General features: G+C 34.7%; 49 protein-coding genes (2 of these 49 cut by a window edge). 21 read left to right on the top strand and 28 right to left on the bottom strand.

Going from position 1 to position 57,671, the window contains the following annotated elements; all coding sequences use genetic code 11:
* The 5 genes from ACJJVP_RS00730 to ACJJVP_RS00710 all read right to left on the bottom strand — a co-directional run.
* Positions 1-237, bottom strand: partial view of a T9SS type B sorting domain-containing protein gene (locus ACJJVP_RS00730; RefSeq protein WP_405409988.1) — the 5' end (the start) only. It extends 2,142 nt beyond the left edge of the window; the window shows 237 of its 2,379 coding nt (coding positions 1-237); the start codon lies at positions 235-237; its stop codon lies off the left edge, out of view.
* Positions 238-434: 197 nt separating this feature from the next.
* Positions 435-1,268: an ABC transporter permease gene (locus tag ACJJVP_RS00725; RefSeq protein WP_405409987.1), complete on the bottom strand. Its 834-nt coding sequence runs from the start codon at positions 1,266-1,268 to the stop codon at positions 435-437.
* A gap of 12 nt (positions 1,269-1,280) precedes the next feature.
* Positions 1,281-2,183: an ABC transporter ATP-binding protein gene (locus ACJJVP_RS00720; RefSeq protein ID WP_405409985.1), complete on the bottom strand. Its 903-nt coding sequence runs from the start codon at positions 2,181-2,183 to the stop codon at positions 1,281-1,283.
* 67 nt (positions 2,184-2,250) lie between these two features.
* On the bottom strand, positions 2,251-4,299 hold the full coding sequence (locus ACJJVP_RS00715) for a DUF11 domain-containing protein (protein ID WP_405409983.1): 2,049 nt from the start codon (positions 4,297-4,299) through the stop codon (positions 2,251-2,253).
* A 130-nt stretch (positions 4,300-4,429) separates the two neighbouring features.
* Positions 4,430-17,206: a T9SS type B sorting domain-containing protein gene (locus ACJJVP_RS00710; RefSeq protein ID WP_405409981.1), complete on the bottom strand. Its 12,777-nt coding sequence runs from the start codon at positions 17,204-17,206 to the stop codon at positions 4,430-4,432.
* A 161-nt stretch (positions 17,207-17,367) separates the two neighbouring features.
* Between ACJJVP_RS00710 and ACJJVP_RS00705 the strand changes: the two genes are divergently transcribed.
* Positions 17,368-18,456: a hypothetical protein gene (locus tag ACJJVP_RS00705; RefSeq protein ID WP_405409979.1), complete on the top strand. Its 1,089-nt coding sequence runs from the start codon at positions 17,368-17,370 to the stop codon at positions 18,454-18,456.
* A 97-nt stretch (positions 18,457-18,553) separates the two neighbouring features.
* Here ACJJVP_RS00705 and ACJJVP_RS00700 read toward each other — a convergent pair whose 3' ends face one another.
* From ACJJVP_RS00700 to ACJJVP_RS00675, 6 genes are read right to left on the bottom strand one after another with little or no spacing between them, the layout of a single operon-like run.
* Entirely contained in the window at positions 18,554-19,612 is a 1,059-nt protein-coding gene (locus ACJJVP_RS00700) for a nucleoid-associated protein (protein ID WP_405409978.1), read from the bottom strand.
* Between the two features lie 53 nt (positions 19,613-19,665).
* Positions 19,666-20,163 (bottom strand): IS1096 element passenger TnpR family protein, encoded by a 498-nt coding sequence (locus tag ACJJVP_RS00695; RefSeq protein ID WP_133672472.1) that lies wholly within the window; start codon positions 20,161-20,163, stop codon positions 19,666-19,668.
* Positions 20,164-20,189: 26 nt separating this feature from the next.
* Positions 20,190-21,224, bottom strand: coding sequence for a COX15/CtaA family protein (locus ACJJVP_RS00690; RefSeq protein ID WP_405409976.1), 1,035 nt, complete (start codon positions 21,222-21,224; stop codon positions 20,190-20,192).
* Between the two features lie 14 nt (positions 21,225-21,238).
* Complete coding sequence (locus tag ACJJVP_RS00685; RefSeq protein WP_405409975.1) at positions 21,239-22,663, bottom strand: CCA tRNA nucleotidyltransferase; 1,425 nt, start codon at positions 22,661-22,663, stop codon at positions 21,239-21,241.
* Between the two features lie 4 nt (positions 22,664-22,667).
* Positions 22,668-23,237, bottom strand: coding sequence for an L-threonylcarbamoyladenylate synthase (locus ACJJVP_RS00680; RefSeq protein WP_405409974.1), 570 nt, complete (start codon positions 23,235-23,237; stop codon positions 22,668-22,670).
* Positions 23,238-23,243: 6 nt separating this feature from the next.
* Positions 23,244-24,143: an ATP-grasp fold amidoligase family protein gene (locus ACJJVP_RS00675; RefSeq protein ID WP_405409972.1), complete on the bottom strand. Its 900-nt coding sequence runs from the start codon at positions 24,141-24,143 to the stop codon at positions 23,244-23,246.
* Positions 24,144-24,215: 72 nt separating this feature from the next.
* Between ACJJVP_RS00675 and ACJJVP_RS00670 the strand changes: the two genes are divergently transcribed.
* Entirely contained in the window at positions 24,216-25,034 is an 819-nt protein-coding gene (locus ACJJVP_RS00670; RefSeq protein WP_405409970.1) for a glycosyltransferase family 2 protein, read from the top strand.
* On the opposite strand, the gene ACJJVP_RS00665 is transcribed toward ACJJVP_RS00670, so the two are convergent.
* Both ACJJVP_RS00665 and glf read right to left on the bottom strand, forming a co-directional pair.
* Positions 25,016-25,810 (bottom strand): glycosyltransferase family 2 protein, encoded by a 795-nt coding sequence (locus ACJJVP_RS00665; RefSeq protein ID WP_405409969.1) that lies wholly within the window; start codon positions 25,808-25,810, stop codon positions 25,016-25,018. The two genes, ACJJVP_RS00670 and ACJJVP_RS00665, sit on opposite strands and share 19 nt — an antisense overlap.
* A 159-nt stretch (positions 25,811-25,969) precedes the next feature.
* The gene (gene glf / locus ACJJVP_RS00660) at positions 25,970-27,082 is read right to left on the bottom strand and encodes a UDP-galactopyranose mutase (protein ID WP_405409967.1); all 1,113 of its coding nucleotides are present in this window, start codon (positions 27,080-27,082) and stop codon (positions 25,970-25,972) included.
* A gap of 143 nt (positions 27,083-27,225) precedes the next feature.
* Between glf and ACJJVP_RS00655 the strand changes: the two genes are divergently transcribed.
* Positions 27,226-28,260, top strand: coding sequence for a beta-1,6-galactofuranosyltransferase (locus ACJJVP_RS00655; RefSeq protein WP_405409965.1), 1,035 nt, complete (start codon positions 27,226-27,228; stop codon positions 28,258-28,260).
* A 3-nt stretch (positions 28,261-28,263) separates the two neighbouring features.
* On the opposite strand, the gene ACJJVP_RS00650 is transcribed toward ACJJVP_RS00655, so the two are convergent.
* The gene (locus ACJJVP_RS00650; protein WP_405416109.1) at positions 28,264-29,079 is read right to left on the bottom strand and encodes a 2,3,4,5-tetrahydropyridine-2,6-dicarboxylate N-succinyltransferase; all 816 of its coding nucleotides are present in this window, start codon (positions 29,077-29,079) and stop codon (positions 28,264-28,266) included.
* Between the two features lie 99 nt (positions 29,080-29,178).
* Between ACJJVP_RS00650 and ruvX the strand changes: the two genes are divergently transcribed.
* The 5 genes from ruvX (at position 29,179) to ACJJVP_RS00625 (ending at position 32,371) form a co-directional block, all read left to right on the top strand.
* A complete protein-coding gene (gene ruvX, locus ACJJVP_RS00645; protein ID WP_405409963.1) occupies positions 29,179-29,589 on the top strand; it encodes a Holliday junction resolvase RuvX in 411 nt (136 codons plus the stop codon).
* Complete coding sequence (gene def / locus ACJJVP_RS00640) at positions 29,590-30,180, top strand: peptide deformylase (RefSeq protein WP_405409962.1); 591 nt, start codon at positions 29,590-29,592, stop codon at positions 30,178-30,180. It abuts the gene before it with no gap.
* 60 nt (positions 30,181-30,240) lie between these two features.
* Positions 30,241-30,669, top strand: coding sequence for a DUF5606 domain-containing protein (locus tag ACJJVP_RS00635; RefSeq protein ID WP_405409961.1), 429 nt, complete (start codon positions 30,241-30,243; stop codon positions 30,667-30,669).
* Between the two features lie 221 nt (positions 30,670-30,890).
* Positions 30,891-31,982 carry an ATP-binding protein gene (locus ACJJVP_RS00630; RefSeq protein ID WP_405409960.1) on the top strand — a complete coding sequence of 364 codons (1,092 nt, stop codon included), beginning with the start codon at positions 30,891-30,893 and terminating at the stop codon, positions 31,980-31,982.
* Between the two features lie 17 nt (positions 31,983-31,999).
* Entirely contained in the window at positions 32,000-32,371 is a 372-nt protein-coding gene (locus ACJJVP_RS00625) for a response regulator (RefSeq protein WP_405409958.1), read from the top strand.
* Between the two features lie 68 nt (positions 32,372-32,439).
* Here the strand turns inward: ACJJVP_RS00625 and ACJJVP_RS00620 are convergent, their stop codons facing one another.
* The 6 genes from ACJJVP_RS00620 to ACJJVP_RS00595 all read right to left on the bottom strand — a co-directional run bounded on the left by ACJJVP_RS00620 (position 32,440) and on the right by ACJJVP_RS00595 (position 38,449).
* Positions 32,440-34,053 (bottom strand): family 20 glycosylhydrolase, encoded by a 1,614-nt coding sequence (locus ACJJVP_RS00620; RefSeq protein ID WP_405409956.1) that lies wholly within the window; start codon positions 34,051-34,053, stop codon positions 32,440-32,442.
* A gap of 9 nt (positions 34,054-34,062) precedes the next feature.
* On the bottom strand, positions 34,063-34,752 hold the full coding sequence (locus ACJJVP_RS00615; RefSeq protein WP_405409954.1) for a GDSL-type esterase/lipase family protein: 690 nt from the start codon (positions 34,750-34,752) through the stop codon (positions 34,063-34,065).
* Positions 34,753-34,758: 6 nt separating this feature from the next.
* Positions 34,759-35,634, bottom strand: coding sequence for an alpha/beta hydrolase (locus ACJJVP_RS00610; protein WP_405409952.1), 876 nt, complete (start codon positions 35,632-35,634; stop codon positions 34,759-34,761).
* Positions 35,635-35,645: 11 nt separating this feature from the next.
* Positions 35,646-36,377 carry an MIP/aquaporin family protein gene (locus ACJJVP_RS00605; protein ID WP_405409950.1) on the bottom strand — a complete coding sequence of 244 codons (732 nt, stop codon included), beginning with the start codon at positions 36,375-36,377 and terminating at the stop codon, positions 35,646-35,648.
* Positions 36,378-36,661: 284 nt separating this feature from the next.
* Complete coding sequence (locus ACJJVP_RS00600) at positions 36,662-37,564, bottom strand: SMP-30/gluconolactonase/LRE family protein (protein WP_405409948.1); 903 nt, start codon at positions 37,562-37,564, stop codon at positions 36,662-36,664.
* 9 nt (positions 37,565-37,573) lie between these two features.
* Positions 37,574-38,449, bottom strand: coding sequence for a sugar phosphate isomerase/epimerase family protein (locus ACJJVP_RS00595; protein ID WP_405409946.1), 876 nt, complete (start codon positions 38,447-38,449; stop codon positions 37,574-37,576).
* Positions 38,450-38,596: 147 nt separating this feature from the next.
* Here ACJJVP_RS00595 and mazG point away from each other — a divergent pair, with 147 nt between their 5' ends.
* Complete coding sequence (gene mazG, locus ACJJVP_RS00590) at positions 38,597-39,373, top strand: nucleoside triphosphate pyrophosphohydrolase (protein WP_405409945.1); 777 nt, start codon at positions 38,597-38,599, stop codon at positions 39,371-39,373.
* Between the two features lie 3 nt (positions 39,374-39,376).
* On the opposite strand, the gene ACJJVP_RS00585 is transcribed toward mazG, so the two are convergent.
* Positions 39,377-39,772, bottom strand: coding sequence for a response regulator (locus ACJJVP_RS00585; RefSeq protein ID WP_405409944.1), 396 nt, complete (start codon positions 39,770-39,772; stop codon positions 39,377-39,379).
* A 383-nt stretch (positions 39,773-40,155) separates the two neighbouring features.
* On the opposite strand from ACJJVP_RS00585, the gene ACJJVP_RS00580 reads away from it, so the two are divergent.
* The 4 genes from ACJJVP_RS00580 to ACJJVP_RS00565 are packed head-to-tail and all read left to right on the top strand — an operon-like array spanning position 40,156 to position 44,035.
* The gene (locus ACJJVP_RS00580) at positions 40,156-41,523 is read left to right on the top strand and encodes an MATE family efflux transporter (RefSeq protein ID WP_405409942.1); all 1,368 of its coding nucleotides are present in this window, start codon (positions 40,156-40,158) and stop codon (positions 41,521-41,523) included.
* Positions 41,524-41,577: 54 nt separating this feature from the next.
* On the top strand, positions 41,578-41,805 hold the full coding sequence (locus tag ACJJVP_RS00575) for a hypothetical protein (protein WP_036152971.1): 228 nt from the start codon (positions 41,578-41,580) through the stop codon (positions 41,803-41,805).
* 5 nt (positions 41,806-41,810) lie between these two features.
* Positions 41,811-42,380 carry a phosphatase PAP2 family protein gene (locus tag ACJJVP_RS00570; protein WP_405409941.1) on the top strand — a complete coding sequence of 190 codons (570 nt, stop codon included), beginning with the start codon at positions 41,811-41,813 and terminating at the stop codon, positions 42,378-42,380.
* Positions 42,377-44,035, top strand: coding sequence for an ArnT family glycosyltransferase (locus ACJJVP_RS00565; RefSeq protein WP_405409939.1), 1,659 nt, complete (start codon positions 42,377-42,379; stop codon positions 44,033-44,035). Before ACJJVP_RS00570 ends, ACJJVP_RS00565 begins: the two co-directional genes overlap by 4 nt.
* A 5-nt stretch (positions 44,036-44,040) precedes the next feature.
* On the opposite strand, the gene ACJJVP_RS00560 is transcribed toward ACJJVP_RS00565, so the two are convergent.
* The 4 genes from ACJJVP_RS00560 to ACJJVP_RS00545 all read right to left on the bottom strand — a co-directional run bounded on the left by ACJJVP_RS00560 (position 44,041) and on the right by ACJJVP_RS00545 (position 47,946).
* On the bottom strand, positions 44,041-44,931 hold the full coding sequence (locus ACJJVP_RS00560; RefSeq protein WP_405409938.1) for a lysylphosphatidylglycerol synthase transmembrane domain-containing protein: 891 nt from the start codon (positions 44,929-44,931) through the stop codon (positions 44,041-44,043).
* Positions 44,915-45,874, bottom strand: coding sequence for a glycosyltransferase family 2 protein (locus ACJJVP_RS00555; RefSeq protein ID WP_405409936.1), 960 nt, complete (start codon positions 45,872-45,874; stop codon positions 44,915-44,917). The genes ACJJVP_RS00560 and ACJJVP_RS00555 overlap by 17 nt, the downstream gene beginning before the upstream one ends.
* Positions 45,875-45,957: 83 nt before the next feature.
* Complete coding sequence (meaB, locus tag ACJJVP_RS00550) at positions 45,958-46,947, bottom strand: methylmalonyl Co-A mutase-associated GTPase MeaB (RefSeq protein WP_405409935.1); 990 nt, start codon at positions 46,945-46,947, stop codon at positions 45,958-45,960.
* A gap of 84 nt (positions 46,948-47,031) precedes the next feature.
* A complete protein-coding gene (locus ACJJVP_RS00545; protein ID WP_405409933.1) occupies positions 47,032-47,946 on the bottom strand; it encodes an aldose epimerase family protein in 915 nt (304 codons plus the stop codon).
* A gap of 104 nt (positions 47,947-48,050) precedes the next feature.
* On the opposite strand from ACJJVP_RS00545, the gene ACJJVP_RS00540 reads away from it, so the two are divergent.
* Genes ACJJVP_RS00540 through ACJJVP_RS00530 form a run of 3 tightly spaced genes read left to right on the top strand, consistent with a single transcriptional unit; the run spans position 48,051 to position 50,554 of the window.
* Complete coding sequence (locus tag ACJJVP_RS00540; RefSeq protein ID WP_036152982.1) at positions 48,051-48,596, top strand: RNA polymerase sigma factor; 546 nt, start codon at positions 48,051-48,053, stop codon at positions 48,594-48,596.
* Complete coding sequence (locus ACJJVP_RS00535; RefSeq protein ID WP_405409931.1) at positions 48,580-49,164, top strand: hypothetical protein; 585 nt, start codon at positions 48,580-48,582, stop codon at positions 49,162-49,164. The genes ACJJVP_RS00540 and ACJJVP_RS00535 overlap by 17 nt, the downstream gene beginning before the upstream one ends.
* Entirely contained in the window at positions 49,136-50,554 is a 1,419-nt protein-coding gene (locus tag ACJJVP_RS00530) for a hypothetical protein (protein WP_405409929.1), read from the top strand. The genes ACJJVP_RS00535 and ACJJVP_RS00530 overlap by 29 nt, the downstream gene beginning before the upstream one ends.
* Here the strand turns inward: ACJJVP_RS00530 and ACJJVP_RS00525 are convergent, their stop codons facing one another.
* A complete protein-coding gene (locus ACJJVP_RS00525) occupies positions 50,555-51,289 on the bottom strand; it encodes a sugar-binding protein (RefSeq protein WP_405409928.1) in 735 nt (244 codons plus the stop codon).
* 215 nt (positions 51,290-51,504) lie between these two features.
* Entirely contained in the window at positions 51,505-52,212 is a 708-nt protein-coding gene (gene msrA / locus ACJJVP_RS00520) for a peptide-methionine (S)-S-oxide reductase MsrA (protein WP_405409927.1), read from the bottom strand.
* Positions 52,213-52,313: 101 nt separating this feature from the next.
* On the opposite strand from msrA, the gene ACJJVP_RS00515 reads away from it, so the two are divergent.
* The 3 genes from ACJJVP_RS00515 to ACJJVP_RS00505 all read left to right on the top strand — a co-directional run bounded on the left by ACJJVP_RS00515 (position 52,314) and on the right by ACJJVP_RS00505 (position 54,341).
* The gene (locus ACJJVP_RS00515) at positions 52,314-53,009 is read left to right on the top strand and encodes a peptidoglycan DD-metalloendopeptidase family protein (RefSeq protein ID WP_405409926.1); all 696 of its coding nucleotides are present in this window, start codon (positions 52,314-52,316) and stop codon (positions 53,007-53,009) included.
* A 436-nt stretch (positions 53,010-53,445) separates the two neighbouring features.
* A complete protein-coding gene (locus ACJJVP_RS00510) occupies positions 53,446-53,682 on the top strand; it encodes a hypothetical protein (protein WP_405409925.1) in 237 nt (78 codons plus the stop codon).
* 455 nt (positions 53,683-54,137) lie between these two features.
* The gene (locus ACJJVP_RS00505; protein ID WP_405409924.1) at positions 54,138-54,341 is read left to right on the top strand and encodes a hypothetical protein; all 204 of its coding nucleotides are present in this window, start codon (positions 54,138-54,140) and stop codon (positions 54,339-54,341) included.
* Here the strand turns inward: ACJJVP_RS00505 and ACJJVP_RS00500 are convergent.
* A complete protein-coding gene (locus ACJJVP_RS00500) occupies positions 54,338-55,075 on the bottom strand; it encodes an arylesterase (RefSeq protein WP_405409923.1) in 738 nt (245 codons plus the stop codon). The genes ACJJVP_RS00505 and ACJJVP_RS00500 overlap by 4 nt on opposite strands.
* Before the next feature lie 62 nt (positions 55,076-55,137).
* Between ACJJVP_RS00500 and ACJJVP_RS00495 the strand changes: the two genes are divergently transcribed.
* Together ACJJVP_RS00495 and ACJJVP_RS00490 are read left to right on the top strand one after the other, a co-directional pair.
* Positions 55,138-55,827, top strand: coding sequence for an ABC transporter ATP-binding protein (locus tag ACJJVP_RS00495; protein WP_405409922.1), 690 nt, complete (start codon positions 55,138-55,140; stop codon positions 55,825-55,827).
* 47 nt (positions 55,828-55,874) lie between these two features.
* Positions 55,875-57,671, top strand: partial view of an ABC transporter permease gene (locus ACJJVP_RS00490; RefSeq protein ID WP_405416106.1) — the 5' portion only. It continues 702 nt past the right edge of the window; only the first 1,797 of its 2,499 coding nucleotides appear in the window; its start codon is at positions 55,875-55,877; its stop codon lies beyond the right edge, outside the window.

The raw sequence follows: 57,671 nt of genomic DNA, 5'->3' as shown, positions 1-57,671 counted from the left end.
TTGAATTGTAAAGGCAAGTGTTCCATCAACAGCAATATTAACACTTAACCAAAGACTGTTAAGCTCTTGATTTACGCAAGAGTTGGTTGTGGGGTCCAACTCTTGTGTTCCGAAACCAGATACATTACTAGAAATATTATTGTTTCCACAAACGATTATGGCATCAACGCAATCACTTGCCTGACCACAAACATAGAAATAACTGAAAATGAAAATTAAGGTACTATAGAATTTCATAGTGTCTAAGTATGTTCTAGAAATGAATATAGTACAAAGAAGATATACTAAAATATGAAGAGTGATAAATACTTATTAATTATGATGTTTTTCTACTGGAAATCCAGTAGAAAAACTAGACCCCAAATTAAATAGTTTTAAAAAGCATATTACCCAAAAAACAATAAGTTCAGTTAGATGTAATCGTTGTACGTTGATTATAAATCACGTTTTTTAAGAATAGCGTAGGATCCATATATGAAAATGGCTGTCCATGCTAGTACGATTACAATTTCATACCAATGTATATAATAGTCTAATTCAAGTTTTTCGCCCATCTGGTTAACAACCGATTGTACTGCACCTAATCTAGAAAAAGGTTCTTTGATAAGGTTGAACATAGATTGTAGTGGAAAAAGACCCATAATAGTATCTGTTGTTTCTCCATCAAAAAATTTCCATCTTATAATTCCTCTAAAGATACCTTCAATAACTTGCCAAAGAATTAAAAAGCCAAGTGCAAAGGCAGAGCGTTTTACCAAAACACCTAAAAAAAGACAGAAAGAAAAAAAACCTGTAAGCTTCACAAAAAATGCGAAAAGGAACTCTAAATCGGTAAAAATGATAGAAATCTCAGTAAAATCGGAGTAAAATAGTCCTAAAATGAGTGAAACTATAAATACAAATATCGTTGAGACTAATGAAAAAGTAATAACGGTCAAAAATTTTGAAAGTATAAATTCCTTTTTAGAAAGTCCGTCAATTAAATTCTGTTTTATTGTTTTGTTACTGTATTCATTAGACATCATTGAAACGATAACTATGGCTAAGAATAGTTTAAAAAATGCAGTAATAAAGGTATTGAAGTGCCAGATATAAGGGAAATTGAAAATACCTTGATCGGCTAGATGAAACTTTATGGGACCTATATCAAATTTAATGGCCGCTACTAATGCGATAGAGGTTAAAAGCGCAAAATAAGAAACAATCAAGAACTTGCTAGCTCTATTATTCCAAAGTTTTATGAATTCTATTTGAAGTAATCGTATCATGATCGTAAGTAGTTAGGCGTTAACATTTTTGGTTAGAGCTAAAAATTGTTCTTCTAAGCTTTCTTTTCTTTTTATTAAATGCGAAACAACGATGCCATGGTCAAAAAGCAACTTGTTCAATGTTTGTGCATCTAATTCAGCGTTTAAAAAAGCTGTGACCAAACCATTCTCTTCTTTTATTTCACCAAAATGTTCATTGCTGTTTAAGTAAGAGAAAAGGTTATCTGTATCTGAACACTTTAGTTCAAAAAAGCCAAAGCTGGCTTGTAAACTATCTACCCTGCCAGAGTAAAGCTTTTCACCTTTTCTTAAAATGACGACATGAGAGCATACTTTTTCTACTTCATCTAACAAATGCGATGCCAACAAAATGGTAGTTCCTTTAGCGGCAATAGTCTTTATGATTTCCCTAATCTGATGAATTCCTTGAGGGTCTAGACCATTGGTAGGTTCATCTAAGATTAAAATTTCTGGATCATTCAGTAGGGCAGAGGCGATAGCTAACCGCTGTTTCATCCCTAGAGAGAAAGTCCTGAATTTGCTATTTTTTCTATCTAGGAGTCCGACTAAATCTAGCTTTTCCTCAATTTTTTCTTTTGAAACATCTTTGATTTTGCAAACTAATTTCAAGTTTTGTAAAGCCGTCATGTATGGATAGAAGTTCGGTCGCTCTATTATAGCACCTACCTTTTTTAAAGCGTCATGTGTTGATGTGTCTCCACCAAACCAAGCAAATTCACCACTAGTTTTGTTGACTACGTTTAAAACGATACCAAGCGTGGTTGATTTGCCACTGCCATTCGGTCCAAGAATGCCATATACATTACCTTTTTCGATTGTAAATGAAAGGTCTTTTACTGCCGTAAGGTATCCGAATTTTTTGGTAAGATGATTTACTGCTAGAATAGTACTCACGCTAAGTATTTTTTGATTGGTTATACCTACTTGACGAAGAACTTAATGATTTGTTACAATTAAAAAATTAAAATCGCTTTATTCGATAAGTAATTCCTCTATTTGTTATAACATTTTTGGGGGTGTTAAAGTCTACGACAATTGTTTCAGATGGATCATCTGCTGTAATATTACTATCGGTCTGGTCTTGTGAGTTGCTAATGTTGTTAGTATAAGTAGCTGTGCTCGTATTAGCGTCTGGTAGAAAAACCCTTGTAACCAAAATCAAGGTCTCTAAATCTCCACTATTCATACTGCCGACTGACCAATCTGGATATGTAAAACTACCTTTAGAAATAGATGAAGATAACAATGTAATTCCATCTGGTAGCACATCCGTAAGTGTCAAATTTGTAATTGGATCATCACCAAGACTTTCTATTGTAATCGTAAAAGTCACGGTATCGCCATCCTTAACATTATTTTGATCTGCTACTTTTTTTATTACAATGTCGTCAAGACAGTAATAAGCGGCAATAGGTTGAGAGTCGTAAGTACAACCACCCTTAGTTACACGAACAAAATAATCGCCTGCTTCAGTGGGGTTGTAACTTGAAAATATAGCTCCACTAACTTCTGTTCCGTTTTGGTACCATTGGTAAGAATCAAAATTTGCATCAACTACGCTAATAAGTGCACCAGGTAAACAGCCCCCTCCATTAACTTCTAAATCAACTTCTGGTACCGTATCAAAACCAGAAAAGTACCCCGCGATACCACGAGCTCCATTAAATCCAATAAATCCGACAGCAATTGGTCCTGTTGATTCAACAGATACATTGCCGGTTAGATTAGAAATATAAAATGTTTTCCATTCGGTGGAACCTGCAACTGTAGTTGGTGTAGTTAATGTTACATTGCCACTGTCATCGGTAACAGTAATATTTTCATTTGGGGTAGAGGTAGAGGCAATAATGGTGACACCACCGGTCATGGTAATACCACCAGCGTCTTCTATATGACTGATATTGTCTACTTTGTCTGGTAATAGACAATTAACGGGAGCAATAAAATTCAGCCCGATAGTATGTATAGCAGATGCACCGGCTAAACACTGGTATGCGTATGCATCTTTTGACGTTGTAACATACATGTTCGCCCCGGCCGCAGCACTTGAATAATAACTTGAAGGAACTTCAAAATAATCTCCATTGTTTATAGTAGCAACAGGTGTAGTATTACCATTAACAAATATGTTCGTATTGTTTTGCGTTCCAATGATAATAGGAAATTCTGTTTCTGTGGTACCATTACCTCTAATGAAAACATATTCTTTACCAATTTTTTCTTGAGGTACAGGTTGATCAATGGCAGCATCTCTATTGGCAACACCGGTTTTAATACTTACGTTGAGCCCACCATTACTTATAACAATAGGATTGTTAGAAATTACATCTGCACCGATCCAACCGTCAATATTAGCGGTAGTCTCGGCTGTATATGCCTCAAAAACAAACGATTCATTAGCTTCAAGGTTAATTGTATAGCTATCTGCAGTAATACCGTCAACATCATTAGCTAGTCTAAATTCGCAATTAGGATTATAACCAGAAAGGGTAACCGTAGTACCATCTTCGGTAGCCATTATGCCTAATACATTGGTTAAACTACTGTGGGTACCTCTGTTGGGAATGCCACCCCATTTAAAATGTGTACCCATTGCTTGCCTACCTTTACTGGTAAGAGATGTAGCTTGCGCACCTGAACGACCTCTATAGTTTACATAGAATTTTTCACCGCCTGGAGCTTCGAAACGTAAGCCTGCAGTAGTTAAAACTATACCAGTGTTATTATCCGTAACCATGGTAATTTCGTTATTACTATTTCCTAAAATAATTTCTTGCGGTGCTGTATTTGAAATAGTTAATGTTGAAAATAGTGTGTTAGAAGTACCTTGATAGACATTTACAGTAAAAGAAGTAGTTTCTGGTGTTGATAGGTATATGTACTGTTGCACTACAGCTTGATTACTACCACCTTGTTTTAATGGGGGTAAATAATGAAGGTCGCTCAACTGAGAAAAACCAGCAGCGGACATCATTATGAATAATATAACTAAACCTACTTTTTGTTTCATTATAAACGTTAAAGATTCAAAGAAACTTAAACACTTTAAGTGATACAATAATTTGTTGTAAAGGTTTGATTTTAAGTGGTGATTTTTAAATAAATAGAGGTAATTTATTTAATTACCTCTATTGTTTAATCTATCTGTAAAGTGTAAAGTTACCTACGAACTCTCTAGTATCTGCTGCACCGTTTAATTTAATAATATACCAATAATCTCCAGTTGGCAGCTCATTTTCCTGGTAGAATCCGTCCCATCCATCTTCATTATCTTTGAAGGTGTAGACTGAACGACCGTATCGATCATAGATACTAATGAAAATTTCAGGGTAAACTTCTATATTATCCGGCATCCAAAAATCGTTTTGACCATCTCCATTTGGAGTAAAGAAATTAGGAATTTCTATGTCAATGAATTCAATAAACAAACTAGCTGTTGATTCACATCCGTTTTCATCAATTACGGTAATTGTATATGTACCCGTTTCAGTAATGTAGAACACATTTTCTGAACCTCTATTTTCATCTTCAAAGTAGAACGTATAATTTTCTTTGCCACCGGTAACTGTAGCGGTGATTTGGTTGATATTACTTTCTACCACAGTGATTTCTAATGGTTCGAATGCTTCAATTTCAATATCGTATGTGGCAATACAACCATTTGCATGCGAAATGCTTATAAAGTGACTTCCCGCAGTTAATTCGCGGAAAATAGGAGTCAACTGCATTTCAGATGGGTCAACGGTATCCAAACCAAATAAAACATTGTCTTCAATACTTGTGTCATTAAGAACAATGTTGACATAATTGCTAGGGAAATTTCCATTACAACCGTAAACAGGTTCAACAATAGCACCAAGATCTACACCAGCATCTATGGTAACAATAATTGTTTCTTCACAACCTTGGGCGTCTTGTATAAAAATAATATAATCGCCTGCAGCTAAGTTAGTAAAACTCGTTCTATCTTGAACGAAATCTGATTCATCTTCTAAACGGGTGCTGTAAGGTGCTGTACCACCGATTATAGTTAAATCTATGGTTCCATCTTCTTCACCTACGCAAATTTCTGCCGTACTCTCTGTCGTTATTTCTAGAACATCGGGTTCCGCAATAGTCGCTTCTATTAGTTCGAAACAACCGTTAGAATCTTGTGCTATTATAACATAGTCACCGGGTGCCAAATCATCGAATGTATTGTCATCGCTAAAGCGATCTAAATTCGGTGAAATTGCATATTGGTAAATACCAGATCCACCAAGCATATTAACCGTAATGCTACCATCTTCTTGACCATTACAAGTAACATCGTTAATTATCGTATTTGCAGTGTCGATAAGCAATTCGTCTGGTTCGGTAATAGTTATCAGGGCAGATGTTACCTCGCAATCATCACTCTGTACCCTTACATAATAAGGTCCGGCCAATAAATCTGTAAACAGACCGGTTGGTTGATTTGCTCGTACCTCGTTAGTAAGACCGGCGTCTGAAAATAATGCATATTGATAGTTGCCTAAACCGCCTTGAGCTTCGGCATTTATTACACCACTGTTATCACCATAACAACTAATTGTCGGATCATCATTATCTAGAGTAACTGTTAATACGGTTATAGGATTAATAGTTACACTGTTACTTAATACTGAAATACAACCAAAACTATCTTGTACATAATATTGATATGTATTTGGCACAACACCAGTGAATAAATGGGTGTTCGGTCCGTTAACTTCGTTCATGGCGTTGAAGGTAGAAGTACCATCGGTATTCCACATGTATGGACCCGTACCACCTGAAGCTGTTAATAATAACTCCGCATCGGACAAACAACTAATTCTTTGTGCGGTTACTAATTGACCTTTAACTTCAACCGGATTAACAATTTCTTCAATTGCCGTTTCAAAGCTACAGTTCATATCATCTAAGATAGTTACACTATAAAAACCAGAACTTAAGTTGTTGAATGTATCTACAGTTTGTGAACTAGATGTTTGTATTTGATTTGAACCAGAAGCATCGCTATATGTATTTAATATGTATCTGTAATTTGTAGTTACATTTCTAGTGGCAATAGTTGCTGTAATTGAAGCATCATTATCGTTTTCACATAATAAAGTAGTACTAGAAATAGTAGCTGTGATTGGGTCTGGAACTACTAATTCGAACGCATTGGCAAAAGGAATACTACAACCTAAAGCATCTGTAACATCAACTGAATATTGACCGGCACTTAATCCTTGGAAAAGGAAACTGTTTACCTGTGTTTCAGTGTATGCAATACTAGAAGCTATATGTGTTAAGGTAATATCGTATGGACCTTCGCCACCTAATGGAGAAATATTTGCGCTTCCCATATCATTGGTACAACCCACATCATTGGTTTCAATCGTAGCCAATGTAATTGGGTCGCTTGGTGATGTAATAGTAAAGGTTCGTTCTTGAACACATTCTGGTGTACCCACTTGCGAGGCTCTTACAATATAAGTGCCAACTGCAACTGGTATAGAAGCTGTTGTACCTGTTCCTGCAAAAGTAGCGGCATCATCTGCACGTGTAGTAGCTGTTCCGTCGGCATTTACAACTTCCCAGTTAAAATCACCAGTATATGTAGCATCGGTAAATGTTACCTCAATAGCCCCATCTGTTCCAAAACATACAACATCAGAAAGCTTATTTACCTCAATACTAAAAGTATTAGGGTCTTCAACAATATGGGTTCTTGTTATTTCACAACCGGTAGTTACATTCCTAATACCAATAGTATATGTGCCAATAGCCAAGTTGGTAAATACATTATTACCTGTTTGGTATGTTGCAGATGGTAAAATTCTAAACTCGTAGTTAGCAAGATTTGCCGTGGTACTGGTATATGCGCTAGTCGCATTCACGGTAATGTTCTCACCACTATTTATACAATCTAGATATCTGTCAACCGTAATTGAAGCAGTACCAAATGTATCATAAGGGGCTATGGTAACAATATGTTCTGCAGAACAACCTTCGTCATCATATACACGAACTATAATATCACCACCAGCTGCATCGGTATGCGTATACGTTATACTACTACTGTTTTGAAGCACGGTAGAAGTTGCATCATCAATGAATTCAAAACGATTATAAGTTCCGCTACCACCAACAAATGTTGAATCATCTATGGTAATTGTGGCATTGTTACCATCATTACCGGTAGCACAACCAAATTGGTCAGGAACGGGAGCTGTAAATGCTACAGCTATATTTTCATCTACAACCACAGTTTTTACTGTAGGACAGTTATTTGGTCCTGTTGCTGTTACATCATACGAACCACCTGGTAGTCCGGTGAAAGATTGTGTCGCCACATCCCAAGATGCACTAGCAGGCATTGGGTCTAATACATAGGTCAACGGATTGTTGCCGTTATTTACTTGAACCAACTCTATGCTACCGTCATCAGCACCTGAGCAACTAACCTCAATAGGAGTAGCCGTAAAATCTGGTTGAATGGCATCTGGCACAACAACAGTAAAAGTTCTAAAACATTCTGGTATTGTTGTATCGGCATCATAAACATTTACGGTGTACGTACCTGCAACATCTATCAGTACATTATGCAAGGTACTACTTGGTGTTGTTAGTGCTTGACGAGCTACTTTTTCTGTACCATCACTATTTAATATTTTAAACTCATAATTCCCAGAACCAGAAATACCTTCAATAGCTATTTCAGCCTCAAAACCGGCACCACAACCTAATTGTTTATCTAAGGTAGCCGATGCTTGTAGGGTAGGGTGTACCACTATATTGGTATCTTCTGTACAACCAGTTTCATCTTTAATATAAATAGTATAATTACCGGCAGCAACTGTATTGTAGATACCACCATTGTTTTGGTAAGTACTTCCTCCGTCTATAGAATATAGTATTGTGCCTGTACCTGTAGCATTTACAGTAACCGATGCATTTGTATCGCAATTTGCAACTACTACGTCAACAATAATTGGTGCCGCTGTAAAGCTCATGGTTACATCATTTAATGGGTATGAGCAACCATACTGATCTTCAACTGTAACCGTATAAGTACCTGCGGGAGAATCAGCTGCAATCTCTATTGGGTTATCACCTGTTGCAGTAATTGAGGTAAAAGGACTAGGGCCAGAAATGGTATAGAAGTAATCACCTCCACCACCTTGTACATTGTCAATTAAAATTAACCCGGGGTTCTCACAAGAAATATCTTGAATAGATTGTGTGTCGCCTGTAATCTCATCCAACATTTCTAGAATCTCATTTTCACTAGCACTTATACATTGTGGAGCTCCGCCATTAAATTGTTGTACTTCAATATAATATTCATCTTCTGGTAAGCTTGTCACATTTATAGTACTTGAATAGCTAACAATGCCACCACTATCTCTAATTACATTACCATCTACATCATATAAGAACCATTCCATATCAGGTTCTATAGATCCATCTGTATCTGTAATGGTATATTCTATTGATCCATTGCTTGATCCTTCACATGCAGGAGTAATAACTGATGTAATGTCCATTGGGTTCGTTATGATATCATTAACGTTAACACTACTCTGTCTAACACAACCAACATCATCTCGTACATAGAACGCGTAAGTTCTGCCTGGTACTAGATTATTGAAGGTATGTGTAGTGCCTGTAGCATAAGGCGTTGTCCATCCATTTACTGGTGTTACTATATTGAAATTGGCAGGGTCTTCAGAATAAGTATATTCATAAGGTGCAGTACCATTTTGACCACGAACACTTACTTGTAGTTCATCGCAGTTTACAATAATCGGTAGTATAGTTATGTCTAGATCATCTAAGGGAAAAGGAATGATTAATCGTGGTAAATCTGTCTTACAAATAGTGTTGCCACTGCCATCTACCGTTCTTATAGATGGGTCAACTTCTTGACCAGAGGTGTAACCTCTAAATTGATCAGATGTTTGCCAAGTTGTACCACCATCATCACTAAATTCTAATGTGCCTAAAGTAGTTGGGTAATTGAGAATGTCAAACCCGAAATCATTAAGGTCTCCTGTACATGCAATTGGTGTTCTTCCTTCTGCATCTGCGGTTAATTCATCTGGTGCCGTAATCGTTACGGTTTCTGTTTCTGAACAACCGCCATCGTCTGTTATAATGATGTCATATTCACCTGGCGCTAGATTAAAATAGGTTTTATTGGTACTATTTACATCATTTTGAACTTGGTCTGGTGTTCCATTTGTCTTATCTACCAATCGGAAATCGAAAGGCGATAGTCCGTCATTTATGGTAACTTCAATACTACCCGTACCATCATGACAATCTGGGTCTGTTGCCACTGCGGCAATATCAAGTACCGGATTAGCTGCAATGGTCTCTGTTACCATAGTTTGGCAAGCATCGGTACCATTAGCTTTGTCTCTTACGTAGATGTCATAATCTCCAATATTAGCTAGTGCAATTGTTGTTGAATTACTAATTGAGAAATCAGCATCAGTTACTGTATTTCCAGAAGGAATAAATGCATACATGAAATTATTGTCGCCGCCTGAAGCTGTTGCCGTTAATGTGCCATCAGCGCATAAGCTTGCATTTACGACCACAACACTTAATGAAATAGTAGGTGCTATTGTGATAGATTGAATAGAAGTTGCACAACCATATTGATCATTTACTTCAACATCATAAGTACCTTCAGATAAATTACTGAATGTATATGTTACGTCTGTAATTGTTGAAGGTGTTTGCCATGCTCCGCCGTTAATTCTAAATGAATAATTACCGTTACCATCAGTCACCGTAGCCGTTACGGTACCATTGTTTTGACCGTCATAACATTGCGTTGCGGTTAAGTCAAAAGCAATCGTATCTGGCTGAACCACAGTTACAGTTGTTGTTGAGATTACTTCACAATTATTTTGATCTCTTACTCTAACATGGTAATTACCAGCTGGTACATTTAAGAATTGTGCTGTTGAACCAAAAGCTCTAACCATAGTATTATCGGTTAATTCTAATTGATATTCATAACCCGGCGTACCTTCATCTGCAGATGCTTGCAAAGTAGCACCTGTGTTAAAACAAGTAAATTCTGCTTTTTGCTGAAGATCAGCGGTTAATGCGTTTGGCGAAGTCAACGTTGCTGAAGTAGCTGAGGTTGCCGTACATGTATTATCGTCTATTTTTTCGACCATAATATTATATGTGCCATCGGCAAGAGTTGTTGGTGTAGTAATCGGAGATGTTGTTTCCGTAACCCAAGTTGCTCCATTATCAATTGAATATTGATAACCTGCGATAGGATTAAAATTAGAAACTTCAAAACGGATACTACCATTGTCACTCCCATTACAAGTTGGGTCAGTACTACTTAAAATAGCTACTTCAAAAGTTTTTCCTGTTTCTACAATAACTGTAATATCTTTTGTTTGCTCACATAACTCAGGAGTCTGTGAAGCTTGAATATCATCTAATGCTAAGAAATTACCGTTGTCACTATCTAGGTTGGTACGTAGAACAACACCAACTACAGTGTTTGCACCTGGGTTAAAAGTAACCGTTCTTAAGTGCCAGTCGTCTGCATTATTGTTCTGTGGAACTGCTGCCGTTGCCTGACTACTGATTACATTGCCAGAACCGTCAACTAATTCTACCAATACTTCTGGGTCGTTACCTGAAGCATTATCTATTAATATATTATATGCATAGAATGATATGGTGATATCTTGATTGGCAAGTGCTTCTAAGCCTGTTCTTGACCATAAGATATTGTTGTTTCCTGCTGAGGTACTTACCCCAATTGCCATGAATCTGCCATCGGTTATACCAGAATGGTCATTCGGACTTCTCCATGATGTATTAGGGTTGGTAATTGTATTTGTTACTGCATATTCAGCGTTTACAAGAATTCCTGCAGGACCTAAATTACAATCGGTATCTGTACCATCTTGAGGTTCGTAGCAATATCCTGTGCCTATTTCTGCAATTTGTGTGGTTACACCAGCTCCAAAATCTTCAAGAAAAAGTGTACTTTGATCAGCAGCTATTAAACTTGTATAGCCAACAGTAATAGTCTGTGTACCAGATGCGACATTATTGAAAATATTACTATCTGCAGGTGTGTTATCTGTACCGTTTAATTTGTAGGTATAGGTGAAATCTGTTGTGTTCGAAGGAGTAATTGTTACTACGCCGTCTCCATCGCACTCATAAGTAATATCATTTGTAAAAGTAGGGTCTATAGCTGCTGTAGGTACCGTGATTTCTAAAGGTGTCTCACAACCCAAAGCATCTTTTATAGCTAATTGATATGTGCCAGGTGTTAAACGTTGTTCGTCAACTAAAGTGAACGTACTACCACCGTCAAAACTATATTCATACGGAGCTTGACCGCCACTACCATTTAAAATCTTCACTAAAGCAGTTGGAGTTGCCGCACCAGATGTATCACATGACGCATCTTCTATAATAGAAGGTGATGCCGTCAACAGAAATGGTTGTGTAACTTCATATTCCAATGTTTCTGTACAAGTGTTGCCAGTAGTACCACTAGAATCCATAACCGTAATAGTATAAATTCCCGCAGAAATATTGTTGAAAAAGTTTTCCGTTTGATAATTAACACCACCATCTAGACTATATTGGTAAGGTGCATTACCGCCTGATGCGGTAATCGTCAAAACAGATGTTGAAGCATCTGCACAGGTAATATCTGTGTTGGAAGCTGATATGGTAATAGTACCTAAATCTTCCATAGTAACTAGATTAGAGAAGGCATAACACCCATTATCATCTCTAACTACAAATATATAATCTCCATCTTCATTAGGTACATATGTTGAAGGGTTACCTTCATATCCGAATAAAAATGTTGAATTAGATGTGAATTCTGAATCGGGAATAGTAGTTTCATCAGTATATGGCGCTACGCCGTCTTTACTGTAGATAGCATATTCTTGCCCCGTAGTTCCACCAGATGGCGTTAAGTTTATAATACCGGCAGAACATGTAATGTTTTCTTGATTTGTAGCTGTTAATCTTAGTTCAGGTATTTCGTCTACCGTAATAGTACTTTCATCACTACAACCATCTACGGTAGTAGTTACTATAAAATAATCATCTGCTGCAAGCCCTGTAAATGTATAGGTGTTATCAGACGAAACCAAGTTGTTGGCTACTAAAGATCCTTTACCACCGCTACCATTGTCGAAGTAAAGCTCATAGCTATATTCTGGTGAAACGTTCAGTGCCTGTATTGAAATTGTTCCTGCATCTGTACAATCAAATGGAGTTGAACTGACTTTTGCCTCAAAAATTCTTTCTGCAATACCTATTTCTTCGGTTTCGAAAACACAACTGTTCTCAATTGGTGCACCTGTTGAAGGATTCAATTGTGTAACTTGTACTATATAGGTTCCGCTAGTTGCGATAGCAAAATTTGGACCTTGACCAGCACTAAACGGCACTGCGATAGAATTGTTTTCAACATCATATAACTGATAACCGTAACCGCTACCTAAGTCGATTACTCTAATAAAGCCTTCGGTATCACAAATGATATCAGATGAATCTGGCTCAGGAATGTCTAAAGTATTTTGGTACGAATTGAAATAGAATCTACTGAAACATCCACCTTCATAACCGATAACTACTCTGTATTTACCGCTTTCGGTTACCGTGAAATTATCTGAATCTGTTTCTTCGTTCCATGTCCAACCACTAGCTGTATTTGCACAATCATCACTTACATCACCACAAGTAGCAACGTTACAGCTTGTCTCATCAAGTTTTTCCCATTTAATGCTTAATGCATCGGTTATACCTAATTGAATAAATGCACTATCGGTTTCACCACAAAGAAATATATGTGGCATATCACTATTATCATTAGAACAAGTAACGGTTTCTCCCTGAATATCATTATCAGGATTACTATCGGTATTTACTTGATTCAAGTAGCTAATAATTGGGTTTGTCTGTGTTTCACCATATCGCTCTACAGTTATCAATTCTGTATGGTTTGCACAACCAGATGTTGATGTTTTCTCTACTATATAGTTACCTATGTTAGTTACGGTATACGTGTTTGACGTACCGTCATTTAAAATGGTATCTCCAGAATCAATAACACCATTATTATTATTGTCTATAGCCCAAGTGTAGGTATCAAAACCTAAACCAGCCGAAAGTGTTCCGCTAGCACCACAAAGCTCTACTGAACGTGCAACATTACAGTTGGCCAATGCATCAGAAACATTGTTAGTCGCTACCTCTAAAGTAGTGATACAGGCACCTGCCGGGTTACTGCCATCTTCGTCAGAAAAGGTATTGGTATTTAAAGTGCCAGAATATGTTGCGTAGGCATTGTTTTCAAGTTGAGAAGCACAAGCCGCTACGAACTCAGAACAATCACCAGAAAGAGATACCGTTATTTTTATTTTATATTCAGGGTCATCAATTTGAATTAATGCGTCGGGTATCGTAAAAGTTATGGTTCTAGTACTTTCTACATAACTACTAGTAACCCCCGGTGCATCATCAATATTTATATCGTCAAGAGTTACATTATCGGGCAGAACATTTTTAATCGTAAAATTAGTGGCATCATCATCACCTGTATTTTGAAAACGTAATACATAATTAAAAGTATCACCTAATTCGACATCTTGTCCATTAATATCTGTGCCACTTTGTAGTTCTGAGGTATTGCCCAACACTATAATTGGAGCAAATACTTCGCTATAAGATGCCGCATTTACGGTACCATCGGTAGGGTCAACTGCAGGAACACCTGTTCCGTATTCACCACCATCGCCACCATCTGTAGCATCATCTTTATAATATTCGTTGGCATCGCTACACCCATCGTCATCGCTATCTAAGTCTAAATGATCTGGATATCCGTCTAAATCGGTATCTAGATTTGCACAAAATCCGGAAAAAGATGCCGTATTGTAGGATAAAAATGCAACATCAGCAGCAGAACCAAGTTCTAATCTAATGTAAGCCACTTCACTTAAATTAGCGGTTGGTATACCGAACTCTGACAATTCTATTGTTGCCAAACGATAATCTCTGGTGGTATTATTAAAGAAAACACTTCCATTCGCATTGTAAATATCTAAACTGTATGAACCAACAACATCGGCAAGTGCTCCACCACTAGAGGCTTGTACGCTCACAGCATTACCTATAGGAGCACCTGTAGCATCATAAATACTTACAACATGAGCTACACCATTAGGATCAGCAACTTGGGTTAGTAATATATCTGGTATGCCATCGCCCACGTTTGTCGCTACGATAGGGTCTATTTCATAAGTCCATGTATCGCCTATGTTTACAATACCAGAACCAAGGTCTAATCCGTTTTGCCCATGGGTCAATAATGGATTTAATGGGTCTGTAGTAGGGTCATCTATAACAGTCAATCCTAAAGCATTGTCATCATTTCCATCATTTAAATTAGCTTCAAAGGTTGCCTCACCATAAATGTTATTCGAAGGGGTCAAGGCCATCCAGCTAGATTCAGTGGCGGAAATATCTGCAATCCCATCATTATCGGAGTCTATGCCGTCTGATAAACCATTTCCGTTAGAATCGTAAAGGTCATCGTCTGCAATTCCAGTAGTAAAAGTTGTGCCTCCAGAGGTGAATGCCAATAATTCATGTGATAAGTTTGGCAATAATGGATTTTTTGAAGTTGTAGAACTTCTCCAAAAACCATAGAAATTCGAAAAAATTTCTGTTACGGCAGTACCACCTTGTACAGTGCTTGATGGTGAAGTAAAATTAACATCACTAGATATGATACACATTTGTTCAACAGAATCATAAATTCCATCGTTATCATCATCTAAATCAACACTATCTACAACACCGTCATTATCAAAATCGTTATGTACTATAATTCGTGCCGAAGGCTCATCTCTTGTAATATTGGCATCCGTTTGGTCTTGAGTATTGGATACCGTATTGACGAGATTGAGTAAAGGCAAAATATCAATTTCGTCTCCAGTTACTTCTAAAGTTAAAAAGGCTACTTCACCAGGAGCTAATGTACCAATATTCCAAACACTACCATTAAATGTTCCGGTTATTGTTGTTGCTTGTACTAATGTTAGTCCTGCAGGAATGTTATCCGTAACCTTTAAATTGGTTATGTCGTTAAAGTATAAATTCTCCGCTCTAATGGTAAAAGTCGCAGTTTCACCTTCCGTGATTTCTTCTTTGTCTACTGTTTTTATAAGTTGAACATCTGGTTCACAATAGAAAATTTTAATAGTTTGCGAATCGTATGTACAAGGACCTTTCGTTCCCCTTACATAATAATCTCCAGCCAATGTAGCAGCATATTCAAATGAATTTGCACCAGGAATGATTTCACCATCAAAATACCATTGGTAGGCATCGAAGTTATCATCGGATGCCTCAAAAATACTTGAACCTGAAAAACATTCTCCTTCAACACCTCCATTAATTTGTAAAACAACTTCTGGTACAGTGTCAAACCCTGAAAAATAACCTGCAACACCTTGAGCTCCATTATAACCGAAAAAACCGATAGCCATTGGTCCGGTTGAGGTTACACTAATGTCACCATCAAGATTTGGTATGTAAAACGTTTTCCAGTCACCTGAACCAGCAACTGGGTCAGAAGCTGGTTTTGATATTTCAACTCCGTCTTCAAAGACCTTAACATTGGCGTCTGGTGTGTTTACTGAAGCAATAATGGTTAATCCACCGGTTACCGTAGTACCAGCAATATTTCTAATATCTGGTATGTTGTCCATTACATCTGGCAACAAACAGTTAACGGGCGCTACAAAATTTAAACCTTGAGTATATAAATTACTTGAACCCGCCATTGACTGGTAGGCGTATACATCTTTTGATGTTTGAACGAACATATTCGCTCCTACTGTATTTGAAGAATAGTAACTACTAGGTATTTTAAAATATTCACCATTATCTAGTGTGGCAAGTGGTGTTGTGCTGCCGTTTACGTATATATGGGTGTTATCTGCCGTAGCGATAATCAATGGAAATTCTGTTAATCCGTTCGTGTTACCGTTACCTCTTATAAAAACATATTCTTTACCTAATCTGTTAATAGGTACGGGTTGATCCATACCGGCATCTCTGTGACTTTGACCATCTTCACTACCAAAGTTTATAGAACCGTTACTTATTACAATATCTTTTGTCGACACAATTGAAGCACCTATCCAACCATCTTCATGAGCCTGTGTTGGTGATGTACCAATGTAAGTTTCATATACAAATGATTCGTTGGCATTTAGGGTTATCGTATGCGAGTTTGCAGTAATACCAGCTCTGTTTGTACCTACTCTAAATTCGCAATCGGGATCGTAACCAGATAAAACTACCGTAGTATTATCTTCGGTGGCCATAATACCTAAGGTATTAGATTTAGATGAGTGGCTACCTTTGTTCGGTACACCGCCCCATTTAAAATTGGTACCCATAGCTTGTCTACCCTTCGCTGTTAACGATGCAGCTTGTGATCCCGATTTACCTCTATAATTTACGTAGAACTTTTCTCCACCTGCAGAAATAAATCTTAATCCACTATCGGTAAGTACCGTACCAGTACTGTTATTATCTACTAGGGTTATATTATTATCCCCATTACCAAGTGTCCAAACACCAGGATTAAGATTATCAATAGTTATTGTTCTTTCTATGGTAGTTGATGTACCTCTATAAACATAAACATTAAATGCTGTAGTTTCAGGAGTAGAAAGATAAATAGCTTGGTTCTGTATCCCTTGATTGTTTTGACCTTGCTTCATTGGCGGTAAATAATGAAGGTCGCTTAATTGTGCAAAACTCACGAATGAGCTAAAAGCGATTAGAAAAAACACTAGAATTTTAAAAGTAGTTTTAATCTGAGTAATCATCGGTTTGGTTTCAAATAGAATCAAAACAAATAAAACAAGGTTTCTCTTAATGTCTAAAAAAATGTTGTATACATGCGATATATGTTGTTGAACGCGTTAATTCTATATGCTTAGTGAATTTTATTTCGCTGAAATGTTTAATTTGTAAGTAAATTTGAAGTATGTCAGAAGAACGATTAATGTCTAAAAAAAAACCTGCTTATCCTGTAAGTGAGGCTTTAGATGGCTATTTGAAAAACTATAGTCGTAAAACAGAAATACCTATATTTTATGATGATCTTCTTCGTTTTGCCGGTTCGGTTGCAGTTTATGATGATAATGATGTAGATACGCTATGGATAAGGGTATTTTACTCTGAATTTGAAAGAATGGAAATAGATGAGAGCTTGAAAAAAGTCTATTCTATTCTACTCTCTGACGGTACTGATAATATTCATAAATATTTAAATGTAGATTCGGTAGACTTTTGCACGTTCGGTAATTCAAAACCATTTCGTATAAAGGTTAGAAATATTTTAAATGACAACTTCACTTATTTCTATATTAAAAAGACCGATGCATCGCGTATTTATGGGTTAGAGTTAGAGCATATGCTTTCTCCATATAATTTAACTTTTTTAGTATATAAGGATACTTTAATTGAAGAGCATATTGCGGGTATACCGGGCGATATGTTTATAAAAGATATGCTGCCGAAATGCACGGAGCCTGAAAAGGCACAGTTGGCTAAAGAATTTGTAAAATTTAACGAACGTTGTATGATTCGTTTATTAGGCGATATGCGTTCATATAATTATGTTATTGTGCCTACACATGATTTTGACCATGTGGTTTATAAAATTCGAGCAATAGATTTTGATCAACAATGTTTTGAAGGTAAGCTAAAAGTCTATAGACCTCAATTTTTTAAGGAAAATTACAAAATGGTAGAGTTGGTACGTAATAAATTAACCCGAGATTCTGTTGATCAATATAAACTAGAAGAACGTTCTATGGTCGCTAAACGAATTTTAAGTTCTGGAAATCGCATTAAAAAATTACGTGCAATATGTAAAATGGATGATATTTCTACACCTGAGAATATAGCTATGCTGAGAGAAGAAATAGAAGTTCTTACTATGGATATGAAATTTCAAACATGTACCAAAATGGGTGAAGTACTAGATTTAGCATTAGATTTTGTACGTCGTAATTATGAAGACGTTAGTATGAAACAGATTCTAGAACAAGATATTAAAATAAATAATTGAGGTATATCATTAAAAATGATAAAACTAAAAGACCATTATTTTCTAATGAAAATAATGGTCTTTTAGTTTTATTGGTAACCTTTTGACTTTAAAATTATTAGCTCTTTTGTTCTTTGTTAAAGTATACTAAGTAGTAGTACATTTGTCTTTCTTCATCCCATCCTTTCTCTACAAATTTCTCTGCAGATTCTGGGTTAATGAAATCCATTTTAATTTGAATGTTAGTATCCAAATTAATAACATTCTTTATTTTTTTACGTGCATCTGAAACTGCTTTGTTTGCAATATCAAAAGTGGATACATCTTCAATACTAAATTTAGGACCTTTCTCTGTTTTATAATGTTTAAACTCAGGTATCAACTCTGGGTTTTCCATTACTTCGTTTAAAAATGTAGACTCTTCAAAAGCATCATTTTTTGCAAAATGGTTTACGGCACGGTTCATGAATAAAACCTCTTGTTGTTTGTCTTCTGCCGGTAAAACCACCTCTTTAGCAAAATCTTGACAAAACTTTAAATAGTTTTTTGTCTTAAAGTTATCATCTGAAAGTGGTTCAACACCTAAAAAGTTTTCTATCCAGTACTTTGTGTCGTACTTATTACTATCTACCGATAGTATCTTGTAACCTTCTTCTTTTTCTACATTGAAAATTAAACAACCTTTGTCTAATTTATTGATATTGATACCTTGTTGAATTACAATATCTAAATTGCTGTTCTTTTCTTCAAACTGAATAAAATCGTGTTTTAACTCACTCTTGAAGATTCCTATGGCATCTACCTTTTTGTTATCTAAAAGTAAACCAGATAAGTACGCAACGTATAATTCACCACTTTTTATATGTGGGTGATTACTTTGCTCGAACAATAGAGAGGCTACTTTTTTAGAGTTTAAATGAGCCTTAGAAGGATCATCAAAAACTTCACTTACAATTTTGTGTAATTCGTTGAATTCAACATCAACTTCATTAGCTAACTTATAGTAGTTTTCTTCTTTTTCTCTAAAAGGTTTAAAGAAGTATTCTTTTAATAACCCTGTGGTTTCATCGTTAAGCCTAAATGGTTCTTCTGAAAGAAAAACACCTTCATTTTTATTTTTGTTACCAACTCTATGTATAGAAATACTTTCAATTTGGGTAGCATATAGATTAATCATAAAATGTTCTAAATTAAATGGTTAGTAAGCGAAAAATATTATTTACCTGAAATTTAATTCCAATTTTCATCGAAATCTAAATCGTCGTAATTGTCAAACGTATCATCAAAATCAAAGGCACTATTCTCTGCCTCAAAGTTTTTCTCTGGAGGGGTTTCCGGTAGCTCACCAAATGTAAAAAGTACATTAGGGTAAGCACGGCCATCTTCATTTTCTTGAATATCTGCAAGCTCAACAAAAAACGTCCACATGTTCATGAAATCATAAACGTAGATCAATTTAGGGTTGTTTTCTGTCATGATATCCTCTAGAAAGGTCTCGTTCATTAAACGTACATCAGAACCAGATTCGCTCATATCAAAAAGTGCGATCTCCTCGTCTTGTTTCCATTCTTCATCACATGTATAAAAAGACGCCATTTCATTACCTAAAAAACCAAATGCCTGAGTAATTGCATTATGGAATTCTTCTAATGAATTGTGAGACTCAATCTCTAAATCTCTGAAAATATCTTCTTCAGCGTCTAGAATTACACGAATTTTATAAATCATACCTTAATTTTTGCGGGTCGGCAAAGTTACGAAGTTTTGGAGTCTTTTCTAGGCATTAATGCATCTAAAAGTATGTAGAACTGAACACCGAATAGAATGGAAGCCAAGACAAGGTGTAATGGCTGACTAGCAAAAGGAAAATCTAAATAGTTCATAGCTACACCGGTAAATACTACCACTAGTAGTAAAAACATGACCCAGTAGACTTTAAAGTGACCAAGGTCTAGCTTGGTTATTCTATATGCCAAGAAAGAATTCACTAAAATGATAAGTATAGAAAAAGATCGGTGAATGTAAAATAATAACTCAGGATCTTGTAACCAACTCCCTTTTGCGGCATAACCGTAAATGTCTATTTGTTCATCTACAAATTGGCGTACTTGTGTTCCCATAGCAATTTGTACTAAGGTCATGCCTAGCGCTATGATACTAATATTCAATACCAATTTATCATACTTAATACGCTTGTTTTCTTTATTTGCCAAGTATATAATGTATAATAGTATTGCTACAATTACCAAAGCCATTAACATATGAACCGTAATCTTTGCCGGCTCTAAAACTGAATATACTACGGTTGCTCCAAGCCAAGCTTGAAAAACCATACCTACAACCACTAGCCAAGACAAAACTGGTATACGCTTTTTCTTTTTCCAGAATTTAATAGACATGATTGCAAGTAGTAGGGTTGCAAGACCTGCTAAGGCACCAAAAAGCCTATTTATATATTCTATCCAAGTGTGCCATGGGTTAAATTCAGCGTAGTCATGTTTTGTGTAAGGCTCCCAATTAGCTTCATTAAAAGAATCTTTTGTAGTAAATGATTCTTTTGAAACCTGTAGCGTTTCCCGATAAATAATTACTTGACCTTTTTCAAATAATCGGTCTGGTTGCCATTGTATTTCGGTTACCTCAGTAGGTGGTATATAGTAACCAAAACATTTGGGCCAATCTGGGCAACCCATTCCACTACCGGTCATTCTAACTACGGCACCTGCGACAATCACTAAATAAACTAATACCAAAGATGTTTTGGCAATTTTTCTAAATGTAATATCCATAAATAATATCCATTCTATTTTGTACTCTGTAGTCCCAATTCTGCACCCTTAAGATACATAAATTCTTGAGCCGCTTTATATTCATTTGGTATTTCGCCTTCTAAAATGGCTTCTTTGATCGCTTCCTTAATAATACCTATTTCCTTGGAAGGTTTTAGCGCAAAAGTTTCCATTATTTCTTCCCCACTAATAGGCGGTTGAAAGTTTCTAATGTGATCACGAGCTTCTACTTCTTCAATTTTTCGGCGAACAACTTTAAAATTTTGGTGGTATTTACGCTGCTTCTTCGGATTTTTGGTAGTGATATCCGCTTCACATAAAGTCATTAAGTCTTCTACGTTATCACCGGCATCAAAAACCAATCTACGAACAGCAGAATCCGTAACATAATCTTCAGATAGTATAATTGGTCTTGAACTCATCAATACCATTTTTTGAACGAATTTCATCTTCTCGTTCAATGGCATACGTAAACGTTTGAACAATTTAAAGACCATTTTTGATCCTACAAATTCATGCCCATGAAATGTCCACCCAATTTTTTTATGGAACCTTTTAGTAGGTGCTTTACCTATATCATGTAACAAAGCAGCCCAGCGTAACCAGAGGTCATCTGTAGCTTCAGATATATTATCGACTACTTCTAATGTATGCCAAAAGTTATCTTTATGTTTTTGTCCTTCAATTTCTTCTATGCCCTGTAATGCGGTAAGTTCTGGTAGAATTAGTTCTAGTAATTCTGTTTTATGTAGTAATGAAAAACCTAAAGAAGGCTTTTTACACAACATAATTTTATGAAGTTCGTCTAATATTCGCTCATTAGATACAATTTTTAGACGGTCTTTATTTTCGGTAATCGCCTGTAAAGAGGGTAGTGCTATTTGAAAATCTAATTGGGTAGCAAAACGAATAGCCCTCATCATACGCAATGGGTCATCTGAATAAGTAATACCTGGCTCCAGGGGAGTTTTGATAATTCTATTCTCTAAGTCGGCAATACCACCAAAGGGGTCAAGAAGTTCACCGTAGTTGGATTTGTTCAAAGAAAGCGCCAAGGCATTAATGGTGTAATCCCTTCTTTTTTGATCATCTTCTAAAGTGCCATCTTCAACAATAGGTTTGCGGCTATTTCTATTGTAACTTTCTTTACGTGCACCAACAAATTCAAGTTCAATACCATCACTTTTGATCATGGCGGTACCAAAATTTTTGAAAACAGAAACTTGTGGTTTACCTTCTAATTTAGAAGCAACTTTTTCGGCAAGTTTAATACCGCTGCCAATTGCAACCACATCTATATCTTTTGGTATGTTTCGTTTTAAGAAATAGTCTCTGACGAAACCACCAATAACGTAACAATCTACAGAAAGTTCTTCTGCAGCTTCTGAAATAATTTTGAAAATTGGATTGTTTAAAGCGTCTGTATAGCTCTCTTGCATGTTCTTAATCTCGAATAATCTTCACCGTACCGTCATTAGCTAATCTAATAATTGATGAGGCGGAGCTATTCTGTTTCTCACGATGCAAATTTACCACATAGTCTACACCTTTTAAAATGGCTGAATCTATATTTTGGAAAGATTTTGGAGTACTCTGACCAGAAATGTTGGCAGAAGTAGATACAATTGGCTTTTTAAACTTGCCAATCATGTATTTACAAAACTTATCTGATGCCACTCTAATGGCCAAAGTATTATCTGCTGCTATCAAGTTTTTAGCAACTCCACGCGGATTATCAAAAATAATGGTGGTTGGTTTTGTAGATAGGTCAATAATATCATAAGCAAGGTCAGATACTTTCTCTACATGTTTTTCAAGCATGGCATCATTGGCAACCAAACATATTAAGGCCTTACTATCGTTACGTTGTTTTAATTGATATACTTTTTCAACTGCTTTTTCATTGGTAGCATCACAACCAATACCCCAAACCGTATCTGTAGGGTAGAGTATGAGACCACCATTTTCTAAAACTTCTATGCATTTGTTGATTTCTTCTTGTTCTGGTTTCATTTAAAGCTAGATTGAAGTTATGTATTTTTCGCCTTGAGGTATTTTAGGTAATATAAAATAGTCTCCAATTATTTTATTGTATTCTGCAGGTACAAACCTTCTTCGTGCATCTGAAGGGTAAAACGTCATCTCGCCAAATATGGTTTTGCCATTTATAGAATATAAATCAACCCTAACAAAAGGTAATTTATCAGCAAGTTTGATAGCAACTTCTTTCATTTCATCAAAGTTGGATGGTTTTTCTACCTCTTCTTGGTAAAATGTACTGATTTCGGTACAGAAGTCTAATTTTTTCCAATTCATATCATAAAAGCAACGATAGTTATTTGTACCTCGATCAAGATCGATCTGAACAAATTTAGGTACACCATTAAAGCAAAAGAATTTATAGTCATTTATAATATCCTTTCCCATTTCTTCTAAATATTTTTCAACAAGTAATAACGGTTTTACATCTTTATAAGCCCACTCCATACCACCACGATAGTATTGATTTTTTCGCATCCACTTGCGAAGTAAGTATTTAGATTTTAAAAGATTGAGTTTAGTTTTGTCATTTACGATTAAGTTAAAGTGAAAACCATGAACACCTTTTATAACATATTTATTAGGTAGAGCGTCAAAGTCTATTTTAGAAACTTTATCATATGTACCTATGGTTTCATTTAATATGTGTTTGCCAACCTTACTTTCTACGTATGCCTTAACATTATACTTGTCTACTAATTGGTTTAATATCTTTGGTCTATAAAATACTTTGTACCAAGATATTTTTTCATTAAAATCTTTAAGGTCGTTGTAATCTAGTTTGTTTCCAGAGTAGTATTCATAGTAAATTTTGACATAAAGTTCTTGTGGTAAAAATTTCATTTTTTTTAAAACTCCGTAAATTATTTTTTTGACCATCAAGCAATTTATTTTTATCTGGCTCAAAGATAGATAAGAGTTTTATATTTTTACAGCAATTAGAAACCTAGCATGGAGATTCCGAAAATAAGTATCATAGTTAGTACATATAATGCCGAAGAGTGGTTGAAAAAAGTGCTTTGGGGTTTTGAACAACAAATTTTTAAGGATTTTGAGGTCGTAATTGCCGATGACGGTTCTAAAGATCCTACTAAGAATTTATTAGCAGAAATGTCAGCGAAGGTACATTACCCCATTGTACATGTGTGGCAAGAAGATGAAGGTTTTCAGAAATCTAGAATACTTAATAAAGCGGTAACCGCCTGTTCGGCAGATTATATTATCATGACTGACGGGGATTGTATTCCTCGTGAAGATTTTGTTCAGGTACATTATATAAACAAGGAACAAGGGTATTTTATATCTGGCGGATATTATATGTTACCCATGAATATTTCTAAATTAATAACCCTAGACGATATTGAAAAACAACGATGCTTCAATATTCAATGGTTGAAAGAAAAAGGAATTCCGCAGACTTTTAAAAACAATAAGCTTACTGCTAAAGGCTTTATTTCTAAAATCTTAAATAGGGTTACGCCTACAAATGCTAGTTGGAACGGGCATAACTCTTCTGGGTGGAAAAAAGATATTGAAAATGTAAATGGCTTCGATGAGCGCATGCAATATGGGGGTCAAGATAGAGAGCTCGGTGAACGTTTGTTCAACTTTGGCTTAAAGTCCAAGCAACTACGATATAGTGCTGTTTGTGTGCATCTAGACCATAAAAGAGGGTATAAAACACCAGAGTCTATTGCTAAAAATGTAGGAATAAGAAATACTACTAAAAAAGATAAAAGTGTGTGGACGTTCTATGGCATTACCAAGTAATATGCTAGTTCGTTTTTTTGTTCCAACCTTTTAAGTTCATTGTAACGTTCTAAAACGCCCAATGAATTAAGGTAACAAATTATAAAACCTTTTTTACCATCTAAAATACCAAGACGTAATATGTAATGGTTGAAAAATTTCCAACTGGTTTTTAAGATCATCATCACATAACTGAACTTCTTTTCTTTGTAAAATGATTCAATTGCCTTTAAGCGACCATACTTCAACATTTTACCTTTATAATCTTCGTAGTTTTTGTAACAGTAATGTGTTAGTTTTTCTTTTAGAATGCCTGATGCTCCATCAACGTCTAACGTTTCGTGAACTATTTTACAATCAGAAAAAACAGCTTTACTTTTTCTAAAAAGTCTATAGTTTTTATCTGTCTGCCAACCGCTGAACTTTAATTTTTCATTTTTGAACATAAATTGGCGATAGAACCAAAATGCTGCAATTTCTGTATCGCTAGTTATTGTTTCTGAAATTTCATTTTGTAAGGCATCAGATACAATTTCATCAGCGTCCAAAAATAAAACCCAGTCATTTTTGGCCTGTTTTAAAGCAAATGATTTCTGAGAGGTAAAATTCTCAAATGGATTTTGAATGACTTTAACTTTAGGGTGATCCTTTAAATATTCATAAGTTCCATCAGTACTAAAAGAATCGACCACAATAATTTCATCGGCAAAAGAAACAGACTCAATACATTTTTCAATGTAGCCGATTTCGTTAAACGTAATTACTAATGCGGTAAGTTGTTCTTTTTTGGTAATCATACAATCCAATTTGATAGGTTTGCTCTAATCGGAGCGAACAAAGTTATAACAAAAAAAGAGTTAAAAAATTGTGTTAAGAAGTAAAATTCTTACATAATTGAAATCTAACGTTATAGCTCTGTTCAGTCTATAAGAGTATGTTTTTAATAATGGTTGCGTTTAATTATCAAAAAGTTTTTTAGTTTTTGCTAACGCTGCTCCAATAACCTGGTGCATGTCGTAATATTTATACTCTGCTAACCTACCTCCAAAAATAACTAAGTCTTTAGAGGCCCTGTTTTTATATTGTAAGTACAAGTTGTTATTCTGAGTGTCATTAATAGGATAGTAAGGTTCTTGTTTAGATGAAGCTTCTAATGGATATTCTTTTGTTATAACTGTTTTCTTTTGTTGTCCGAATTCAAAATGTTTATGTTCTAAAATTCTTGTATAAGGTACTTCTGTCTCGGTATAATTAACAACTGCATTACCCTGGTAATTATTCATATCTAAAATTTCATGATCAAAACGAAGCCCTCGATACTCTAATTTTCCAAATTCATAGTTGTAGTATTCATCAATTTTTCCAGTAAAAACTGTGTTTTCAGCCATGCTGTCTAGAGCAACTTTATCTTTAAAATAGTTGACACCGAGTTGCACATCAATACCTTCTAATAAACCTCCCGTAAGTTCATTGTAACCACCTATTGGTATTCCTTGGTAATTATCATTAAAATAATTGTTGTCAAAAGTAAAGCGTAAGGGCAATCTTTTGATAATGAATGAAGGGAGTTCAGTAGCTTTTCGACCCCATTGTTTTTCGGTATAACCTTTGATCAGTTTTAAATAAATGTCTTCACCAACTAGTGATAAAGCTTGTTCTTCAAGATTTTGTGGTTGCTTATTTTTATATTTTTTACTTTGTTCTTCAATTATCGTTTTGGCTTCAGCGGGTGTCTTTACCCCCCATAACTGATAGAAAGTATGCATATTGAACGGTAAGTTATATAAGTCGCCTTTATAATTTGCAATAGGTGAATTCGTAAATCTATTGAACGGTACTAAGTCATTGACATAATCCCAGATTTTCTTGTCGTTCGTGTGAAAAATATGTGCACCATAAGCATGTACATTTATTTTTTCAATTTTTTTACAATACGTATTTCCTCCTATATGTTCCCTTTTGTCAACTACTAAGCAAGTTTTTCCTCTTTTTTTAGCTTCGTGTGCAAAAACAGCACCGTACAAACCTGCGCCAACAATTAGAAAATCATACTTTTTAGTTGTTACCATTTTTCAATTTTTAAAACTCAAAGATACTGTTTGATATCTAAATTGGTTAACATGAAAATCTTTACAATAGTTTGAGTTTTATCTTTATAATTATGATTTAGAATTGTTATAATTGCATACAATTTACAATAGCTAAACACTACATGAGTTCTAAAAATCTCTATTTTATTTCTAGAAACTATAAATTTTCAAAGAATGCTGCTTCTAAACCAAAAATGGATTGTGAGACGGTTTTGGAAAAGAATGGATTTAAAAATTTGGGTTTTCAACAAAGTAATTATCGAAGCTCTGTTATAGGAGCTGTTATTAGTTTTTTTGGTATAACCAAGGGTTTATTCTTACTGCCAAGTAAGTCGATTTTTTGTATGCAATACCCTTTAAGTAAGTTCTTTGGGTATATTACAAATATTGTTTCTATTAAGAAATGTACATTAATCATTATCATTCATGATGTGAAATTTTTAATGGGGAAGTCATCTGATTTAAAAGGTGAAATGGCTAAATTCAACAAAGCCCATTTTGTCATAGTTCATAACGAATCTATGAAGAAATGGTTTCAAAAGAATGGCTGTACAGCACAATTGGTAAGTTTAGAATTGTTCGATTATATACATGCAAGTAATAAGCATGCAACACTCAACACACCTTATGATGTGGTTTTTGCTGGAGGATTGGGGAAAGAGAAAAGTGAATTTTTATATAGTATGGATAATCTTAATCCGTCAAATTATAAACTTAAGTTATATGGTAACGGCTTTAATGCGGCCGATGCTAAAAAAGATAATTCCATTTTAGATTATCAGGGTGTTTTCTCACCAGACGAGGTAATTGATGAAATACAAGGTTCTTTTGGATTAATTTGGAATGGTAACGCACTGAATGAATGCTCAGGAGATTTTGGTAAATATCTACTATATAATAATCCGCACAAGACATCTCTATATATCTTATGCGGATTACCGGTTATTGTATGGAAAAAGGCTGCTATTGCTACATTTATTCAAAAGGAAAAAATAGGTATTACCTTAAATTCATTAGATGAATTAGACGGTGTTTTAGCAAACCTTAGTTCTAAAGAATATACTACAATGATTTCTAATGTCGAAAAGGTAAAAACCAAAGTCGCCTCTGGTTATTACCTTTCTCAAGCTATAAACAAAGTAGTGAAGTTGGTTTAGATATTAAACGGCAACATCATACTCTCTTAGTGCATCATTCAATGATGTCTTTTTGTTTGTGCTTTCTTTTCTTTTACCAATTATCAGTGCACATGGTACTTGAAATTCGCCAGCTGGGAATTTTTTAGTATAACTACCAGGTATTACTACTGAACGTGCAGGAACCACACCTTTTGTTTCTACTGGGGTTTCTCCTGTAACGTCAATTATCTTTGTGCTCATTGTTAAAACTACATTAGCGCCTAATACAGCTTCTTTTTCAACTCTAACACCTTCAACTACTATACAACGAGAACCTATAAAAGCACCGTCTTCTATTATAACCGGTGAAGCTTGTAATGGTTCAAGAACACCGCCGATACCAACACCACCGCTTAAGTGTACGTTTTTACCAATTTGAGCACAACTACCCACGGTTGCCCAAGTATCTACCATAGTACCTTCGTCAACATATGCACCTATATTTACATAACTTGGCATCAATATAGTGCCTGCAGAAATAAATGCACCATGTCTAGCAACGGCATTAGGAACCACACGAATTCCTTTTTCTTTATAACCTCTTTTTAAAGGCATTTTATCGTGGTACTCAAAAATACCAGCTTCTAATGTTTCCATTTTTTGAATAGGAAAATACATGACAACAGCTTTCTTTACCCATTCATTAATTTGCCATCCGTCTGCCGTTGGCTCAGCACATCTTAATTTTCCTAAATCTAAAAGGTTTACAACCTCTCTTATGCTATCTTGAGTAATAGACTCTTTTAAAAGTTCTCTATTTTCCCAAGCTTTCTCTATTTGAGCTCTTAATTCTGTCATTTTCATAAAATTTCTTCAAATATAAGTTGAAGTAAAGTAATTAGCCATGCTCAACCGCACATATAACAAATTATCCTTTATTTTTGCCAAAAATTTAGTTTGGGAAAGATTCTTGCAATTGACTACGGAGAAAAACGTATAGGGCTAGCAGTTACCGATGATATGAAAATGATAGCATTTGGTTTGACCACAGTAGCTACTGCTGAAATTTTTGAATATTTAACTAATTATATTCCTAAAGAAAAAGTGGAAATTATTGTAGTTGGTTTACCTAAACAAATGGATAATACCGCTTCTGAGTCAGAGGTTTATATTGCTCCTTTTCTAGTGAAGTTGGCAGAAAAATTTCCGACTATAACCCTAAAAAGGCACGATGAACGTTTTACTTCTAAAATGGCTTTTCAGACTATGTTAGATAGCGGATTGAAAAAGAAACAACGAAAAAACAAAGCATTGGTTGATGAGATCAGTGCAACAATTATATTACAAGATTTTTTAAAGACTTTATAAATGATTTTACCCATTATTGCATACGGAGACCCCGTATTACGAAAAGTTGCGGATGATATAGATAAAGATTATCCAAAACTGAATGATTTGATTGCTAACATGTGGGAAACCATGTATAATGCTAGTGGTGTAGGTCTTGCTGCTCCACAAATAGGTCTGCCAATACGTATATTTTTAGTCGATACAACGCCATTTTCTGGTGATGAAGATTTAACTGCGGAAGAACAAAAACAGTTAGATGGTTTTAAACAAGTATTTATTAATGCTACTATAGAAGAAGAAACTGGTGAAGAATGGGCATTTAATGAAGGCTGTTTAAGCATACCGGATGTTCGCGAAGATGTAAATAGAAAAGATACTATTAAGATCAGTTATTTAGATGAGAATTTTAAAGAGCATATTAAAACATTTGATGGCTTGTTGGCACGAGTAATTCAACATGAATATGATCATATAGAAGGGGTATTATTTACAGATAAACTATCAAGCTTGAAAAAGAGAATGTTAAAGGGTAGATTAGCTAATATATCTAAAGGAAAGATAAGCATAGATTATCGTATGAAATTTCCTGCTTTGAAAAAAGGACGTTAAAATGCCTTTATAATTAGTAGAAAAGTATAATATTTGTCGTCTAAAATTTTAAAAGAGTTTATGGGTTTAGAGAAAATTTTATCCGTTGCGGGAAAACCAGGTTTATATAAGTTGATTACCCAAACCAGAACAGGTTTTGTGGCGGAGTCTTTATTAGATGGAAAAAGAATTACTGTAAGCTTACGCAGTAGTGTAAGTGTATTGTCTGAAATAGCAATTTACACACTAGAGGAAGAAGTCCCTTTAAGAGATGTATTTAAGAAAATACAGGAAAAGGAAGATGGTGGTAAAACATCCATCGGTCACAAAGAAGAAAAAATTAAATTAGAAGAATACTTTTTTGATGTATTACCCGATTATGATGAAGATCGCGTTTATGTTAGTGATATTAAGAAAGTTATTCAGTGGTATAATATTCTTGTAGATAATAAGATAACAGATTTTTCTAGTGAAGAGGTTCAAAATGAAGAAACTTCTGAAGAAGAATAGTCTTTCTCTTTTATTAAATATTTAAAAAGCCCTTTTGGGGCTTTTTTTTTGTTTAAAACTTAATCGTAGTACTGATTGCATTATTTAGTTAAGTCACTCATCTATAGATTTTTGTATTTCAACCATACCATTCCTTTATACATCATATATCAGCTGAAATAAGATATAAATAATTGCAATTTCGAAATGTAGATGATTAGTTGAAACAAAATTTTATTGATATGAGTTTAAGTGATTTAGATATTAATTGTGAATTGAAAAGTACTTTTTTTGAAAATGCGTATTCACCGTTCGTGATTTTAAATCGAGAAATGAATTTTATTGATGTAAATCAAGCTGCTGTTGATACCATAGGTATTGCACAAGAAAATTTTATAGGCAAAAATATACTAGATATATTCCCATATTTAGAGGGTACAGACCGCTTTGATGCATATAAAAATGTTATAGAAACGGGTGAGCCAATTGGTTTTGATGAACTTTTATTTAAAGGTGAATTTGTAGAGTATACCTTTATGTCAAAGGCATTTAAAATTGGCGATTATTTAGGTATAACAACTCTAGACATTACTAATGTAATCGATACTATCCAAAAATTAAAAAGTACACAAACTTCTTTGCGGAATGTTAATATGAATTTGCAAAGAAAAAATAAGGAGTTAGAAGATTTTTCTTATGTAGCAGCACATGATTTAAGAGCGCCATTAACTAATTTAAAAAGTCTTTTGCAAATGGTGTTAAATGCAGAACCCACTTCACAAGAAATTGTACCTATAGTCGATAAGATGCAAACCGTTACTAAGGTTATGTGTGATAAAATTAGGGCTTTAAATGAGGTTATTGCTATAAAATCGAATTTCAGTGAACATAAAGAGGATATAGTTTTTTCTGAGGTTATGGCTAGAATCAAACAAGCGAATTCAGAAGAGATTATAGAAGGGAGAACTATAATAAAAGAAGACTATTCTAGTAGCCCAAATATTAATTATAACCCTTTTCAATTAGAAAGCATTCTTCAAAATCTAATGTCTAATGCGCTAAAGTATAAGCATCCTAGTAGAAAGCTAAGTATAAAGATTACAACCAAAGAAGTTGATGGAAAAATAACCTTGATTTTCAAGGATAACGGTTTAGGTTTTAATCAAAACTTAACAAAAAAAATCTTTAAACTTTTTAAACGTATGCATACACACGTAGAGGGTCTAGGTATTGGTCTGTACATTATGCATTCTATTATTAATAGAAATGGTGGGGAAATAAACGTAACAAGTAATGTCAATAAAGGAACCGAATTTATAATTCAATTTAAATAAACACCAAAGCTATAAAAATGAAAAAAATACTAATTATTGAAGACGATGAAATTACAAATTTTATAACCTTATTAAATCTTGAAAAATATGGATATAAGAATATTGACATTGCATTAGATGGTCAGCAAGGTTTAAATTATTTAAAAACTAATGATTGCCCTAATTTGATTTTACTAGATATAAATATGCCGGTATTGGATGGTTGGGATTTTCTTGAGGCTAAAGCAAATTTAAATTTGTGCCCTAATATTCCAATAATAATAATAACATCTTCTGCTAGAGATGAAGATAGGTCGCAAGCAAAATCATTTAATAATATTATTGGGTATATGGAAAAACCAATAAATTTTGAAAAGTTGAATACTTATATAGTCAATATGAAAACCTAAATGTAAAATATTAAAAAAGCTTTAATCAGTGATTAAAGCTTTTTTTTAATTACGAAAATTAAATTTTGTTAGTCTTTTTCTATGGTTTCATAAGTAAATTCACTCTTTTTCCAATCTATTAAATCAGATGGATAATATTTGACATCCATTCTGTCTAGAAATGGGGCTTGGTCAGCCAACCTTACTTTATAGTTTTCCCAATTTCTATTTTCTTTAATACTCCAGCTTAGTTCAGAATAACCAATAATTCTAGGAAAGGCTAAATATTCCAATTCATCAATGTTACTAATGGTTTCAGACCAAAGAGGTGCTTCTATTCCTAAAATATTTTCCATTGGTATGCCATATTCTTCTGGAGTCCAAATATAGGCTGTATCGACAGGTATGTAAGCCGCCCAGTGTAGTCCGAATTTAGATAATGTATCGTATTCCATATCTAAATAAGCTTTCTTGGCAGGCGATACAATAATTTGCATTCCTTTGTCAACAGCTTTCTTAGCATTTTCTTCACTTGCCCACCACTGAGAAATAGAGGTAGAGTCAACATTTGCAATGGCAACTTCATCCCAACCGATCATTCGTTTACCATGCTTCTGTACAATTTTTTCAACTTTATTTATGAAATAAATATAGTCTTTCTTTTTGGTTACATGACTTTCATCGCCACCAACATGAAAATAAGGTCCAGGCGTTATAGCAGAGATTTCTTTAACGACATCATCTATAAAGGCATAAACAGTGTCCTTATGCGTATCGAATGTACTGAAACCAACTTTCATACCTTCATATAACTTTGGGGTCTTTCCATTACCATTTAAGAATTGGTAAGATACTGAAGCTGCATTGGTATGACCAGGCATATCAATTTCTGGAATAATGGTAATGTATCTTTCTGCGGCATATCTAACTATTTCTTTATAATCTTCTTGAGTGTAAAATCCGCCAGATTCTCCACCGACCTCAGTGCTACCACCGACTTCTGTAAGTTTGGGCCAAGATTTTATCTCTATTCTCCAACCTTGATCATCGCTAAGGTGTAAGTGAAGCATGTTTATTTTATAATAAGCTAATAGGTCTATATATTTTTTTACATCGTCAACGCTAAAAAAGTGGCGTGCCACATCTAACATAGAACCTCTATAGGCAAAATTAGGATTATCGGTAATCTTACCTGACGGTACTGGCCAAATCTTCTGTAACGCTAAGGTATCGTTACTTTTTAAAGGTACTAATTGTCTCAAAGTCTGTATTCCTCTAAAAGCACCTTCTGCAGTATTTGAATTGATAATTATAGAATCTTGATTTATATAAAGTTGGTATGCCTCTGGCGACTCTAGTTCAGTACTATCGCTCTGGTTAATATAAATAACTCTCTCAATATTATTTGCGCCTTCAGTATTTACAGGTATGGACAGATTTATTTTATTCTTGAGTTTGTTTGATAAAAATGTACCTACTTCTTCAAAACCAGTAGCATTCTTAGAAGTGTAAATTGCCGTAAACTGGTCTAGTGCAAAAGCGGAGTTTGTAGGTATGGTCTTTAAAGGTTTAGGTATTAAGCTAGCTTTAGATAAATCTGTCGTTGGCATTGCAATACGCTCTTTCTTCTCTTCACCACAAGCAATTAATAAGAGTGTTAAGCTTGTAAAAAATAGACCTCGAATACAAATAGTCTTCATCATATTGTGTTGTTATTGTTGGTTAACTAAATCTTTCATGGCATCATACCATATATCATAACCTTTTTGATTCATATGAAGACCGTCTTCAATGAATATGTCGGTTTTTAATTTTCGTTTATTCATCATAGGTGTCCAAACATCTACGTAGTACAACTGAGTATCTTCAATGGTAAAACGCTCCATTTTTCTATTTAACCTTTTATACTTTCCTCGTATTTTCCATCTACTGATACTTGGCTTAGCCGATATTAAAATAACCTGTGTTGTTGGATCGTTCGCTTTTATTCGACGGATGATCTCTTCTGTGGTATCAAGAACATCGGCAGGTCTTTTTTTAGACCATAAATCGTTATCGCCTTCGTAAATAAATACTTTTTTTGGATTGTAAGACAAGATTAAATCGTCAATGAATAATAATAGATCAGATGCTTGCGAACCTCCAAAACCACTGTTTACAATTTGATGATTTGGAAATTCATGTTCTAGTTTTTTCCATAGTCGCACACTTGAACTACCTGTGAACACAATGGTCTCTTTATTAGAATCCCAAATACTATCGTATTTTGTAACGATATTCTTAACTTCATTGGTGAAAACGTTTTCAGTTTGAGCAGAGCTTGCGGCAGCTATAAGAAATATGTAGAACGTTAGGAATGCTGTTTTTTTTAAACTTTTTAAAAGTAAAATTCGCTTGTACATTTTAGATTAATTGTTGGTGGTTACGATAAATTCTTCGGTTAGTGCCCATTGATAAAATTGAGATATCCAATTGTCTGAGGCTAGCTTTTGTGTTTTCATTCCAAATCCATGCCCGCCTTTAGAATACATGTGCATACCGGCATTTTTACCGCTTGTCAACCATGCAGAATATAAATCCGTACTTGGTTTTGCTAATTCTAATGGATCATCTGAAGCACATATTACTAACATCGGTGGAGCATCTTTTGGTACCGAATATTCGCCCATTACGGTCATCCACGGGTAAACAGGTACTATAAAATTAGGTTTGTTAGCTTCGTTACAATTAAAAGTAACGCCCATGGTAACGGCTCCACCTGCAGAAAAACCCATGAAGCCAATTTTATTAGCGTCTAATTGCCATTTATTTGAGTTCGTTCTTACGTATGTAATAGCAGAAAGACCATCTGAAATTGACAATGGCAATACCGGAGCAACCTTTCTTCCGATTTTTTCGGGGTCGGTATAACCTTCTTCGGTAATCTCTTTTATTCCATCTATACCTGTAGGTACTAATCTGTATTTTAATACAAATGCGGTTATTCCTTTATTATTTAGCCATTTAGCAACAGCTCTACCTTCACTCTCTATACTTAAGCCATAAAGTCCGCCACCTGGTGCAATAATTATACTCGTACCATTTGGTTGGTCTGCTTCAAACACCTCCACTCTTGGTACAGAAACATTTGTAATTACTTCTGTGGCCCAAATATCGGTATAGTATTCTTTTTCATCAGTTGACCATATTACGCTAGGGCTTTTTTCATATGGTAAGTCTACCATTTTTTGGGCAAGTACATTCATAGAGATAAAAATACAGGTAAGTAAAATAAGTTTCTTCATATATTTTAATTTTATTGAATCGTTTCTATAAGCATAAATGTTAGTGCCGCTAGCACTCCGCCAATAACAGGACCAACAACTGGAACCCATGCATAACTCCAATCGCTTTTGCCTTTGTTTTTTATGGGTAGTATAGAATGTAATAAACGTGGTCCGAAATCACGGGCAGGATTAATAGCGTAACCTGTTGGTCCGCCCAAACCGAAACCGATACCCATAACCAATAAAGCTACCGGTAGTGCGTCTAACGAGCCTAATGATACTATACTGTCGCCAATGGTGCCGCCTGCAATATAGAATACACCGAAAACCAAGGTAAATGCTCCGATTATTTCAGTGACCAAATTCCATAACGGACTTCTTATTGCTGGGGAAGTAGAAAAAGTTGCCAAAATAACATTTGAATCTTCGGTTGCCTCATATTGTTTTTTGTAAGTAAGCCATACGAGTAAATTACCGATCATAGCACCTAAAATTTGGGCTACAATATAACCTGGTACTAAATTCAAAGAAAATTTTCCTGCCACGGCAAGTGCCATTGTTACTGCCGGATTTAGATGAGCACCACTGGCATCGGCTGAAATAAATACACCGATAAATACGGCAATACCCCAAGCAATAGAGATACCGACCCAACCAGAGTCAGCACCTTTTGTGCCTTTTAAAACTAGGTTGGCAACAATGCCATTTCCTATTAAAATTAGCATTGCTGTACCAATAAATTCAAAAATATATGGAATCATACTTAGGTTCGGTTTTAAGAGGGTTAAGATAAATAAAAACGAAGAATTAGGGTTTTTAAAAAGATTTATTAAGATATCGGTAATATATGCAGTGTTATTTTGTATTATTCATGTTGGCTTCTTGTTTTAATATTTTGGACACTCTACTTAAGCATGAAACAAGTATTTATTAAAAATTAAGGGTATGCTTTAAATGTTGCTGGTTCAGATGAACCAACTCATAAATTTTAGTTTTTATTGAATGTGTTCATTGTAATTTACAGTGAAATTATATAGTAGCAACTTTAATATCTTACACCTTTGGTGTTCATTTTTAAAGTGTAAATAGAGCTCATAGCGGTTATAAATAATATATCTTGATTTTTTCCACCAAAAGTTACATTAGCTGTCCAATCTTCGTTAATAGGTATGTGGTAAATTTTTTCGCCATTTTTATTAAATATAGTAACTCCTTTACCTGTTAGGTATATATTGCCCAAATTGTCAATCGTCATACCATCAGAGCCCATATTTGTAAAAAGTTTACGATTTGTAAGTGATCCGTTTTGTTCAATAGTGTAGGTGTATGTTTTTTTATCACCAATATCAGCAACGTAAAGTGTTTTTCCGTCTGGAGTGCCAATTATTCCATTAGGTTGTACGAAACCAGTTGCAATCACAGAGACTTCTTTTGTGTCGGGTGATATGTAGTATACATTCTTTTCTATAATCTCAGCTTCTTTTCGTTTCCAATATTCTCTTTGGTAGTAAGGGTCGGTAAAGTAGATGCCTCCCTTTAAATCGACCCAAATATCATTAGGACCGTTAAGTTTTTTGTTTTCATAGTATGTTACTAAAGTGTCGACATTTCCTTCAGTGTCAATGCGCCATAATTCGTTTTTTTCATCGGCTGCAACGAGTAAATTTTCATTTTGGTCAAAGAATAAACCGTTTGCTCTGCCAGCGGGTTCTTTAAAAATGCTGAAAGAATTGTCGGTAGCATTCCAAATAATTATTTTGTCATTGGGCTGATCGGTAAAATATACATTACCTTCTTTATCAGAAGCAGGACCTTCTGTAAAACTGTATTCGTTTGAAATTTGAATCGGTTTTGCATCATTTTGTACAATGGGAGATTGTTGTGCTTTACAGGATAAAATAAAGGTTGCCAAAGTGAAAATGCTCAAAAATTTATGGTTGTTTATCATCGTTCTTGTTTAAATATTTTTTAAATAGTTCATGTTATGTCGCATACTTTCAAAAGCCGTATTAGCATACTCCTCTTGCTCTATATAAATGTGTTTTACACCAGAAAGATGTTTATTTTTTAACATTAATTCAATATCTAGAATACCTTTTCCAAATTCAGTACTTTCTTTATTATTTATATTCATGTCTTTCAAATGCCACAGCGGAAATCTACCAGGATATTTTTTAAAGTAATGTAATGGTTCTTTTCCGGCAACAACCACCCAACCTAAATCTAATTCCATATGTACTAGATCTGCGTGAGTATTATCCATAAGAACATCATAAAATATTTCTCCGTCTTCAGATTCAAATTCGTATTCATGGTTATGGTAACCAAATTTTAGCCCCATTTTTTTACAAGCTTCACCGGCAATATTAAATTGATCTGCGACCTTTTTGTAATTATCTACAGTTTGTCCGTTAGTTGGTAATGAAGAACATATAAGGTATTCTTGACCAGATGTAACGGCATCTTCCATTGTTTGGTCGAATTTTTGATCTAAACGAACATGGCCACTTGTAATTTTTAATCCCAAATCTTTACATGTTTTAGCCATTTCAGAAGGTGCTAGACCATAATAATATCCTTTTGCAGAACCTGCGCTTTCTATTTCTTTAAAGCCAAGACTTGCAATCTCTTCAAGTGTCTTTTTTGGATTGCTAAGCATACTATCTCTAAGGGAATAAAGTTGTACGCCATAATTGTCAGTGATTGAAGTAGCCAAGCTAATTTGTGGTATTAATAGCGTTGCAGCACTAAATATGCTTGATTTTTTTATGAAATTTCTTCGTGTATTCATTGTATTTGTTCGTATGGTAGTTTGAGAAATTGATTGTCCCATTTATAATTTTAATGCCTATTTAGTATAGCATTGTTAGTTTTTGATAGATTTTGTTGTTTTATTGTTCGTGATATTAAATGTACAAAAACTAAAGAGGTTTTTTAGTGCGGCAATATGGGGTTATGTATTTTTGTAAAAACATGAGGCATGAATAGTAGAGAAGAACAATTGCAGGCATTTGATAGATTGTTGACCATTATGGATGAATTGAGAGAACAATGTCCATGGGATAAGAAGCAGACTATGCAATCACTTAGGCATCTTACTATTGAAGAAACTTATGAGCTTGGTGATGCTATTTTAGATAACGACCTAAATGAGGTAAAAATGGAACTTGGTGATGTATTGTTACATATCATTTTCTATGCTAAAATTGGTTCAGAAACCAATGACTTTGATATTGCAGATGTGGCCAATGCCATTTGTGATAAATTAGTGGAAAGACACCCGCATGTTTATGGAGATGTAAAGGTTATAGATGAGGATGATGTAAAGCGAAATTGGGAGCAGATAAAATTAAAAGAAGGAAAAAAAAGTGTTTTGGAAGGTGTGCCTCGAAGTTTGCCGGCATTGGTGAAAGCAAGCAGAATTCAAGATAAAGTAGCCGGTGTTGGTTTTGATTGGGAAGAGCCAAAACAAGTTTTTGAGAAAGTACAAGAAGAGCTGGAAGAACTACAGGTAGAAATAGAAACAGGAAGTAAAGAGAAAATTGAAGCTGAATTTGGCGATGTCTTATTTTCTATGATTAATTATGCAAGGTTTCTAGGTGTCAATCCTGAAAATGCTCTAGAACGCACAAATAAAAAGTTTATTAAACGTTTTCAATACCTTGAAATTAGGGCAAAAGAAATAGGTAAGGAAATAAATGATATGACCTTAGAAGAAATGGATGTATACTGGAACGAAGCGAAAACTAAAGAATAACTATTAGGTTTTTAATTCAGCACTCATAATTCTCGCAAGATCGGTTTGTTTTATTGGCTTAATAAAATAATCAGTTATTTCCGGAAATGTTTTTGCCTTATCAATATCTTCTGAATTCATAGAAGAAGTCAACATTACAATATTTATTTTTTTGTCAATCTTAATGTTCTGAAATTCTTTCAAAAAGTCGAAACCATTTAAAATCGGCATATGTAAATCAAGAAAAATAATATCTGGAAGTTCGTTAAATGAATTGCACTTATCGGTCAATAATTTTAAAGGTTGAAGAGAATCTGGAAAATCAACTATTCTATTTGCTGATAATTGATTTAGATACCTCTTCATTACGTATTTAGATATATCGTCATCATCGATAATCCAAACGAGCGGATCTTGCATCATAATATTAATAATTAATGGTAATTGGTGTGTTTACAACTTATAACGACTATGAATGGCATAATAGTATGAAATAAACGTTTAGTTTAACACTATATGTAAAGCCATATGCAGTTTTTAACTATTTGATTGTTTTGTATGTGGTACTAAATATTTGATTTTAAGTATTTTAAATTTAAACTTTATAAAATATAATTCATAGCCATATCATGGTGTTCGGTAAGTGATAATTAAACAATTTTTAAATTAAGCAAGGTTCTAAGTATAAATTACTTTCATAGAATGGTTTATAATTCATTGAGCTCTACATATATTTAACCTCCAATAGCAGAATATAATTCATTCAATAAGCGGTACATTTGTGTAAAATTTTAGTTTAGGTTTTGTTACAGAATTACACCAAAGAGTTTCGTTATAATATCAAGCTTTCCGTTCCTGTTATATTAGGGATGTTGGGGCACACCTTTGTACAATTGGCAGACAATATAATGGTGGGGCAATTGGGTACCGCAGAATTGGCAGCGGTATCATTAGGCAATAGTTTTGTATTCATTGCTATGTCTTTAGGTATTGGTTTTTCAACAGCAATTACACCTTTAGTAGCAGAAGCTGATGGAGCAGGGAATAAGGAAAATGCAAAAAGTGCATTAAAGCATGGTCTGGTTTTATGTACTGTTTTAGGATTGACCTTATTTGGGCTTATATTACTGGCAAAGCCAATTATGTATGCCATGAAACAGCCTATTGAGGTGGTGGAATTGGCATTGCCCTATTTAGATTTGGTTGCTTTTTCATTAGTACCGTTAATCATATTTCAAGCATTTAAGCAGTTTTCTGAAGGGTTGTCGCAGACCAAATACCCCATGTATGCTACCATTGCGGCTAATGTCATTAATATTGTCTTAAATTACCTTTTAATCTTCGGAAATTTTGGGTTTCCAGAAATGGGCATTGTAGGTGCCGCCATAGGTACGTTGGTATCTAGATTTTTTATGGTAATATACCTTTGGTTCATTTTAAAAACCAAAGAAAAATTCAAGTATTACGTTACCGGTTTCAATTTTTCGAGAATTGAAAAAGTAGTAATGAAGAAGATTATTGAACTAGGTTTTCCTTCTTCTTTACAAATGTTTTTTGAAGTTGGTATTTTCACCTCAGCTGTTTGGTTAAGTGGTGTTTTAGGTAAGAATGCGCAAGCCGCAAACCAAATTGCATTGAATTTAAGTAGTATGACCTTTATGTTCGGTATGGGGCTTGGTGTAACTGCGATGATTAGGGTAGGTAATCAAAAAGGATTATCAAACTTTAAAGAGCTAAGACGAATAGCACAGTCCATATTCTTATTAACTTTCTTACTCGAAATTGTTTTTGCCGCGCTTTTCTTAATCGGTAGGCATTGGTTTCCGTCATTATATTTAGATATTGAAGACATGACTAATTTTGCCGATAATACAGAAGTATTGGTTATTGCAGCAGAATTGTTGTTAGTAGCCGCATTTTTTCAAATTTCTGACGGAGTACAAGTGGTTGTATTAGGTGCTTTACGTGGTTTACAAGATGTTAAAATACCTACTCTGATAACTTTTATTTCATATTGGCTTATCGGTTTTCCTGTTAGTTATTATTTATGCCTGCACACAGATTTAAAAAGCACTGGAATTTGGATCGGTTTGCTTACAGGACTAACGGCATCGGCTATTATGTTGTATATTCGATTTAATTATTTAACTAAAAAACTAATTGCCGCGTAAGGGTGTTTCTATCATAGGCGGTAATGAATTTTCAATTTATAGATTACAATTTTTATGGAATTTCCAAAATTTTTATTGGGTGATAATACAGATTATCCTACTGCAATATTTGTAGTACATACCGAGTTTCCAAGGTTTATTATCAATCTTGAAGATGATGAAGTTGAATGGCTCGAAGAATTTTCCAAGGAAGATGAAAAAGAATTGGAAGAAGAGGCTGAAAACTTAATAAAAGCGGCTACCGCTTTTTATGATCGTGAGGTATCTAGATACGAAGATTAACTATTATGCTTGAAGAGCTATTACAGTTAGATAAAGATTTTTTTTTATATCTCAACGGGCTAGGTAATCCGCAATGGGATAATTTTTTTCAATTCGTATCCAATAAATTTAGTGCCATACCATTGTATCTTTTTTTACTGATACTTTCGTTTCAGAAATATGGTACTAAAAAGACCTTGGTGCTCTTAGTTACTGTTGCTTTAATGATAACAGTAACGGATCAATTAGGAAATTTTTTTAAGTACGGAGTTGCAAGGTTAAGGCCTTGCCATGATCCAGAAGTTGAACCTTACATGAGATTGGTGAAAAGTTACTGTGGTGGCAAATTTGGTTACTTTTCTGCCCACGCATCAAACTCCTTTGCGCTGGCTGTATTCTTTGGTAGCATTTTAAAATCCAAAATTAAATATATTGGATTCTTTTTAGTGCTTTGGGCAGCCTTGGTTGCTTATAGTCGGGTTTACATTGGGGTACACTTTCCCCTAGATATAATTACCGGTGCGGTTATAGGCTCGTTATTCGGTTGGTTGTTTGTAAAGTTATTTATATTTGCACTACGCAAATTCTCCCTATGATATCTAATCTAAGGTACTGGTTTTTAATAGCTTTAATTTTTTTGGTATACGTTGCAGGTATGTTTGTGACGTTGTTTGAAAATGATTCTGCACAGTTTTCCGTGATGGCCATGAGAATGGTCCAAGAAAATGATTTTTTTAGTCTTTTTAAAGGACCTGAAGAGTATTTAGATAAGCCGCATATGCACTATTGGTTGACAGCCTTATCATATAAAATATTCGGTATTCATGATTGGTCTTATCGTATTCCCGGAATACTAGCTACGTTATTGGCTGCATATAGTTGTTATGGATTAGGTAGTCTGCTATATAACAAGCATGTTGGTAAACTTTCTGCATTGATTTTTATGACCGCTCAAACCATTGTTTTGGGTGCAATAGACGTTCGTACCGATGCCGTACTAACGGGTTTCAGCATTTTAGCTATTTGGCAACTTGCAAAGTATATTGAAAAGGGGAGTGTGTCGGCAATTGTTATAGGAGCTTTTGCAGCTGGTATAGCATTCTCTACCAAAGGGCAGATTGCTCTTTTGGTTATAGGTCTGCCTATTTTATGTCATTTATTCTATACCGGAAAATGGAAAGCGTTTTTAAGCTGGAAAGTGCTATTGGCAATTTTGGTATTTGCAGTGACGATTACTCCTATGCTATATGCCTATTATTTGCAATTTGATTTACACCCGGAAAAGGTAATTCGTGGTAAGGACAATCGTAGTGGCATATTCTTTATTTTTTGGGAGCAAAGTTTTGAACGTTTAAGTGGTGAAGGCATTGGAAAAAATAGTAGTGATTACTTTTTCTTTTTTCATACGTTTCTTTGGGTATTTCTGCCTTGGACAATATTGGGTATTGCCTCATTTTACACTAAAATACGGGCATTTATAAAACATAAATTTAAAAACGTTCAAGGATCGGAATTCTTAACCATTGGTGGTATTACATTAATATTCATAATCATCAGTTTTGCGCAATTTAAATTGCCACATTATCTAAATATTACTATTCCTCTTTTTGCAATTATTACTGCAGCATATATTTATAATTTATATGCTAACAGCAAGTTACAAACTGTAAAGAAATTAATGTTTGGGCAATATTTTGTATTAAGTATTGTATTTATTGCTTCTGCCCTAATTTGCTTTTATGTCTTTAAATTAAATAGCGTTTTGGCTTACATCTGTTTGGCTGTTGCGGCAGTTATGGTGGTGTATTATGCTTTAAAGAGAGAAAGCGTATATGCAAAATTGTTAACGATATCAGTTTGTGCATCTTTACTTTTAAATGCCGTTTTAAATCTGCACTTTTATCCAAATCTGTTAGATTATCAAGGGGGGTCTTCAATGTCTAAAGTTATCGCTGAGAAAGATATTCCGGTAGAGCGTATTTACAAAGTAGGCAGTGATCATACATGGTCGTTAGATTTCTATAATCAGTTTCCAGTTCAAATTACTACACCAGAGGTCTTAAAGAACAAAAAAGATGTTTGGGTATATGTGAACGATGATGAGATGGCTATGCTAGAGAAAAAGGGTTTTGATTGGGATTCCCAACTTTCCGTAGATCAATTTAGAATTACACGTTTGCAAGGCAAATTCTTAAACCCTAATACCCGAAAGAAGGTGACACGTAAAATGCACCTACTGCATATTTACTAAAAGCGCTATTCTGTGGAGTCGGTAGTTATTTGCGCTAATTCCAATTTAATAGTCTTAAAGTGGTAAATTACTCCGACTAGAGAAACTAAAGCGGTTATTAAAAAGAAAAGGACACTTACCCCAACCGATATATTCTGGTCTAACCCCAAAAATTGGGCTCCATAAAAAAAGGTTACTTCGCGACTTCCAATTCCTCCTAAAGTTAAGGGGACAACTGCTACAATCGATGAAATTAAAAATATAATAAGGTACGAAACCTGATTAGTTTCAATATTCAACGCTAATAATATAAACCAAATACTTACCAGTTGTGCTAATTGTACCAATGCGGATAGTACTGTAGTTTTCCAAAAAATGGGAAGTACATAATTAAAGAACTTCTTGTTTAAGAACCAAAAGACGATAACTGACAAGGGTATAGCTGTAATAAATAACCAACGGTGTCCATTTAATATTTCTAATTCAATAAAAGCAAGTAGGGTACAAGCGTAAATGAATAGCAGTAACAAACCACCTAAACGATCTAACACGAGAACACTTACCATCCTTTTGGTTTTGACATCAAAGGTTTTCTTTAAAATGTAACCTTTGTACGCATCGCCACCTATACCACCAGGCAAGAATAGGTTGTAGAACATACCTAGTAAATACAACTTAAAATTGCTTTTATGCGTAAGCATAATAGTAAGTTGGTGAAAGTAGAGATTAAGGCGAATAGCCCCAATGAACTTAGATAGTATGAAGAATATGGTTGCTAATATCAAGTAAAACGGATTACTGGTAATCAGTATGTCTTTTATCTCACTTACATTTATTTTTGTAAAAATGAAGTAAATTAAAATGGTACTGATCAGTACTTTTAATCCGGTGGTTACTTTCTTATTTAACTTCGCCACCTACACTTACTTTTTTAATGCGGTAAGGTCTTTTGTTCTGAGATTCATAATAAGTACGTATTAATAATTCCATTACAATACCAATTGTGAATAATTGAATACCTGCAAAAATAAACATCATACCAACCGTTAATAAAGGTCTTGTGCCAATATCTTCGCCAAAACCAAACTTCACTATCATTAGGTAAATGTTGATAAAAATACCTACAAGAATCATTAAAGAGCCGGAAATACCGAATAGGTGAATTGGGCGTTGAAAGTATTTGCGAATAAAAAGTAATAGCATCATATCTGCAACTACTTTAAAGACACGTTCCAATCCGTATTTAGAAACCCCAGCATGGCGTGCATGGTGTTTTACAGGAACTTGCTTTATTTGTCCGCCTTCTAGAAATGCCAAAAGTGTAATAAATCTATGCATTTCGCCATATAAATTTAGGTCTTTGGCAATATCTTTTGTAAAAACCTTTAATGCACAACCATTATCTTTAATATCTAATTTAGTCACGCGGCGTACCAAAAAATTAGCGATTTTAGAAGGAATTTTTTTTACAAGAGAATCTTTTCGCTTTTGACGAATACCGGTTACAACATCATACTCACCGCTAACGGCATAGGTCAGCATTTGTGGAATGTCGGAAGGGTCGTTCTGTAAATCGCCATCCATGGTAATAATATACTCTCCTTCAGCATAATCAAGACCTGCTGCCAAGGCTAAACTCTGACCGTAATTTTTCTTCAACTCAATTAGATGGACCTTTTCATCTTTAAGACCTTTGACTACTTTTTTGGTGTTGTCGGTCGAGAAATCATCGATATAAATAATTTGATAGTCGTAGCCAACCAAGCTTTCGTGGATCTTTTGTGTTAAAAGAGCCGCATTGTCTTGTTCGTTATATAAAGGAACAACTACCGAAAGAAGGGAAGTGGTAACAGGTTTCATTGAGTTGTTTTTTAAATCGCTGCAAAGTTATGTTTTTTATCCTTAAGATAATCTACATGTACAGTAGTATCATTTTAAAGTGTTTACTGCTCTTTTAAAGCCTTCAACAGCTTTTCTGCAGCTAAAAAAGGAGAGGTATTACCGCTAATAACTTCCTTTTTTAATTGTGGTAACATTTCTTTAGTTTTTGGATGATGGTAGAATTCAGACACTAGCTCCTGTTCTAAGTATTGAATCAACCAATTTTCATTTTGTTGTTGTCTGTTGGTAGTAAAGAATCCGGATGATTGCATGTTTTTGCAATAGTTGTCAATCAATTCCCAAACCTTGTTCAATCCTCTGTTTTCTAAGGCAGAACAGGTAAGAACTTCTGGTGTCCAACCATTTTCTTTAGGCGGAAACATATGTAATGCCCGTGCAAATTCCATTTTGGCAAGCTTTGTACGTTGAATATTATCACCGTCCGCTTTTGTGATAACAATGGCATCTGCCATTTCAATGATACCTCTTTTTATACCTTGTAATTCATCTCCCGCACCCGCCAATTTTAGCAATAGAAAGAAATCTACCATATCGTGAACAGCAGTTTCACTTTGTCCAACGCCAATAGTTTCGATTAAAATGCAGTTGAAACCTGCTGCTTCTAAAATAACAATGCTCTCTCTTGTTTTACGGGTTACGCCACCTAATGAAGAACCAGAAGCTGATGGTCTTATGTATGCATTTGGGTTTTTAACCAATTCTTCCATACGGGTTTTGTCGCCCAGAATACTACCTTTTGTTCTACTGCTAGAAGGGTCTACGGTAAGTACGGCAACCTTTTTACCAAGTTTGGTAAGCATACCGCCAAATTGTTCTATAAATGTGCTTTTACCAGCCCCGGGGACTCCTGTAATGCCAATTCTAATAGATTCTTGTTTCTTTGAAATACAACCTGATATGATTTCACTAGCAATAATACGATGCTCTGGTTTTGTACTTTCTACTATGGTAATAGCCTTACTTACTATAGCAACATTATTTGCAAAGATGCCTTCAAGAAATTCTGATGTGGTAAGATTGGCTAAATTCATGTCAATTACTTAAATCGATTTAAGTGATATAAAGATACTATTTGTGGATAGGAACAATAACTTTAGCAGTATTTCATGCTATAATTAGCTTTTAGAATCAATATCGAATTTAAAGATAGATATGTTATTATAGATATCCCCAGGTCTTAAAACACTTTTTGGAAAATCTGGTTGATTGGGAGCATCTGGGTAATTCTGTGCCTCAAAACAAATACTGGGAAAATCCGGCGGAGTGTACACTACCAATGCTGGTTGATTAGTATATACTTTCATGTTAATCCCAGATGTTTTTGAGTATAACTCCGCAACTTTTTCATTGCCAATATCCTTAATGTAAATGGTATCGAACCTTTGTAACCCTATCTTTTTAGGCAAAAGAAAATCGAATTCTGTATTACGAACCGGTATAATATCTCCTGTAGGTAACAAGTTTTCTTTAGTTTCTAATCGGTACGGACAATTTAATTGTAAATCGTACTCATCTATATAGGGATTGTCATCTAATTTAAAATAGGCATGGTTAGTAAGGTTAATTACCGTACTTCTATCTGTCATTCCCTCATAAATTACCTGCAAAGCGTTGTTCATTAATTTATAAGTAACGCTCACGGTTAAATTACCTGGGTACCCTTCTTCTAAATGCTTACTGGTATAGCTTAGTTTTACAAAAGGTTTGTCACTATTATCTACCTCATCAATAGTCCAGTATTTTTGATGAAATCCTTCTTTACCACCATGTAAATGCACCCCGTCTTCTTGGTACAAATGATATCTTTCTCGATCTAAAACAAATCCGCCTTTAGATATTCTACCTGCGTAACGCCCAATACTTGCACCTAAAGCATTGTCATCTAACCTATATCTACTTGGGTGGTTGTACCCAACAACGACATTGGTATATTCACCATCTTCACCTTTTACAAGTAATTTTTGAATGGTAGCGCCATAATCAAGCACCATAAGGGTTAAATAGGCATTGGAAATTGTAACTTGTTTCAAAGGCAAAATTTAATAGTGTAGTGTAAAAATAAAAATTTTTGCAACATTCTAATTTTTATGTCGTCCTTATTATAACAACAAACTAAAACCAATCAATTTAACCGATGTTTCAAAGCAATGTCGTAGAGAAATGTAAAGCAAACGACCGGGCTGCCCAGTTGCAGTTGTATAGGAAGTATTGCGACGGAATGTACATTGTAGCAATGCGATTTGTGAAAAATGCAGATGATGCCGAAGACATTTTGCAAGAATCTTTCATAAAGGCATTTGAAAAACTTCATCAATTTAAAGGCGATGTCACTTTTGGAGCTTGGTTAAAAAGAATAGTGGTGAATAAGAGTATCGATTTTCTGAAATCTAAAAAAGATAAAGAGGTTTCTTTAGATGATAGTTATATGCAGGTTGTTGCAGAAAATGATAATTGGAATGTACCGGCAACAATTACAATAGAACAAGTAAGATCTGCTATTAATGAATTACAGGATAAATATAAATACGTGGTACTCATGTTTTTAGTAGAAGGATATGATCACCAAGAAATTGCTGAGGTATTAGATATTTCTGCATCTGCCTGTAGAACCAGATTGTCTAGAGGAAAAGGACATTTAAAAGAACTATTAAAAGGAAAAAAATATGGAACAGGATCTTAGGGAAATGTTCAAAAAAGATAGGGAAAAGCAAAAGCATACCATTAAAAACCGTCATGAAGAACGCTTTTTAAAAAAACTGGAAGCAGCCATGCCAGTAGAGCGTAAACCCGTAGGAGATTGGTTAAAGATCGCAGCCTCTGTGGCGGTAATCATGTGTTTAGGAATTGGGTTACTATACTTTAATAATAATGATGACAATACACAAACTGTGGTTGATGCCGACACTATTGAGGAACAGAAATCTGAATTTACTTTCGGTGATCTTTCACCAGATTTAAAAAAGGTAGAGAATTATTACGTTGCCCATATTAATATGGAATTGGCAAAGCTAGAAGTATCACCAGACACCAAAGAGTTGGTAGACAGTTTTATGGAGCAGCTTAATAATTTAAATATGGAATATAAGACGTTGAATACAGAGTTAAAAGAATTAGGACCTAATGATCAAACCATTACGGCGCTGATAGAGAATTTACAATTGCGATTACAATTATTACAGAAATTAAAAAGAAAGTTAAACGAATTAAAATTATCAAAAAATGAACAGATCATGGACAACAGTATCTAAGCAACTCATCATTGCATTAGGTCTATTAACTTCTACGTCGTTTTTGGCGCAAGAAGAAAGTAAAACATTTCAAGAACGATTTATTGTGGCAGAAGATGCTGTAGTAAATATCAATACCAGCTATGCCGATATTGAATTTGAAACTTGGGATAAGGATGAGGTGGCCATTTCGGCCACTATCACCCTAGAAGGTGCAACTAAAGAGGAAGCTGAAAACTACTTTAAAAATAGCCCTATTGAAATATTAGGCAATAGTAAGGAAATTAAGATTTCTTCTAAGTCAAAGAATAACGATTTTTTTACCAGTTTTGATTCAGATCACGTTTTTGATCATGGCGGTATGCGCATAGAGGTTCCGGAGATTGCATCATTTGTGGTAACAGTTCCAGAGATAGCACCTTTTCCAGAAATGCCACCGCTGCCATTAACGGATGCCTTTACATTTGATTATGAAGCATATCAAAAAGATGGTGATAACTACATGAAAAAATGGCAAAAGAATTTTGAAAAGAGTTTTGATAAAAAACATCAAAAGCGATTAGAGGAATGGGCGGAGCGTATGGAAGAAAGGGGTGAAGCAATTGAAGAAAGAATGGAAGCCTATAATGAAAGGCGAGAAATGTTGTTGGAAAAACGTCGTGAAAAATTAGAGCAAAGAGAAGAGAAGTTACAAGAGCGACGAGAAAAAATACAAGAAGAAAGAGAGGAGCGTAGCATGATTATTCAATCTAATGCAAATTCACCGAATATATTTTATTACACTAACGAAGGCGAACAAAAGAATTTTAAGATTAAGAAAACCATTAAAATTAGCTTACCAAAATCCACTAGAATTAAGATGGATGTACGCCATGGCGAGGTTAAATTAGCTGAAAACACCAAAAACTTGAATGCGAACCTTTCGCATTCAAGCCTTTGGGCAGTTACAATTGATGGAGAAGAAACGACTGTTTCTGCAGCATATACACCAGTTAGTGTTCAAAAATGGAACTATGGGCAGTTAAGTACTTCGTACTCGGAAGAAATTTCATTGTCAGAAGTAGTTCAATTACAATTGCAGGCAACATCATCTGATGTTACTATAGAAAAATTGTTCAACAAAGCATTTATAAAAAATGATTTTGGTGCTGTACACGTTCTTGAATTGGGTAACGATTTTAAAGAGTTGGATGTTAGTGTGAAAAATGGCGAGTTGAATGTTACCGTACCAAAAGTAGCTACCAATATTTATGTAAAAGGCAATACTTCAACATTAAAGATGCCAGAAGGTTTACAGATGATAGAAACTAAAAATGGAAACACAACTATTTATAAGGGACATCATTTAAATAATAATAGTAATAAATCTATTATAATAACATCAGATTACAGCGAAGTAGTACTGCAGTAGTTATTTTACCAATTGTAGAGTGCCAAAAACATTTGCATCTATCCACCCCATATTTTTATTTTCTCCTGCTACAAATACGGATCCTATAAGATTCTCACGCTCTTCGCTACTATCGTTATCTGCATAAGCTAGGGCAAAACCAATTTTCTTATTTTCTTTAAGCACAACAGGCTTTATGTTAGGCTCATCATTATAGATACCAGGGTAGACCTTTACAAACATTTCCCAATAGGTAGTATTACCCTCTGTTAGGTGTTTAGAAGTAATATGATTATTGTACAAAGTAGGTTTTTCATCAACTCCTAAATCCACAACATTCCCATCTAAGGCTACATGGTAGGTAAATGCATTATGATTAAATCTATGCTGACCTCCAGAGTTATCTTCATCTACGTAAACAATAACACAGTCATCGTTCCACCAAAGTGTTAATGGATCTTCCGTTTTGTCTAAAATGGTATCATCAACGATTTCCAATAAAATATAGAGTCCGTCTTCGTTCCATGCAATCTTATATCTACCGTTGTAATCCTCATGGTCAAAAGGACCGCCAATCCAATTTTGATCTATGGGTTTCCAATCCAATAAATTCCAATAGTTTTCTATAGCTCTACCATCTAGGGTAGGGGAATCATTAATATAAGAGACCGGCGTTACTTGAGAATTTTTTTTACTATTCCCCTCTTTACAAGACACTAGGCCTAAAAGAAGTATAAGATAAATAGTCCATTTCATAATAAATAGTTGGTATCTATGATGTAAACACACTATTTTCTTAAATATTGTAAGATTAATAGTACTTCGTTTCAGGGAGCAAGATATGATAAAATTAAAACAAGCATATAATTACTGTATTGACCAATAGAATGTGTGATTTATAAAATTGACCAGTGCATAAAAAAAGCGCCCCTTTTGGGGCGCTTGTCTATAGAAATTTCTTGGGAGATCTTTTAATGGGCACTCTTCTTCAGATAATCTCCAAAGTTTGCTTTAAATCGATTTAATCTCGGTATAGATACATTTCTTATATATGAGTTGTTAGGATTGTTCTTTTCATAATCCTGATGATATGACTCAGCTTTATAAAATACAGTATAAGGTATAACTTCTGTGGTAATTGGATCGTTATCGTACACTTTATTATCTGTAAGTGCCTTCATATAACTTTCAATAATCTGTTTTTGCTCATCATTTTTATAAAAAGCAATAGAGCGGTATTGCCTACCACGATCAGGACCTTGTCTATTTAATTGTGTAGGGTCATGAGAACCAAAAAATACTTGCACCAATTGAGTAAAAGATATTTCATTAGGATCATAGTAAACTTCTACAGCTTCTGCATGATCTGTTTTTCCATAACCAACTTCTTCATATGTGGGGTTCTTTTGTTCACCACCGGCATAGCCAGAGATTACTTCTTTTACACCTTTCACACTTTCAAAAATAGCCTCAACGCACCAAAAACAGCCACTGGCAAAATATGCAGTTTCATATTTGCTTAGTTGTTGCGGACTCAATTTTACCTCTTCTTCTATTTCTTCATGTTCGGTTTCCATGATTTCCGAGTTTTCGGAAATGGTATTTTTCTTGACTTTAGACTGGCAACTGGTCGCAATCAAGGTCGCGCAGGCCAATAAAGTGATTTGTAATAATTTCATAGCAATTTTCTTTTAGCAATTTGTAGGTAATTTACAAAGACCTTACGAGGAAAACGGTTAAAAAATGTTAACGCCATTAAAGGAAATTATATTTTTGATAAATGAACACATTACTTTACGCTCTTGAATCTTACTCGGCAGAAACTATCTGTATTTTAGATACTACTATTCCTGCAGACGCATACGTGACTCTTGATCTTTCTAAAGAGAACAAAGATTTATTGAATTTAGATATTACCGACTATACTATTTGTCAAAATTATATAGATGGTGTACTTACAAGCAAAAAAGGTGTTATTGCCTACGGCGGATATTTAGAACATAGAAACCTATATAGTGATAAAGAAGGTTTTACTTCTAATAGTAAACCTATAAGAAATATTCATTTGGGTTTAGACTTCTGGTGTGCTGCAGGTACAAAGGTATTGGTGCCTATAGATGGAAAAGTTCATAGTTTTAAAAATAATGCTACTATTGGTGATTACGGACCAACTATTATTCTAGAACATGTTTTAAATGATATTACTTTCTATTCTTTATACGGTCACTTAGCCGTGGATTCCTTATTAGGACTATATATAGGAAAAGACTTTAAAGCTGGAGAAGTACTTGCAACTTTAGGTACTCCAGATATTAATGTGAACTATGCCCCACATCTGCATTTTCAAATTATAAAAGATTTAGAAAGTAATGAAGGTGACTACCCGGGTGTATGTGCAGAGGCAAGATTATCTTTTTATAAAGGGAATTGCCCTAATCCTAATGTGTTATTGAAGTTAGATTTAAGTAGGAATTAATTAGTGCAAAGTACAAAGTACGAAGTATTAAGTATTAAGTCGGAAATATAGAAAATAGAAGATAGGGTATAGAGAATAGACTTTTTTCGGTATTGTTATTGAGGAGAATTTAGCGAAGCTAAATTTATACTCAACCAACAACCAACAACCAACAACCAACAACCAACAACCAACAACCAACAACCAACAACCAACAACCAAGAACCAACCTCTGTTTTCTCTATTCTTTACTCTCTTTTCTATTTTTTAAAAGTAAATTTCTCGGTTAACTACACCTAATATCGATAAGGTGATTTTGGTGCGTGTGTCATTTATCGATGCGATTTTACACTTAAACCGAACTTGTGTCAACTAACGAGAATTAGGGGTTTTTCAGCGATTCATCACCTAGTAAAACAAGGCCTGCGGCGTTCTATTATTGTAACAAACGCAAGTCATGAAAACAATAATAGCAACAATCTTTATCATCTTTTTAAGCTTCACCGCTCAAGCACAGAACTCTACTGAAGAAGTAAAGGTTGAAACTATTGAAATGAGCATTGTTACTAAAACAACATTTGAAGTAAAAGCAAATACGAATACAGAAGTAGCTAGATTGTACAAATTCAAAAACTCAAGAATTAAAAGAGATTTGAATTTCTTAACGAAAGCGAACAAACCTAAAATGGCTTAAAATTTTGGTATTAAGTAAAGAGTATTAAGTAATAGGTACAAAGTTTAAGGTTGAAAGTAATAAGTGGCAAAATAAGTCATAGAGTTTAAATGATGTAAGTTCAATAAAAATTTAGCGAAGCTAAATTTTTATTGTTTCTAACAACTAACAACCAAAGTCAATTCTCATTTTTGAACTCACTTTTTGTAGTCCTATTATAGGATACAAAGTTGTTTTTGTAGGAAAAAGCTTATTAACTCGGTGAACTGCACAAATTCGGTGTCTAATGGAAGAAAATTTTGTAGGAAAACGGACTACAAAATTCAGTAGTATATCGAAAAGCTCTCTTTTCATCGTTAAAAATGTACCTCTTATCGATTTGGAAATACGTTTACTGACAAGTAGTGGGTTATCTATAAACCAAATTTACCTACTTTATTATGCGTACAATTATTTTTTTATTCCTTGTCGTCTGTTTGGGAACTAAGTCCCAAGCACAATCGAAGTCACCAGACACGAAAGTACAGACCATTGTTATGCCCATGGCAGATGTAGCAATTAAGTCTGACGTAAACACTCATGGTTTCCAAACAGCTGCAAGGTTTTACAAAGTCAAAAATGCAAGAGTTAAACGTGCCTTACTTTTTAAGGCAAGAATAAGAACTGTTTCTTTCGTTTAGTTTATTTCTTCTACAAGTTTTTCGGTTACCTCCATTCCCCCTTGAGGTAATACCATAGTTTTTAAAACCTCCCATACATTTTCAGTTACTATTTTCTGTCCTTCTGCAGTTGGGTGAATTCCATCTTCTAAGTTCAATTCAGAGATACCGGCAACACCTTCCAATAAAAAGGGAATCAACGCTATATCATTAGATTTAGCTAATGCAGGGTACATCATCTTAAATTGCGAAGCATAATCTGCACCCATATTTGGTGGTATTTGCATACCTGCTAATATAATTTGTGTTTCAGGATTTTTGTCTTTGACCATATCAATCATCGATTGTAAATTATTCATCGATTCTGTAATGGGTATACCTCGCAATCCGTCGTTCGCACCTAATTCTAAAACAAAAATATCTACTGGCTGATTTAGTACCCAATCCAAACGGTTTAATCCTCCAGAGGTGGTTTCTCCGCTTAATCCGGAATTGATTACTTTATAATCTAGTCCCAAAGAATCTAGTTTTAATTGAATTCTATTTGGGAACCCTTCCTTGGTATCTAAGCCATACGCAGCGGTAAGACTGTTTCCGTAGAACAAAATCACTTTGTCATCGGCAGAAATTGCTTCTTTTTCCGGGCTACTAACTTCTTCGGTTTGGGTGTCAGTTTGCTTTTTTTCTGGTGTTTCTCCACATCCAACGAACAACAACACCACTAAAAAATAACGAAACTTTAATACTTTCAACATAGTCTTAACTTATTAGATTCCAAATCATTTGTTTATTTTGTTGTCTTGTACCAAAATGATTTATGACAAAGATATTAAACGTACGTAATCTAAAGAAAACGTATACCAGCGGATCTAAGAATTTGACAGTTATTGATGATATTTCTTTTTCAATAGAAGAAGGTGACACTTTTGCAATAGTTGGTCCGTCTGGTAGTGGAAAAACCACTCTTCTAGGACTATGCGCCGGATTAGATGAAATAAACGAAGGAACCATAGAATTATGTGGGGAAGATTTAAGTGCTCTAAATGAGGATCAACGTGCACTCTTAAGAAATGAAAAGGTAGGATTCATTTTTCAAGACTTTCAATTGCTACCCACTTTAACGGCTTTAGAAAATGTTAGTGTTCCTTTAGAATTACAAGGGGCTGCCAATGCTTCTAAAGATGCAATGGAACTTTTAAACAAGGTTGGTTTGGGTGATCGTCATGATCATTATCCATCTCAATTATCTGGCGGTGAACAGCAACGAGTTGCTTTGGCAAGGGCATTTTCTAATAAGCCTTCTATACTTTTTGCTGATGAACCTACGGGTAATTTAGATGAGGAAACCGGGGAAAAGGTCATTAAGCTTTTATTTGATTTGAATAAAGAAATGGGAACTACTTTGGTTATTGTTACCCATGATTTAGAGTTGGCCAATTTGAACAAACATGTATTGCGACTTAAAGGTGGTAAAATAGTAATCAACGAAACCACGGCATTATCTTGAGTACGACACAAAGAACATCAAAAGCACCATTTAATTGGTTATTGAAAATGGCTTGGCGCGATGGAAAGGCTAGCGGTAACCGTTTGCTGTTATTCATGGCTTCCATAATTCTTGGTATTGCCGCGGTGGTGTCAATTCAATCTTTTAGTGATAACCTAAAAGATAATATTGGTCTACAGTCTAAAGCACTTATGGGTGCGGATTTTCTTATCGATAGCAATCAGCCGGCAAATGAAAGAGTAACGGAATTGATGGATTCTTTAGGAGGATATAATGCACGAGAAGTCAATTTTGCTTCCATGGCGGCTTTCCCTAAAAGTCTGACAACTAAATTGGTTCAGGTACGTGCCATTGAGGGCGCTTTTCCTTTTTATGGAGCTTTAGAAACAGAGCCGCTCACGGCTGCACAAGAATATTTGGAGAAAGGTGGGGCGCTTGTCGATGCTACTGCAATGTTGCAATACAATTTAAAACCTGGCGATAGTGTAAAACTTGGTAATGTTACTTTCCCTATTGTTGGCTCATTGATTACCGCTCCAGGAAGTACAGGTATTGGTGCCACTGCCGCGCCACCCATCATAGTCCCTTTTCGTTTTATGGAAAAAAGCGGACTCTTACAACGTGGTAGTCGTTTAAAATATAACTATTACTTTAATAATGATAAAGCAGATTTAGAGGCTTTAAGTAAAAATGTTGATCCGTTACTAGATGCTGATAATGCAGACATGGATACCCATACAGATACAAGCGAGCGATTAGGTCGTAGGTATGATAATGTAGGTCGTTTTCTAAACCTAGTGGCATTTATAGCACTCCTCTTAGGGTGCGTTGGTATTGCCAGCTCTGTTCATATTTATATAAAAGAGAAATTAAAAGCGGTTGCAGTGCTAAAATGTTTGGGTGCTACACGTAAGCAAACGTTTCTAATCTATCTGATTCAAATTGCAGGAATGGGATTGTTGGGCGGACTCATAGGTACTATTATAGGATTATTGTTACAACAGACCTTTCCACTTATATTACAAGAGTTTTTACCTTTTCAAGTTGAGATATCTACCTCATTTCAAGCCATATTAGTCGGGTTGTTACTTGGTGTTTGTATGTCCGTTTTATTTGCTTTATCACCATTAATACATACTTGGTTTGTATCTCCGTTACAAGTGCTACGTGTACAAGAAGATACTAGTAAGAAAGCTAGACCTTACCAAATTTGGGTAATCGTTGCTGTAGTACTTTTTATATTTTTATTCGCCTTTTGGTTATTGGGTAGATGGGTGTTTGCATTGAGTTTTGTTGCGGGTATATTGGTGACATTTTCAATATTGGCGGGAGTATCGATTCTATTTATGCGATTGATAAAACGCTACTTTCCTAAATCTTGGAGTTTTGCTGCAAGACAAAGTTTGTTGAATTTATATAGACCAAATAATCAGACTGTAGTGTTGATTTTAGCCATTGGTATTGGAACGTTTTTAATTAGTACTTTATACTTTACGAAAGATTTTCTACTTGCCAAAACCTCTTTTGAAGCAAGTGCCGAAAGTCCGAATTTAATTTTGTTCGATGTACAAACCGATCAGCGAGATGCCGTAGCGAATACTATTACGCCAAGGGGGTTACCGGTTATAGATAATATTCCTATTGTTACCATGCGTTTAGAGCGTATAAAAGATCGAGAGGTTAATGATATTCGATTAGATACTACCACCCGAATCAACAAATGGATTTTGAACCACGAGTTTAGAACTACCTATAGGGATTCTATGATTGGTTCGGAGAAATTATTGGAAGGGGAGTGGATACCTTCTGTGGATTCTAATGCAAAGGTAATTCCTATTTCATTG

This window comes from Maribacter sp. Asnod1-A12, from assembly GCF_045063735.1.
Taxonomy (GTDB): Bacteria; Bacteroidota; Bacteroidia; order Flavobacteriales; family Flavobacteriaceae; genus Maribacter.
Note: the sequence above shows the minus strand (reverse complement) of the source record. Positions and strands in the feature narration are given on the sequence as shown.

Bases quoted from the DNA above. Each gene is read 5' to 3' on its own strand.
- ACJJVP_RS00725 (WP_405409987.1), bottom strand. From the start codon at position 1,268: ATGATACGATTACTTCAAATAGAATTCATAAAACTTTGGAATAATAGA.
- ACJJVP_RS00715 (WP_405409983.1), bottom strand. From the start codon at position 4,299: ATGAAACAAAAAGTAGGTTTAGTTATATTATTCATAATGATGTCCGCT.
- ACJJVP_RS00710 (WP_405409981.1), bottom strand. From the start codon at position 17,206: ATGATTACTCAGATTAAAACTACTTTTAAAATTCTAGTGTTTTTTCTA.
- ACJJVP_RS00705 (WP_405409979.1), top strand. From the start codon at position 17,368: ATGTCAGAAGAACGATTAATGTCTAAAAAAAAACCTGCTTATCCTGTA.
- ACJJVP_RS00700 (WP_405409978.1), bottom strand. From the start codon at position 19,612: ATGATTAATCTATATGCTACCCAAATTGAAAGTATTTCTATACATAGA.
- ACJJVP_RS00695 (WP_133672472.1), bottom strand. From the start codon at position 20,163: ATGATTTATAAAATTCGTGTAATTCTAGACGCTGAAGAAGATATTTTC.
- ACJJVP_RS00690 (WP_405409976.1), bottom strand. From the start codon at position 21,224: ATGGATATTACATTTAGAAAAATTGCCAAAACATCTTTGGTATTAGTT.
- ACJJVP_RS00685 (WP_405409975.1), bottom strand. From the start codon at position 22,663: ATGCAAGAGAGCTATACAGACGCTTTAAACAATCCAATTTTCAAAATT.
- ACJJVP_RS00680 (WP_405409974.1), bottom strand. From the start codon at position 23,237: ATGAAACCAGAACAAGAAGAAATCAACAAATGCATAGAAGTTTTAGAA.
- ACJJVP_RS00675 (WP_405409972.1), bottom strand. From the start codon at position 24,143: ATGGTCAAAAAAATAATTTACGGAGTTTTAAAAAAAATGAAATTTTTA.
- ACJJVP_RS00670 (WP_405409970.1), top strand. From the start codon at position 24,216: ATGGAGATTCCGAAAATAAGTATCATAGTTAGTACATATAATGCCGAA.
- ACJJVP_RS00665 (WP_405409969.1), bottom strand. From the start codon at position 25,810: ATGATTACCAAAAAAGAACAACTTACCGCATTAGTAATTACGTTTAAC.
- glf (WP_405409967.1), bottom strand. From the start codon at position 27,082: ATGGTAACAACTAAAAAGTATGATTTTCTAATTGTTGGCGCAGGTTTG.
- ACJJVP_RS00655 (WP_405409965.1), top strand. From the start codon at position 27,226: ATGAGTTCTAAAAATCTCTATTTTATTTCTAGAAACTATAAATTTTCA.
- ACJJVP_RS00650 (WP_405416109.1), bottom strand. From the start codon at position 29,079: ATGACAGAATTAAGAGCTCAAATAGAGAAAGCTTGGGAAAATAGAGAA.
- def (WP_405409962.1), top strand. From the start codon at position 29,590: ATGATTTTACCCATTATTGCATACGGAGACCCCGTATTACGAAAAGTT.
- ACJJVP_RS00635 (WP_405409961.1), top strand. From the start codon at position 30,241: ATGGGTTTAGAGAAAATTTTATCCGTTGCGGGAAAACCAGGTTTATAT.
- ACJJVP_RS00630 (WP_405409960.1), top strand. From the start codon at position 30,891: ATGAGTTTAAGTGATTTAGATATTAATTGTGAATTGAAAAGTACTTTT.
- ACJJVP_RS00625 (WP_405409958.1), top strand. From the start codon at position 32,000: ATGAAAAAAATACTAATTATTGAAGACGATGAAATTACAAATTTTATA.
- ACJJVP_RS00620 (WP_405409956.1), bottom strand. From the start codon at position 34,053: ATGATGAAGACTATTTGTATTCGAGGTCTATTTTTTACAAGCTTAACA.
- ACJJVP_RS00615 (WP_405409954.1), bottom strand. From the start codon at position 34,752: ATGTACAAGCGAATTTTACTTTTAAAAAGTTTAAAAAAAACAGCATTC.
- ACJJVP_RS00610 (WP_405409952.1), bottom strand. From the start codon at position 35,634: ATGAAGAAACTTATTTTACTTACCTGTATTTTTATCTCTATGAATGTA.
- ACJJVP_RS00605 (WP_405409950.1), bottom strand. From the start codon at position 36,377: ATGATTCCATATATTTTTGAATTTATTGGTACAGCAATGCTAATTTTA.
- ACJJVP_RS00600 (WP_405409948.1), bottom strand. From the start codon at position 37,564: ATGATAAACAACCATAAATTTTTGAGCATTTTCACTTTGGCAACCTTT.
- ACJJVP_RS00595 (WP_405409946.1), bottom strand. From the start codon at position 38,449: ATGGGACAATCAATTTCTCAAACTACCATACGAACAAATACAATGAAT.
- mazG (WP_405409945.1), top strand. From the start codon at position 38,597: ATGAATAGTAGAGAAGAACAATTGCAGGCATTTGATAGATTGTTGACC.
- ACJJVP_RS00585 (WP_405409944.1), bottom strand. From the start codon at position 39,772: ATGCAAGATCCGCTCGTTTGGATTATCGATGATGACGATATATCTAAA.
- ACJJVP_RS00575 (WP_036152971.1), top strand. From the start codon at position 41,578: ATGGAATTTCCAAAATTTTTATTGGGTGATAATACAGATTATCCTACT.
- ACJJVP_RS00570 (WP_405409941.1), top strand. From the start codon at position 41,811: ATGCTTGAAGAGCTATTACAGTTAGATAAAGATTTTTTTTTATATCTC.
- ACJJVP_RS00565 (WP_405409939.1), top strand. From the start codon at position 42,377: ATGATATCTAATCTAAGGTACTGGTTTTTAATAGCTTTAATTTTTTTG.
- ACJJVP_RS00555 (WP_405409936.1), bottom strand. From the start codon at position 45,874: ATGAAACCTGTTACCACTTCCCTTCTTTCGGTAGTTGTTCCTTTATAT.
- meaB (WP_405409935.1), bottom strand. From the start codon at position 46,947: ATGAATTTAGCCAATCTTACCACATCAGAATTTCTTGAAGGCATCTTT.
- ACJJVP_RS00540 (WP_036152982.1), top strand. From the start codon at position 48,051: ATGTTTCAAAGCAATGTCGTAGAGAAATGTAAAGCAAACGACCGGGCT.
- ACJJVP_RS00535 (WP_405409931.1), top strand. From the start codon at position 48,580: ATGGAACAGGATCTTAGGGAAATGTTCAAAAAAGATAGGGAAAAGCAA.
- ACJJVP_RS00530 (WP_405409929.1), top strand. From the start codon at position 49,136: ATGAACAGATCATGGACAACAGTATCTAAGCAACTCATCATTGCATTA.
- ACJJVP_RS00525 (WP_405409928.1), bottom strand. From the start codon at position 51,289: ATGAAATGGACTATTTATCTTATACTTCTTTTAGGCCTAGTGTCTTGT.
- msrA (WP_405409927.1), bottom strand. From the start codon at position 52,212: ATGAAATTATTACAAATCACTTTATTGGCCTGCGCGACCTTGATTGCG.
- ACJJVP_RS00515 (WP_405409926.1), top strand. From the start codon at position 52,314: ATGAACACATTACTTTACGCTCTTGAATCTTACTCGGCAGAAACTATC.
- ACJJVP_RS00510 (WP_405409925.1), top strand. From the start codon at position 53,446: ATGAAAACAATAATAGCAACAATCTTTATCATCTTTTTAAGCTTCACC.
- ACJJVP_RS00500 (WP_405409923.1), bottom strand. From the start codon at position 55,075: ATGTTGAAAGTATTAAAGTTTCGTTATTTTTTAGTGGTGTTGTTGTTC.
- ACJJVP_RS00495 (WP_405409922.1), top strand. From the start codon at position 55,138: ATGACAAAGATATTAAACGTACGTAATCTAAAGAAAACGTATACCAGC.